The sequence below is a fragment of the Franzmannia pantelleriensis genome, assembly GCF_900102875.1.
In the GTDB taxonomy this organism is placed as follows: Bacteria; Pseudomonadota; Gammaproteobacteria; order Pseudomonadales; family Halomonadaceae; genus Franzmannia; species Franzmannia pantelleriensis.
Genome location: NZ_FNGH01000009.1, coordinates 114,177 through 171,096, shown reverse-complemented (window position 1 = coordinate 171,096; position 56,920 = coordinate 114,177). Strand labels below are relative to the sequence as shown.

The following is a 56,920-nucleotide window of genomic DNA, read 5'->3' as shown; positions in this document are numbered from 1 at the left end:
AGGCTGACATCACCGAGAATGCGCTCGAGGTAGGCGTCGCGCACGTCCTCTTCGCGCACGCTGCCCTGGCCGTCGCTCAGCTCGCCGTCAACGAGGCGCTGGTAGAGGGCGGTGATGGCGTCCCCGGACAGCGTCTCGCCGCCTAGCACGATCTTGAAACCGTTGTAGTCGGGCGGGTTATGACTGCCGGTGACCATCACCCCGGACTGGGTCCCATCGAGCACGTGGGTGGCGTAGTAGAGCACCGGGGTCGGCACCATGCCGATATCGATCACGTCGCGGCCGGTGGCGGTCAGGCCACGGGTCAGGGCGGCGCTGAGGCGCGGCCCGGAGAGTCGCCCGTCGCGGGCCACGACCACCGTCGATTCGCCGCGGGCGGCGGCTTCGCTGCCGATGGCGCGGCCGATGAGCTCGACGCTCGCCTCGGTCAGGGTCTCGTCGACGATACCGCGGATGTCGTAGGCGCGGAAGATCGAGGCCGGGACGCTGGCATTCTGTGTAGGGCTCATGGGCAACTCCTTTTTGCGTTATCCAGAAGTCAGTGGCGACCGGAGCTACCGAAGCCGCCGTCGCCACGCAGGCTGGTGTCGAAGTCGTCGACGACCTCGAGTTCGGCCTGTATCACAGGCACAAGCACGTACTGTGCCAGGCGCTCGAAGGGCTCGAGGGTGAAGGCCGCGCTGCCGCGGTTCCACACCGAGATCATCAGCTCGCCCTGGTAGTCGGAGTCGATCAGGCCGACCAGATTGCCGAGCACGATGCCATGTTTATGCCCCAGGCCGGAGCGCGGCAGGATCATGCCGGCTAGGCCTGGGTCGGCAATATGCACGGCGAGGCCGGTGCGCACCAGTTCGCACTGGCCGGGGGCCAGCGTCAGCGGCGCGTCGAGCAGGGCGCGCAGGTCCATGCCGGCGGAGCCCTGGGTGGCGTAGTGGGGCAACGGAAACTCACGGACCCGCTGGTCGAGGATCTTGACAGCGAGGCGGGGACGGTCTGCGGGTGCGGTCATGGTGTGTCCTGAGCGTACTAGTCGCTAGCCTGCCGGGCGGAGAGCCGCTCCAGCAGATGGTGGAGGATGGTGTCGGCCAGTTCGGCCTTGGTAAGCGTCGCCGTCTGGTGACGCCCGGGTGTCGTCGAATCGGCTTGCCGCCACAGCAGCAGGGCGGCGTTGTGGTCGGCACCGAAGCCCTGGCCGGCCAGCGACACGTCGTTGGCCACGATCATGTCGAGGCCCTTGCGGGTCAGCTTGTCGTGAGCGTAATGCTCGAGATCCTGGGTCTCGGCGGCAAAGCCCACCACCAGGGGGCGCTGGGCGGACGGCAGCGCGGCCACGGAGGCGATGATGTCGGGGTTCTTGACCAGTTCGAGGGTCAGGCCCTCGGCGGCGTCGCGCTTCTTTATCTTGTGTTCGGCGGGCGCTGCGGCGCGGTAGTCGGCCACTGCGGCGCAGCCGATAAAGGCGTCGCTGTCCACTGCCAGACGCAGCGCGGCGGCGTGCATCTGTTCGGCGGTCTCGACGTCGAGACGCTCTACCCCCGGCGGCGTGGTGAGGCTCACCGGGCCGCTGATCAGTCGCACCCGGGCGCCGAGGCGCGCCGCGCTGGCGGCTAGCGCGTAACCCATCTTGCCGGAACTGTGATTGGTCAGGTAGCGCACTGGGTCGAGGGGCTCGCGCGTCGGCCCGGCGGTCAGAGTGAGGGTCAGTCCGGCGGCGGGGCCTGCTACGCCCGGGTCGGTAGCGAGTGCGGCGACGATCTCCTCGGGCTCGATCATGCGCCCGGGGCCGACATCGCCACACGCCTGGTCGCCGGCGTCGGGGCCGAGCAACTGCCAGCCGTCAGCGGCAAGGCGTTCGGCGTTGCGCTGCGTGGCTGGATGGCGCCACATCGCCTGGTTCATGGCGGGTGCCATCACACGCTTGGCGTCGCTTGCCAGGCTCAGGGTAGTCAGCAGGTCGTCGGCGTGGCCATGAGCGAGGCGCGCCATCAGGTCGGCGGTGGCCGGGGCGATCAGCAGGGTGTCGGCCCAGCGCGCCAGTTCGATGTGACCCATGCCGGCTTCGGCGTCGGGATCGAGCAGCGAGGTGCGCACCGCTTCGCCGGTCAGCGCCTGCAGCGTCAGCGGGGTGATAAAGGCCTGGGCGCCGTCGGTCATGACCACCCGGACCTCGGCGCCGGCCTTCTTCAACAGTCTGGCGAGATGGGCGCTCTTGTAGGCGGCGATGCCGGCACTGATGCCGAGCAGGATGCGCTGGCCGAGTAGCGATGACATGGCAGCTTCCAAGCAGCTGAGGGAGAGCCGCTTACCTTACCATTGGCGCCGCTTCTTGCGTAGCCGGGCGGCATGCGTATGGCGCGCTACACTGAATGGGGAAACGCTTATATTCATACGTCGCCAGTTGCCGACAGGCTGTCGCAGGTGGCGGATCATTGCGCATGACGGAGCAGGGAGGCGCCGATGTCGATTCGTGACTGGCCGGAAGGGGAGCGACCGCGGGAAAAACTGCTGGCACTGGGCTCGGAGGCGCTGTCGGATGCCGAGCTACTGGCGATCTTTCTGCGCGTGGGGGTTAAGGGGCGCTCGGCGGTGGACCTGGCCCGCGACCTGCTGGGGGCGTTCGGCGGCCTGCGCCAACTGCTGGAGGCGGAGTGCGAGCGCTTCTGCGCCGAGCACGGCCTGGGCGAGGCCAAGTACGTGCAGCTGCAGGCGGTGCTCGAGCTGTCACGGCGCCACCTGGCCAGCCAGCTCGAGCGCGGCGGGGCGCTGACCTCGCCGAGCCTGGTACGGGCGTTTCTCTCGGCGCACCTGCGCCACCTTGGCCACGAGGAGTTCGCGGCGCTATTCCTGGATACCCAGCACCGGGTGATCCGCTTCGAGTCGCTGTTTCGCGGCACCCTGGACAGCGCCTCGGTCTATCCGCGGGAGGTGGCGCGACGGGCGCTGGAATTGGGCGCCGGGGCGATCATCTTCGCCCACAATCATCCCTCCGGGGTCGCCGAGCCCTCCGATGCCGACCGGCGCATCACCGAGCGGCTGACCAATGCGCTCGACCTGTTCGAAATTCGCGTGCTGGACCATTTCGTTGTCGGTGACGGTGAGGTAATATCCTTCGCCGAACGCGGGTGGCTCTAGCGACGCGGTTGGCGGTGCGGGACGGCAGCGTTTTCCGCAGTCAGCAGCATCGCTCGGAACTGATCCGGCGACAGGCCTGCGAGGAGGCGCTGTAAACCCGTCCCTGGGCGCTACCTTGCGCCCTGCTGCGCTCACGCATCCTGCTTCGCTTGCAGGACCGGAGCTGGCCATCCTTGGCCAGCTCGTTCGGAGCAGTGCTCCGAACCCATGGCGCAAACCTCCTCTTCGACCTGTCCCCGGCGTTCCTCGCTACGAGAGTGCGGCACTGCAAGAGTGCGCAATATTTGGCACGCTGCTTGCCGTTCGTCGTGGCGTCTGGTATAAAGTGCACCCTTTGAATTCCCTTGGGTTAAATAAGGGGGCAGGCAGCGGTTATCAGCCGTTCTACCGGCCCGGTTTGCCCGACAGGTTTTGAACACTCAGGTCTTGAACACCTGGCCAAGCGGTTGGAGGCTCCCATGTCCAAAGTATGTCAGGTTACCGGCAAGCGCCCGGTGACTGGTAATAACGTATCGCACTCCCAGCGCAAGACGCGTCGTCGTTTCTTGCCGAACCTGCACTCCCACCGTTTCTGGGTGGAGTCCGAGAAGCGCTTCGTCAAGCTGCGCATCTCCTCCAAGGGCATGCGTATCATCGACAAGAAGGGTATCGAGGCCGTCATCGCCGATATCCGTAAGCGCGGCGACCGCGTTTAAGCGAATTCCAGGGAGAACGAGTCATGCGCGACAAGATCAGAATGGTGTCCAGCGCCGGTACCGGCCACTTCTACACCACTGACAAGAACAAGCGGAACACCCCGGACAAGCTCGAAATGAAGAAGTTCGACCCGGTGGTTCGCAAGCACGTGATGTACAAGGAAGCCAAGATCAAGTAATTGATCGGCGCTCCTCCGCAGGCGCGAGCCTGACGCTGAACCCGGCCCGGTGCCGGGTTTTCGCGTCTCTGGCCACACCCCAAGGCCACCGCTGAATCGTTGCATGCCCGATACGAGATGCCGTTATGCCTGAGCTGCCCGAGGTAGAGACCACCCGCCGAGGCCTTGCCCCCCACATTGAGGGGCGTGAGATTCGCGAGGTGATCGTGCGCGAGCGTCGTCTGCGCACGCCGGTGCCTGACGGCCTGGAAAACGCCCTGGTCGGTGCCCGTATCGGTGATCTGGGGCGTCGTGCCAAATACCTGCTGGTGCCGCTGTCGGGCACTGAGCCCGCAATCGAGCGCACGCTGCTCTGGCATCTCGGCATGTCCGGGAGCCTGCGTATCGCGCGCCTCGGCGAGCTGCCGCGCAAGCACGATCACCTGGACCTGGTGCTCGACGGTGGCGCCATCCTGCGTTACCACGACCCGCGCCGCTTCGGCTTCGTCGACTGGCTGGCCGGCAGCGTGCTCAGCGACCCGCGGCTGGCGCGCCTGGGCCCCGAGCCGCTATCGCCGGATTTCGACGGGGAGCGGCTCTACGCCCTCTCTCGAGGCAGGCGGGTCGCGGTCAAGCCGTTCCTGATGGACAACGCCGTGGTGGTCGGGGTAGGCAATATCTACGCCAGCGAAGCGCTGTTCCTGGCCGGCATCGATCCGCGGCGGGCCGCCGGACGGATCTCGCTGGAGCGCTATCAGCGTCTCGCCGAGGCCGTGCGCGAGGTGCTGGCGGCGGCTATCACCCAGGGCGGTACCACCCTGCGCGACTTCGTCAGCGGCACCGGCGAGCCGGGCTACTTCGCCCAGCGACTCAACGTCTACGGCCGCGACGGCCAGCCGTGCCGGCGCTGTGGCGCCGAGCTGCGTCTGATCACCCTCGGCCAGCGTGCCAGTGTGTTCTGCGGCCACTGTCAGACCTGATGGCGATACTCGATTGCCGTCATAGAGTCCACGGGTAACCGAAAAGCTTCGCGTGAATGCTAGAATGCCCTATCAGCTTGATTCCTATGGTTGGAGATATCCGTGACTGAACGCCTGCGCTTGAAGAAGAATGCCGACCGCCGCCTCAAGGCGGGGCATCTGTGGCTCTACTCCAACGAGGTCGATATCGAGGCCACGCCGCTCAAGGAGTTCGAGCCCGGTGCCCAGGCGGTGATTGAGGCTGCCAACGGCAGGGCGATGGGGGTGGCCTACGTTAACCCGCATTCGCTGATCTGTGCGCGAGTCGTATCCCGCGACCCCGATGTACGCCTCGACCGCTCGCTGCTGGTGCACCGCTTCAAGCAGGCGCTGGGGCTACGGCAGCGCCTGTATGCCAAACCCTTCTACCGGCTGGTACACGGCGAGGGCGATCTGCTGCCTGGACTGATCGTCGATCGCTTCGACGACGTGCTGGTGGTGCAGCTCAATACGCTGGGCATGGAGCGACTCGGCGAGGAAGTGATTGCGGCCCTCGACAAGGTACTATCACCGCGCGCCATCGTGTTCAAGAACGACTCCTCCGGACGCCGTCAGGAGCAGCTCGAGCGGCATGTCGAGGTGGTCCAGGGAGAGCTGCCCGAGCAGGTACTGCTCGAGGAGAACGGGGTGCGCTTCGTGGTACCCGTGCTGGATGGCCAGAAGACCGGCTGGTTCTACGACCACCGCGCCAATCGCGCCTGGCTCAACGGCCTGGTGGCCGGCAAGCGCGTGCTCGATGTATTCAGCTACGTGGGTGGCTGGGGCGTGCAGGCCGCGGCCAGCGGTGCCAGTGAAGTGCTGTGCGTCGATGCCTCCGGCGAGGCGCTGGAGCGGGTGGCCGAGAATGCCGCGCTCAACGGCGTGGCCGAGCAGGTGGCGATCGGCGAGGGCGATGCCTTCGAGGCGCTGGCCGCGCTCAAGGCCGATGGTGAGCAGTTCGATGTAGTGATTCTCGACCCGCCGGCGTTCATCAAGAAGCGCAAGGACATCCCCAACGGTGAGCGCGCTTACTCGCGGCTCAACCGCGAGGCGATGCGTCTGCTGGGCCGCGACGGCCTGCTGTTGTCGGCGTCGTGCTCCATGCACCTGGCGCCGGAGCGGCTGATCGAATGCGTGCGCGGCGCGGTGCGTCACCAGGACCGCCATGGACAGGTCATCTACCAGGGCCATCAGGGGCCGGATCATCCGGTGCATCCGGCGATTCCCGAGACGGCCTATCTGAAAGCGCTTGGCGTACGCGTCTTCCGCGACTAAGTGGCATGGCGGAATTCGATTACGTTCGTGTCTTCGCCCACTCCAATGGGCTGCTGGTCAGCCACCTGCACAACGTGCTGAGTGCCGCGGACATTCCCGCCGAGCTGCGCAACATGACGCTGGGCGGCGGAGCGGGCGAGCTGCCGCTGGGTGAGTGCGAGCCCGAGGTGTGGGTGGCGCCGCACAACGTCGAGCGTGCCAGGTGGCTGATCCACCAGAGCCTCGAAGGTGCCGAGCCGCCGGCACCGGTCTGGACCTGCCCGGGCTGCGGCGAGCGCCTCGAAGGCGTCTTCGATGCCTGCTGGCAGTGCGGCACCGCCAAGCCATAGGAGTACTGTCGAGCATGCAGTGGGACCTGCCCAGCCCGTATATCTTGCCGATCGAGGTCGCGGCCTCGGCCATCGACGCCTACGGCCACGTCAACAACATCGAGTACCTGCGCTGGATCGAGGCAATCAGCTGGCAGCACTCTGCCGAGCTAGGCCTGGACCTGGCGCGTTACCGCGATCTCGATCGCGGCATGGCGGTGCACCGTCATGAACTCGACTACCTGGCGCCGGCGCTGGCCGATGAGCGCCTCGAACTCGCCACCTGGATCGTCGCCTGCGACGGCCGCCTGACCCTGACCCGGCGCTTTCAGCTGTGTCGCCCGGCTGATGGGCGTACCCTGTTGCGGGCGCGCACCCGCTTCGCCTGCATCGAACTCTCCAGCGGTCGGCCGCGGCGTATGCCGGCAGAATACGTTGCCGGCTATGGCAGCGTGCTGGTTGAAGAGAAAGATGTGTCGTAAGAAGGGTTTCTTGCCAAATATTTTCCCGTGATAATGAAGTGGTCTTGGCTTCCTTGCTGAATTTTATCGTGATTTTATCGTGATCGTGCGCCTGTGCTGTAATCAGGGTAGCGTCGAATCGTATCCCGCTCATCGCACAGGAGGTCATTATGCAGGTCGCCGTCCCCAAGGAGATCAAGAACCACGAATACCGGGTTGCCCTGACCCCCACCGGTGCCCGCGAGCTGAGTGGCCGCGGCCACACGGTGGTGGTACAGGCCGGAGCCGGCGACGGTGCCGGCTTCAGCGATGCCGACTATCAGGCCGCCGGTGCCAGCATCGAGACGGACGTGGCCAAGGTGTGGGAATCCGCCGAGTTGATCCTCAAGGTCAAGGAGCCGCAGCCCGAGGAGGTTGCCCACCTCACACCCGAGCAGACCCTGTTCACCTACCTGCACCTCGCCGCCGAGGAGTCGTTGACCCGTGGCCTGATGCAGAGCGGTGCCACCTGCATTGCCTATGAGACCATCACCGGTGCCGATGGCGGCCTGCCGCTGCTGGCGCCGATGAGCGCGGTGGCTGGTCGCATGGCGATTCAGGCTGGCGCCCACAGCTTGGAGAAGGCCCAGGGCGGCGCTGGGGTGCTGCTGCCCGGGGTGCCGGGCGTGGCGCCGGCCAAGGTCACGGTGATCGGCGGCGGCGTAGTCGGCGAGAATGCCGCGCGCATGGCGCTGGGACTGGGAGCCGAGGTGACCATTCTCGATAAATCCCTGGCGCGCCTCGAGGTGCTCGATGACCGCTATCAGGGGCGTATTCGCACTGTCTACTCCACCGCCGATGCCCTGGACAAGGCGGCCCGTGAGTCGGACCTTGTCGTCGGCGCAGTACTGATCGCCGGGGCCGCCGCGCCCAAGCTGATCACCCGCCAGATGCTCGCCGACATGAAGCCCGGTAGCGTGCTGGTCGACGTGGCCATCGACCAGGGCGGCTGTTTCGAAACCAGCCGCGCCACCACCCACGCCGACCCGACCTATATCGTCGACGGCATCGTTCACTACTGCGTGGCCAACATGCCCGGCGCGGTGGCGCGCACCTCCACCCAGGCGCTGACCAACGCCACCATGCCGTTCGTGCTGGCGCTGGCCGACAAGGGCTGGCAGCAGGCGCTGGCCGACGACCACCACTTCCTGCCGGGGCTCAACGTGCATGCCGGCCAGGTCACCTATCGCGCGGTGGCCGAGGCCTTTGGGCTGGAGTATGTCGACCCTGCCGGGCTAGTGAAGTAACGCGGAGTTGGGGTGTCACCAGCGTGAGCGGCGCCGGGGGATGCCACCGACATTACTGAAGGCCCGGGGACAGGCCGGAGAGGGGGGGGGCGATGCCATGGATGGCATCGGTAGCGCCCAGGGACGGGTTTACAGCGCCCCCTCGCAGGCCTGTCGCCGGTGCCTTAACCACGAGGTAGGTGGCCACCGCCTTACATTCACGCTAGGCACTCATGCCTCGGTCGCCTTGATCCGGGCCGCGCGTTACCATAGCGGCATTTCCGACCACGAGAGTCCGCTTTCCATGAGTGCAGTTTCCGATAAGACCCGCGTGCTCACCGGTATTACCACCACCGGCACGCCTCACCTCGGCAACTACGTCGGCGCCATCAAGCCGGCGATCGCCGCCAGTCAGGACCCCAGCGTACAGTCCTACTACTTCCTCGCTGACCTCCACGCGCTGATCAAGTGCCAGGAGCCGCAGCGGGTTCAGGAATCGCGCCTCGAGATCGCCGCCACCTGGCTGGCGCTCGGGTTGGATACCGACAACGCCATCTTCTACCGCCAGTCGGACGTGCCCGAGATTACCGAGCTGACCTGGATGCTCTCCTGCGTCTGCGCCAAGGGGCTGATGAACCGCGCCCACGCCTACAAGGCGGCGGTGGCCGACAACGAGGCGGCCGGCAACCAGGACCCCGACAAGGGCATCACCATGGGGCTGTTCGGCTACCCGGTGCTGATGGCCGCGGATATCCTGATGTTCAATGCCCACAAGGTGCCGGTGGGCCGCGACCAGATCCAGCATATCGAGATGGCTCGTGACATCGCCGGGCGCTTCAACCACCTCTACAAGGGCGACTACTTCACGCACCCCGAGGCGGTGGTCGATGACAAGGTCGAGGTGCTGGGCGGGCTCGACGGGCGCAAGATGTCCAAGAGCTACAACAACACCATCCCGCTGTTCGTCTCCGAGAAGAAGCTCCAGAAGCTGGTGCGCAAGATCAAGACCAACTCGCTGGAGCCCGGCGAGCCCAAGGACCCGGATAGCTGCACCCTGTTCCAGATCTACTCAGCCTTCGCCAGCGCCGAAGAGAGTGCCGCCATGCGCCAGGAGTACGCCAACGGCATCGGCTGGGGCGAGGCCAAGAACCGCGTCTTCGAGCATCTCAATGATCACCTGCGCGAGCCGCGTGAGCGCTACCAGGCGCTGATGGATGACCCGGGGCATATCGAGCAGGTGCTGCACAAGGGGGCCGAGCGCGCCCGCGCCGAAGCGGCGCCCTTCATGGATCGTATGCGCCAGGTAGTGGGGCTAGGCCGCTTCATCTAAGCCGCTGGGCCGGACGATGACTTCCCTCAGGGGCGCCTGGGGGAGGTTTTATATTCTTGGGAAATGCTTGTGATAGTCGTTATGCATTTTCTTTATCCTGAGTAAAATACTAACGTACTGCCGGTTAGGGGATACCCCTTCAGCAAGCCCTTTCACGGGAGGAAAGCATGATGCAAACAGTGGCTACCCAGCGCTTGGCGCCGGTCACGCAGCTAGCCGCCGGGCTGCTGCTGCTAGGTGCCCTGGCGGTAGGAAGTGTCTTCGAGGCGCGCACCGGCCTGTTGATGGTGGTGGGCGGCCTGTTTGGCATGGTGCTTTACCACGCGGCCTTCGGTTTCACCGCCGCCTGGCGGGTGCTGATTACCGAGCGTCGCGGCCGCGGCCTGCGTGCACAGATGGTCATGCTGGCCATTGCGGTACTGCTGTTCTTCCCGGCGCTGGGTGCCGGCAGCTTGTTCGGCAACCCGGTGACAGGGTTCGTTGCGCCGATCGGGGTCTCGGTAGTATTGGGTGCTTTCCTGTTTGGGCTCGGCATGCAGCTCGGCGGTGGCTGCGCCTCGGGTACGCTGTTCACCGCCGGCGGCGGTAACGCACGCATGCTGATCACCCTGCTGTTCTTCATCATCGGCTCGTTGATTGGTAGCGCCCACTTTGCCTGGTGGCAGAGCCTGCCGGCCTTCCAGCCGGTGTCGCTGGTGCAGACCGCGGGGGCCGGGGGCGGCATCGCCATCAGCCTGGCGCTGTTCGCGGCGATCGCTGCCATTACCGTGGTCATGGAGAAGCGCCGCCATGGCCAGCTCGAGGAGGCGCCCCGCGTCGAGATGCGCGAGCGGCGCTGGCTGACCGGCCCCTGGCCGCTGCTTGCCGGTGCCGTGGCGCTGGCGCTGCTCAATTTCGTCACTCTGGCGCTGGCCGGGCGCCCCTGGGGCATCACCTCGGCCTTCGCACTATGGGGCGCCAAGGGCTTCGAGTTCCTCGGCGGCGATGTCTCCGGCTGGGGTTACTGGCAGTCACCGGCCAATGCCCAGGCGCTCCAGGCCAGCGTGTGGAGCGATGTCACCACGGTGATGAACGTTGGCATCATGCTTGGCGCGTTGGTCGCCGCGACCCTGGCCGGTCGTTTCGCACCTAATTTCCGCATCCCGCTCAAGTCGGTGGCGGCGGCGGTGATCGGCGGGCTGATGCTCGGCTACGGGGCGCGCCTGGCGTTCGGCTGCAATATCGGCGCCTATTTCAGCGGTATCGCCTCGGGCAGCCTGCACGGCTGGGTATGGCTGGTGGCGGCCTTCGCCGGCAATATGCTGGGCGTCAAGCTGCGGCCGCTGTTCTTCGAAGGAGAGGCGGGGCGGCGCCCCACGGCCAAGAGTTGCTGAAGGTAGGCTGTCACACGCAACGCGCCCCGGCTCGCCGGGGCGCGTTGCGTATGGGGGAGGGCAACGTGTCGAAATGGCAGGTAGAATGGCGCCATTCATGCGCCGCCAAGAGCGCTCGACCTTCCGCCCAACATCGTGAGACGAGAGAGATGACGCAACCCGCCAAGCGCCCACTGTACGTGCCCTATGCCGGCCCCTCGCTGCTCGAGATGCCGCTGCTCAACAAGGGCAGCGCTTTCACCCTCAATGAGCGCATCGCCTTCAATCTGATCGGACTGCTGCCGCAGAACGTCGAGTCCATCGAGGAGCAGGCCGAGCGCGCCTATCGCCAGTATCGCCTGTGCCAGAACGATCTCGATCGGCACATCTACCTGCGCGCGATCCAGGACGACAACGAAACGCTGTTCTTCCGCCTGCTCGAGGAGCACCTCGAGGAGATGCTACCGATCATCTACACCCCCACCGTGGGTGAGGCGTGCGAAGAGTTTTCCAATATCTATCGTAATCATCGTGGGCTGTTCATCAGCTACCCGGATCGCGAGTACATGGATGACATCCTGCGCAGCGCCACCAAGGACAACGTCAAGGTCATCGTGGTCACCGACGGCGAGCGCATCCTCGGTCTTGGCGACCAGGGCATCGGCGGGATGGGGATTCCGATCGGCAAGCTGTCGCTGTACACCGCCTGCGGCGGGATCAGCCCGGCCTATACGCTGCCGATCACCCTCGACGTGGGCACCAACAACCAGGCGCTGCTCGACGACCCGATGTACATGGGCTGGCGCCATGAGCGCGTGTCCCAGGCCGAATATGACGCCTTCATCGCCGACTTCATGGCAGCCGTGAAGCGCCGCTGGCCCAAGGTGCTGCTGCAGTTCGAGGATTTCGCGCAGACCAATGCCATGCCGCTGCTGGACCGCTATCGTGACCAGCTGTGCTGCTTCAACGACGATATCCAGGGCACTGCCGCGGTGTGTGTCGGCACCCTGCTGGCGGCCTGCAAGGCCAAGGGCGAGAAGATCAGCGAACAGCGCGTGGCCTTCGTTGGCGCCGGCTCGGCGGGCTGCGGCATCGCCGAGCAGATCGTGCTGGCGATGCAGGATGAGGGGCTAGGCGAGCGGCAAGCGCGGTCGCAAATCTTCATGGTCGACCGCCATGGCCTGCTGACCCGCGACATGGACGGCCTCTACGACTTCCAGGCGCGTCTCGCCCACGACCCGGACGAGTGGCAGGGCACGACGCTGCTCGACGTGGTCGCCCAGGCCAAGCCGACGGTGCTGATTGGCGTCTCCGGCCAGCGCGGGTTGTTCAGCAAGGAGGTAATCCAGACGCTGCACGCCGGCTGCACCAAGCCGCTGGTGATGCCCCTCTCCAACCCGACCTCCAAGGTCGAGGCGACGCCGGAAGAGATTCTGGTGTGGACCGAAGGCCAGGCCCTGGTGGCCACCGGCAGCCCGTTTTCGCCGGTGGAGTTCCGCGGCAAGCAGTACCCGATTGCCCAGTGCAACAACTCCTATATCTTCCCCGGTATCGGCCTTGGGGTGATCGCGGCGCGCGCCTCGCGGGTCACCGATGGCATGCTGATGGCGGCCTCTAACGCGCTGGCCAAGGGCGCGCCCATGGTCCAGGAGGGCAAGGGGCCGCTACTGCCGCCGCTGTCCGAGATCCGCGAGATCAGCAAGGCGATCGCCTTCGACGTGGCCAAGCAGGCCATGGCCGAAGACGTGGCGCTGACCTGCGACGACGACACGCTGCGCGAGGCCATCGAGGCCAACTTCTGGTACCCGCGCTACCGCGAGTATCGGCGCAAGGCGTTCTGATCAGGAGTCTCAGTCCGCCCTGATGGCAGCGGGGGAAAACGCGAACACGCTGTGAATCCATCCCTGGACGCTCCATTTTTCATCTGACCGCCATGGATGGCGGAAATGTCGAAATGGCATGGAGCGCTTTTCGACCTTGAAAAATGAGGTTCGCTAACTCCATGCCCCGCTGCCTGGAGCTAGGTGCTTCGGGCTGACGCTTGCCGCTTGGTACCCCAAGCTCCCGACACAAAAACGCCCAGCCGGCTAACCGGCTGGGCGTTGTCGTGGTAGCGCCGCTCAGGCGCCGCGGCTAGCGACTCAGGCGCTGCCGATCATCTTGCGCAGCACATAGTGCAGAATGCCGCCGTGCTGGTAGTAGGCCAGCTCGTTGGCGGTATCGATGCGGCACAGCGCCTCGAGCTTCTTCTCGCCCTTGTCGCTGCTGATGGTCACCTTGACCGGACAGCCGGGGCTAAGCTCGCCTAGCCCCTCGATGGAGATCGTCTCGTCGCCGGTCAGGCCCAGCGACTCACGGCCCTCGCCCTCGGGGAACTGCAGCGGCACCACGCCCATGCCTATCAGGTTGGAGCGGTGAATGCGCTCGTAGGACTCGGCCAGCACCGCACGCACACCGAGCAGGCGCGTGCCCTTGGCGGCCCAGTCGCGGCTGGAGCCGGAGCCGTACTCCTTGCCGGCCACTACCACCAGCGGCGTCCCTTCCTGCTGGTATTTCATCGCCGCGTCGTAGATCGCCAGCTGCTCGCCGCTCGGCACGTGGCGGGTGAAACCACCCTCGACGTCGTCGAGCATCTCGTTTCTGATCCGCACGTTGGCGAAGGTGCCGCGCATCATCACTTCGTGGTTGCCGCGCCGCGAGCCGTAGGAGTTGAAGTCCACCGGCTTGACGCCGTGCTCCTGCAGGTAGCGCCCGGCGGGGCTATCGGGCTTGATCGCGCCGGCCGGCGAGATGTGGTCGGTGGTAACCGAGTCGCCGAGCATGGCCAGGATGTGCGCGTCCTTGACGTCTTCCGTGGGTTCAGGCGTCTTGCCCATGCCCTCGAAGAAGGGGGGATGCTGTATGTAGGTCGACTCGGGCCATTCGTAGACCTCGCTCTGCGGCACGTCGATGGCCTTCCAGACGTCGTCGCCGTCGAAGACCTCGGCGTACTCCTTGCGGAACATCTCGGTCTTGACCTTTTCTACCGCCGCAGCGATCTCGGCCTGGGACGGCCAGATATCCTGCAGATAGACCGGATTGCCGTCGGCGTCCTCGCCGAGGGGCTCCTTGGAGAGGTCACGGCGCACGTTGCCAGCCAGGGCATAGGCCACCACCAGCGGCGGCGAGGCCAGCCAGTTCGTCTTGACCTGTGGGTGCACCCGTCCTTCGAAATTGCGGTTGCCGGAGAGCACCGAGGCCACGGTAAGATCGCCCTCATCGACCGCCTTCTCGATGGTCTCGGGCAGCGGCCCGGAATTGCCGATGCAGGTGGTGCAGCCGTAGCCGACCAGGTGGAAGCCCAGGGCGTCGAGATCTTCCTGCACGCCGCCTGCGGCAAGGTAGTCGGTGACCACCTTGGAGCCAGGGGCCAGCGACGTCTTGACCCAGGGCTTGGTGCTCAAGCCTTTCTCGCGAGCCTTTCGCGCCAGCAGGCCGGCAGCCATCATCACGCTGGGATTGGAGGTGTTGGTGCAGGAGGTGATGGCGGCGATCACCACGGCGCCGTGGTCGAGCGTGAACTGCTCACCTTCGTAATCGACGTCCTGACTATCGGCGTTCTCATAGCTCTGCTCGATGCCCACCGCGGTCTGACCGCCTTCCGAAAACAGGCGACCTTTCTCGGTGTTCGATACTTCGTTCAAGCGGTCGCCCATCAGCGCCTCGAAGGTGCGCTTCATATCGGTCAGTGCAACGCGATCCTGGGGGCGCTTGGGGCCGGCCAGGCTGGCCTCGACCTCACCCATGTCGAGGTGCAGGGTGTCGCTGAAGATCGGTTCGGCGCCGGGTTCGCGCCATAGTCCCTGGGTCTTGCTGTAGGCTTCGACCAGCGCGATCTGGGCATCGTCGCGGCCGGTCAGGCGCATGTAGTTGAGGGTTTCCGCATCGACCGGGAAGAAACCGCAGGTGGCACCGTATTCCGGGGCCATGTTGGCGATGGTAGCGCGGTCGGCCAGCGGTAGATCGTCGAGGCCGTCGCCGTAGAACTCGACGAACTTGCCGACCACGCCCTTCTTGCGCAGCATCTCGGTGACCGTCAGTACCAGATCGGTGGCGGTGATGCCCTCGCGCAGCTTGCCGGTCAGCTTGAAGCCGATCACCTCGGGAATCAGCATCGACACCGGCTGGCCGAGCATGGCCGCCTCGGCCTCGATGCCACCCACGCCCCAGCCGAGGATGCCTAGGCCATTGATCATGGTGGTATGCGAGTCGGTGCCGACCAGGGTGTCGGGGTAGGCGAGGGTCTTGCCGTCGACGTCTTTGGTCCACACCGTCTTGCCCAGGTACTCGAGATTGACCTGGTGACAGATGCCGGTGCCTGGCGGCACTACGCGGAAGTTATCGAAGGCGTCCTGTCCCCAGCGCAGGAACTCGTAGCGCTCGCGGTTGCGCTCCATCTCGATGGCGACGTTGTCGCGGAAGGCAGTGGGGTTACCAAACTTGTCGACCATCACCGAGTGGTCGATGACCAGGTCCACCGGCGACAGCGGGTTGATGCGTGCCGGATCCTCGCCGAGGGATGCTACTGCGGCGCGCATTGAGGCCAGGTCGACGACCCCGGGTACGCCGGTGAAGTCTTGCATCAGGACGCGTGCAGGGCGGTAGCCGATTTCGCGGCTGGAGCGGCCTTCCCGCTGCCAGTCGACCAGCGCCTGCATGTCTTCGATGGCAACGCTCTCGTCGTCGGCAAAGCGTAGCTGGTTCTCGAGCAACACCTTGAGCGTCATCGGCAGGCGCTCGATATCGCCCAGCGCCTCTGCTGCCTTGGGCAGGCTGTAGTAGTGGTAGGTCTGCCCGCCGGCCTCTAGCTGGCTAAGGGTGTCAGGGGTCGTGTGGCTCATGGTCTCCTCCTCATGAAGAGCGATGGCGCCCATCCGGGACGCACGAAAGCGCGGTCACTGGGGTCTGTTGATGTTTCATCGCGAACCGCGTTAGCGCGGCCGTGAGCGAAACGTCAATAGACCCTAGTATCACATGGTTATGATAGGCGCTGATTTCAAGCGCTGCCGGGATGACTCATCGCGCAGCCTTGGCCAGCGTCTATGCTGGGGTGACCGGCCAGTATTTTACGCCAGCCGGGTGGCAGGACGATGACAGGAGTCTCACCATGCACGAAGAGATGCTGACGTCCCGAGCGGTCCACTGTCCATACTGCAGCACCCCCTTCGAGCTGCTGGTGGATGCCAGTCAGGGAAGCCATATGACCTGGGAGGATTGCCCGCGCTGCTGCGCGCCGATTCAACTGCGCATCAGTGTCTCGCCGCAGAGTGGCGAGCTGGAGGAGGTAGCCTTGGGGCGCGATGACGATGTGGTCTAAGTACGGCGGTGCACCATTATGATAGGGTGTGGCTATGGGGGCGATTGCGCATTTCAATTGTCAGCCCCCTTAAATGGACTTTAGTCTAACACCCCATTTGAGCACACAATCATCATTCGCATTTCAAGGGAGAGACCCGAATGAGCGTACTAGTAGGCCGCCAAGCCCCCGATTTTGAAACCGCTGCCGTCCTGGGTAACGGCGAGATCGTCGATAATTTCAAGCTCTCTGACAGCCATGGCAAGCTGCGCGTGCTGTTCTTCTGGCCGCTTGATTTCACCTTCGTGTGCCCGTCCGAGATCATTGCCCACGACAACCGTCTGGCGCAGTTCAAGGAGCTCGGCGTCGAGGTGATCGGGGTTTCCATCGATTCCCAGTTCACTCACCACGCCTGGCGCAAGACCTCACCCGAGAAGGGCGGCATCGGCGAAGTCGGTTTCCCGATCGTGGCTGACGTCAAGCACGAGGTGACCCAGGCCTACGGCATCGAGCACCCGGAAGCCGGCGTCGCCATGCGCGCCTCCTTCCTGATCGACGAGAACGGCGTGGTTCAGCATCAGACCGTCAACAACCTGCCGCTCGGCCGTAACGTCGACGAGATGCTGCGCATGGTCAAGGCGCTCAAGCATCACCAGCAGCACGGAGAAGTCTGCCCGGCCGGCTGGGACGAAGGCCAGGAAGGCATGAAAGACACCGCCGAAGGTGTTGCCAAGTACCTGGGCGCCCACTCTCAGGCGCTGTAAGCCGCGCGCTTTCAGGGAGGCGGCCTTCGGGCCGCCTCTTTACGTTAGTGCGGTGGTACAATTTTCTACCGCGGTGCATTGCGGCATGCCGCCCAGGGGCGCCAAGCCGGAACGTATCGCCAGCGCGGCAGTACCTTGCCCGCTCTCATTCAAGACACGCATGAGGCCATCCATGGACGCACGCCACGAGCGCCTGATCATCCTCGGCTCCGGCCCGGCCGGTTACACCGCTGCCGTTTATGCCGCCCGCGCCAATCTCAAGCCGCTGCTGATCACCGGCATGCAGGCCGGCGGCCAGCTGACCACCACCACCGACGTGGACAACTGGCCGGGCGATGATGCAGGCGTCCAGGGTCCCGAGCTGATGGAGCGCATGAAGCGTCACGCCGAGCGCTTCGAAACCGAAGTGCTGTTCGATCATATCGATGAGGTGGATCTGCGTAGCCGGCCTTTCACCCTCACCGGCAGCGGCGGCACCTACACCTGCGACGCGCTGATCATCGCCACCGGTGCCAGCGCCCGCTACCTGGGGCTGCCGTCGGAGCAGCAGTTCATGGGGCAGGGCGTGTCGGCCTGTGCCACCTGCGATGGCTTCTTCTACCGCAATCAGGAGGTGGTGGTGATCGGTGGTGGCAACACGGCCGTCGAGGAAGCGCTGTACCTCTCCAATATCGCCTCCAAGGTGACCCTGGTGCATCGTCGCGACAGCCTGCGCGCTGAGAAGATCCTTCAGGACAAGCTGTTCGACAAGGTCGAGAATGGCAACATGGCCATCGAGTGGAATCACACCCTCGACGAGGTGCTGGGCGACAACAGCGGTGTGACCGGCGTACGCCTGGCATCCAGCGTTGATGGTGCTACCAAGGAAATGGCCGCGCCAGGGGTGTTCATCGCCATCGGCCATACCCCCAATACTGGCCTGTTCGAAGGCCAGCTGGACATGGCCAACGGCTATATCAAGGTCAAGTCCGGCCTCGAGGGCAACGCCACCGCCACCAGCGTGGCCGGAGTATTCGCCGCCGGAGACGTCATGGATCACGTGTACCGCCAGGCGATTACCTCCGCCGGCAGCGGCTGCATGGCGGCACTCGACGCCGAGCGCTATCTCGACGAGATTGGCTAGCGCCCAGCCTACTGGCCTAGTAGTGCGGCGGTAGCTCCTGCCCGGGGTCGAACCCTTCGGCCTGATCATTCAGCGCCTGCTGCTGCTCGCGCAGGCGCTTCTGCATCAAGGCGTTGAGCCGCATCAGTTCCTGCAGTCGCTGCTCCTGACTCGCCACCGCCTCATCGAGCTGATCCAACCAGTGCTCCTGGTGGGCGGTGCGGTTCTCGAGCGTCTCCAGCCGCGCCGTCAAGGCGGCGAGCGAGTCTCGATCAGGCATGCTAGAATCGCCGCGTTGCGTGTTGCCGTTCATCGCTGCACCTTCATCAATGTCACTGTGGTCCGTCGGTCATCGGCCGCGGCCGTGATCGTCATAGCCAGTATCCACGTCCACACAACAAGAGAAGTTGAGGTCCATGAATCGTAAGGTGTTTGTTCGCTCTATTATCATCAGTCTCCTGCTCGCCGCGCCTGCTCCCCTGTTGATTACCTTGTTCGTCTCGTTCACCGGTGGCCTGCTGTCGCAGCAGCTACTGGCATCGCTCGAACTCGGCGGGGTGGCCGTCGTCTATGTGGCCGTTGCTGCCGCAGTGTTCCTGCTGCTGCTGATCGCCACCAGCGCTGCCCAGGTGCTGGCGCCGTCATCTTCGCCTGCTTCGGCCGTGCTGGCCGATATCGAGAACGACGATCGTGAGATCGGCGAGGTGAAGTGGTTTAACGTCAACAAGGGGTATGGTTTCATAACACGCGATAACGGTGACGATGTGTTCGTGCACTTCCGGGCCATCCGCGGCAAGGGACATCGTACCCTGGCCGAGGGCCAGAAGGTGCGCTATCACGTGGTCGAGAACGAACGCGGGTTGCAAGCCGACGACGTCACCGTGATTACCTGAAGCGAAGCGCCTGCGCTCGTCCAGGCGTTGTTGGAAGCGCGACGCGAGATGCTCATTTACTAAAGTAAACTCCGCTCTCTCGCCGCGCTTCCGCCTAGCCTGGCCATCGCTCGGCAGCTTCTCGCCAACAGACACCGCTAGTTTAGAGCTGTCACAACACATCGCCCCGCTTACGCGGGGCGATGTCGTTTCAGACATGGCCCCGGTCACTGGCCGGAATCGGGCCAGATAATCGCTTCCTCGTGCCCGTCGGGCAGCACCCGCCAGAAGCGGTCCGGGTCGTCGCCGGGCTGCCAGCCGCCCAGTGAGCAGCGCACCTCACAGCCCAGCGCCTGGCAGGCGTCGCGGGCGCAGTCAGCATCCCTTGGCCAAGGCGTTGCGGCGCTGTCGAACCACAGACTGCTGAAGCCGTCGGCGGCCTGCTCGACCAGCAGCACCGGAATGCGCTGGCCCTGCAGGTTGCCGCTGGTACGCCACTGACGTTTGCCAGCGGGGCGCAGCGGCGCGGCGTCAAGCTGTGCGCTGAGCCAGTGGCTTACCGCCTCGACGCTGGCGTCAGCGAGGTAGATCTCGATATCCGGATAGCGCTGCATGGGCACCTCAGTTGGCCTCGCCATTGGCGAACAGGTGCACCAGGATGGCTTCATAGATCTCGCTCAGGGTATCCAGGTCGGCGGCACGCACGCGCTCGTTGACCTGATGGATGGTGGCATTGAGCGGTCCCAGTTCCACCACCTGACTCCCCAGGGTGGCAATGAAACGCCCGTCCGAGGTGCCGCCGCTGGTAGAGAGCGCTGGTTGCTTGCCGGTCACGGTTTCCACGCCGCTAATAGCGGCCTCCACCAGCTCACCCTCGGCGGTCAGGAAGGGCTCGCCGTTGAGGGTCCAGTCGAGGCGATAGTCGAGACCATGGGCATCGAGGATCGCCTCAGTGCGCTCACGCAGTTGCTGGTGGGTCACTTCGGTGGAGTAGCGGAAGTTGAATACCGCCTCCAACTCGCCGGGGATCACATTGGTGGCGCCGGTACCGGCGCGCACGTTCGAGATCTGGAAACTGGTAGCGGGGAAGAAGGCGTTGCCATCATCCCAGTGTTCGCCCACCAGGGCGTCCAGCGCCGGTGTGGCGGCATGGATCGGGTTGGCGGCCAGATGTGGATAGGCCACGTGGCCCTGCACGCCTTTGACGTGCAGCACGCCACCCAGCGAGCCGCGCCGGCCGTTCTTGATTACGTCGCCGAGGCGCTCGGTGGACGAGGGCTCGCCGACGATGCAGTAGTCGAGCCGCTCGTGGCGCTCGCGCAGGTGTTCGACCACGGCGCGGGTGCCGTCTACCGCCGGGCCTTCTTCATCGGAGGTGATCAGGAAGGCGAGCTTGCCGTGATGTTCTGGATGGGCGGCGACAAAGCGCTCCACGGCGGTGATCATCGCCGCCAGGCTACCCTTCATGTCGGCGGCACCGCGGCCCCTGAGCATGCCCTGTGCATCGATGCTGGGCTCGAAGGGGGGCGTGTCCCAGCTGGTATGCGGCCCGCTGGGCACCACGTCGGTATGCCCGGCGAAAGCCAGTACCGGGCCGTGGTGGCCGCGTACCGCCCAGAAGTTGTCGACATCGCCGAAGGGCAGTCGCTCGGTGTGGAAGCCGAGCGCATCCAGGCGCTCGATCATCAGCGCCTGGCAGCCCTCGTCATCGGGGGTCACCGATGGCCTGGCCATCAAGTCGATGGCCAGTTCGAGGGTCGGCGACAGGGGCTGCGACTCAGTTGTGGGCATGCAGCGCCTCGTTGAGCGCGATGGCGCTCTTGTTGGTCAGGCACTCGATGCGGCCGTTCTGGGAGTTGCGGCGCAGCAGCAGGTCGTCCTGGCCGGCCAGCTCGCGGGCGGCCACGGTCTTGACCTCCTGCCCCTGGTCGTCGAGCAGGGTGACCTTGGCGCCGGCGGTAATATAGAGGCCTGCCTCGACGGTGCAGCGATCGCCGAGGGGGATGCCGATGCCGGCGTTGGCGCCGATCAGGCAGCCCTCGCCGACCTTGATCACGATGTTGCCGCCGCCGGACAATGTGCCCATGGTCGAGCAGCCGCCGCCAAGATCCGACCCCTTGCCGACCATCACGCCGGCCGAGATGCGGCCCTCGATCATGCCCGGACCTTCGGTGCCGGCGTTGAAGTTGACGAAGCCCTCATGCATCACCGTGCTGCCTTCGCCAAGATAGGCGCCCAGGCGCACCCGTGCGGTGTCGCCGATGCGGATGCCCTTGGGCACCACGTAGTCGGCCATCTTGGGGAACTTGTCGACGCAGTCCACCGACAGCGCGCGGCCCTCGAGGCGCGCCTTGAGACGCCGTGCCGGCAGCTCCTCGATATCGATGGGGCCCTCGTTGGTCCAGGCGATGTTACGCAGCAAGCCGAACATCCCGGTCAGGTCGAGCTGGTGGGGCTTTACCAGGCGGTGGGAAAGGAGGTGCAGCTTGAGGTAGACCTCCGGGGCGTTCTCCGGCGGGGTATCGGTGTCGAGGAACATCGCCACCAGCGGACGCTGGCTAGCGGCAAAGGCATCGGCCAGTTCGGCCTGCGCGGCGGCGCCAGCGGTCCTGAGGGCGGTAGCGAGCGCCGCGCAGTGCTCGGGCAGGAAGCTCACCGCGGCGTTTCCGGCGGGCGCGTCGAGGGCCTGGCGGGCCGCCTCGACCAGCGCCTGGTCAGGCTCGAGCAGAGGCGCGGGATAGTAGATTTCCAGCCAGTCGCCCTGGGTGTTCTGGGTGCCGATGCCGAGTGCAAAGCTGAGCATGAAGGTGTCCTCCTGAAAGGTGTCGGTAAAGGGTGTAAGCGTCCGAGCCGCGGCTAAAACGTCAGGTTGTCGTAGTCGCCGTCGCGGTAACCGACCAGGATATCGTCGCCGGTATCCAGCAGTGGCCGCTTGAGCAGAGTGGGATGGGCCAGCATCAGTTCGCGGGCGCGGTTGGCGTCGATGTCCTGCTTGTCGGCGTCGTCGAGCTGGCGCCAGGTGGTGCTGCGCTTGTTGAGCAGGGTCATCACCGGTACCCGCTCGAGGATGTGCTCGAGGAGTGCCGCCGAGAGGCCGTCCTCACGCAGGTCGTGAAACTGATAGGGCACGCCGGAGGCATCCATGGCCTTGCGCGCACGGCGGCAGGTGTCGCAGTTCTTGATGCCAAACAGGGTCAGCATGGTGGGGTCCTCCTTCACTGGCGTTCGATGAAGCGACGCAGGCGGCGGGCGCCCTCGACGGTGGCCTCGAGCTCGGCGACCAGCGCCAGGCGTACGCGACCGCTGCCGGGGTTGTGGCCATCGGCGGCGGCACGTCCCATGTAGCTGCCCGGCAGCACGCTGACGTTCTCCTCGGCATACAGGGCTCGGGTGAAGGCTTCGTCATCGCCGCCGGGTACCGCCGGCCACAGGTAGAAGCTTGCTTCGGGCGTGGGGAAGTCCATGACCGGGGCGAGGATCTCGGTGACTGCGGCGAACGTCTCGCGGTAGGCGTCGCGGTTGGCGAGCACATGGTCCTCGTCCTGCCAGGCGGTGATCGAGGCGTGCTGCAGCGGCAGCGACATGGCACAGCCGTGATAGGTGCGGTAGCGCTTGAATGGCCCGATCAATGCGGCGTCGCCGGCGACGAAGCCTGAGCGGAGTCCAGGCAGGTTGGAGCGCTTAGAGAGCGAGTGGAATACCAGGCAGCGCCGGTAGTCGTGGCGCCCGAGTGCCGCGCAAGCCTGCAGCAGTCCCGGCGGCGGCGCTTTTTCATCCAGGTAGAGCTCGGAGTAGCACTCGTCGGAGGCGATGATGAAGTCGTGCTCATCGGCCAATGCGATCAGGCGCTGGAAGTCGGCCAGCGGCGTGACGGCCCCGGTAGGGTTGCCCGGCGAGCACAGGAACACGATCTGCACCTCGCGCCAGGTGTCGGCGGATACGGCGTCGAGGTTCGGGCGAAAGCCATGCTCGGCGCGGCAGTCGAGGTAGAGCGGCGTGCCCCCGGCCAGCAGCGCCGCCCCTTCATAGATCTGATAAAAGGGGTTAGGCACCGCGACCCTGGCTGGGCGGCTGCGGTCGAGGGCGGCCTGGACGAAGGCGAAGATCGCCTCGCGGGTGCCGTTGACCGGCAGTACCTGGGTGTCCGGGTCGAGGCCCTCGAGGCCGAAGCGCTGGGTCGCCCAGGCGACGATTGCCTGGCGTAGCTCGGGCATGCCGGTGGTCGCCGGATAGCGCGCCATCTCCTGCTGATGTGCCACCAGCGCCTCGAGGGCGCCGATATAGGGCGCATGCTGCGGCTCGCCGATGGTCAGCGGGATGTGCGCCAGCGCCGTCGGTGGCGTGACGTCGGCCTTGAGCGCGGCGAGCTTCTCGAAGGGGTAGGGCTTGAGAGCATCGAGATCGGGGTTCATGGCTGTCCTGGTCGCCTCGAGGTGGCGGAATCGTGGGCGGGTCGGTGCCGACGGCACGACCCGGGGATTATAGGGAAGCGGCGGAGACGCCTCAAACCCGCTAGACGCCGAGCACCTCGATCAGCTGCTCGCGCAGACGCTGCTGGCGCTCAGGGTCGGTAAGTGGTTCGCCACCCTTGGTGGTGATGAAGAACACGTCTTCGACGCGTTCGCCGAGGGTAGCGATCTTGGCCGCCGAGAGGGCAATGTCCTGCTCCATGAAGATGCGCCCCACGCGGGCCAGCAAGCCGGGGCGGTCGGGAGCGGTGAGCTCCAGCAGGGTGCGCTCGTTGGCCGGGTCCTGCTCGATCAGCACCTGGGTGGGCACCTTGAAGTGCTTGAGCTGGCGCGGGGTGTGGCGGGTGACGATAAGCGGATAGTCGTCCGGGTCGTCGAGCTCCTCGACCAGGTGGCGACGAATCGCCTCGATGCGCTCGCGGTCGCGAATCGCTTCGCCGTGATCATCGAGCACGATGAAGGTGTTGAGCGTCCAGTCGTTGCTCGAGGTGGCGATGCGCGCGTCGTGGATGGAGAGCCCCAGCTGCTCCATGGCCGCGGCGGTGGCGGCGAACAGGTCGTCTACCGAGCGGGTGTGGATGAATACCTTGGTGCCGCCTTCGGCCATGTCCTCGGTGGGCGCACTGACCAGGATCAGTGGCAGCTGCGAGTCGCCGTGGCCGAGGATGCCCTGGGTCTGCCAGACGATCTCGCTGGGGGCGTACTGCAGGAAGTAGTCCTCACCGAGGGACTCCCACAGCCGCTCGACCCGCGCGGGGTCGGCACCAACGCTGGTCAGCAGCGAGCGCGCCTCCTCGCGGGTCTCGCGCACCCAGTCGTCGCGGTCGAGCGGGTTCTCCAGGCCGCGGCGCAGGGCACGCTTGGTCTCGGCGTGCAGCTGGCGCAGCAGGCTGGCCCGCCAGCCGTTCCATAGCGAGGGGTTGGTGGCATTGATATCGGCCACGGTCAGCACATAGAGGTAGTCGAGGTGGATCTCGTCGCGCACCTGGCGGGCGAAGTCGCGGATCACATCGGGGTCGGTGATGTCGCGCTTTTGAGCGGTCTTCGACATCAGCAGATGGTGCTCGATCAGCCAGCTGAGCAGCCGCGTGTCGCGGGGCGACAGGCCATGGCGCTCGGCGAAGCCCTCGACGTCGCGGGCACCGATGATCGAGTGGTTGCCGCCGCGGCCCTTGCCGATGTCGTGATAGAGCCCAGCAATCCACAGCAGCTCGAGCTTGGGTAACTGGTGGACCAGGGTCGCCGCCACCGGAAACGCCTCGCGGCCATCGGGCTCGCGGAAGCACTGGATGAACTTGAGCAGGCGCAGGGTGTGGGCATCGACGGTGTAGATGTGGAACAGGTCGTGCTGCATCAGCCCCACCGCCTGACCGAACTCGGGCAGGTACTTGCCGAGCACGCCGTAGCGGTTCATGCGTCGCAGTTGGCGCGCCACATTGCCGCTGGAGCGCAGCAGCTCCATGAACAGGCTCTGGTGGCGCACGTCGTCGCGGAACAGGTCGTCGATACGGTGGCGGTTGTCGCGGATCAGGCGAATCGTATCGGCGCGCACGCCTTCGATCTCGGGGTGCTGGGCCATCAGTAGGAACAGCTCGAGCAGCGCTGCCGGGCGTTGGCGGAAGACTCGCGGGTGGCGGGCCTGGATGTAGCCGCCCTTGATCTCGAAGCGGTCGTTGAGCGGGGTCGTCTCGAGGCGCTCGTCGCCGCGCAGGATCACTTCGTCGAAATGTTGCAGCAGCATGTCGTTGAGGCCGGCCAGCGCCGTGACGTGGCGGTAGTAGCGCTTCATGAACTGCTCGACGGCGAGTCGCTCAGGGGTGTCTCGGTAGCCGAACAGCTCGGCGATGGCGCGCTGGTGGTCGAACAGCAGGCGGTCCTCGGCGCGCCCGGTGAGCATGTGCAGCGCGTAGCGCACCTGCCACAGGAAGGCTTGTCCCTGGCTGAGGATGCGCAGCTCGGCATCGTTCATGAAGCCCTTCTCGACCACGTCCTCGTAGCGCAGAGTGCCGAAATGGCGTTTGGCCACCCAGCCGATCATCTGGATGTCGCGCAGCCCGCCGGGAGAGCTCTTGATATTGGGCTCGAGATGGTACTCCGAGTTGTTGTAACGGTAGTGGCGGGTGATCTGCTCCTGCCATTTGGCTTCGAAGAAGCGGTCCGCCGGCCACAGCCGGTTGGTGGCCAGCCGCTCGCGCATGGCGTCGCGCAGCCGTTCACTGCCGGCCAGGGTGCGCGTCTCGAGCAGGTTGGTGATCACCGTGACGTCGGCTGCTGCCTCGCGCTGGCAGTCGTTGAGCGAGCGCACGCTGTGGCCGATCTCCAGCCCGATGTCCCAGAGCAGGGTAATGAAGTCGGTGAGCGGCTCGCGGTAGGGCGTGTCGTCGTCGTGCTCGAGCAGCAGCAGCAGGTCGATGTCGGAGTGCGGATGCAGCTCGCCGCGGCCGTAGCCGCCTACCGCCAGCAGGGCGATGCCGTCGTCGGGCCAGGGATGCCGCGACCAGGCCACCTGCAGCAGCCGGTCGAGGCACCAGGCGCGGCCGTGGATCAGATCGCGGATATCGGCGCCGGCGCGGAAGCGGGCATCGAGTCGCGCCTGGATCTCACGCAGCGCCGCCTTGAACGGTGCGATGGGCGAGCGGCTGCCGTCGAGCTCGGCGCGCAGCGTGGCCTCGTCGAACAGCGTCTCGTCGGGCGTGAAGCGGTAGTGGTGCAGTAGCATATCAGCGGTCGAGGAAGCTGAGGTCTTCCTCACCGCGGGCGGTGAGCACCTCGACGCCGTTGGCGGTGACCAGCAGGGTATGTTCCCACTGTGCCGACAGGCTGCGGTCCTTGGTTACCGCGGTCCAGCCGTCACGCAATACCTTGGTACGATATCCGCCGACGTTGATCATCGGTTCGATAGTGAAGCACATGCCCTCGGCCAGGGGGATATCGGCCTCCGGGGCGTAGCCGTCGTAGTGCAGGATCTGCGGATCCTCGTGAAAGCCGGCGCCGATACCGTGGCCGCAGAAGTCGCGTACGACCGAATAGCCGTTGGCCTCGGCATGCTGCTGGATGACCTGCGCCAGCGCCGACAGGCGTGCCCCCGGCTTGACCAGCGCAATGCTCTTGTAGAGGCACTCCTGGGTGATGCGGCACAGGCGCTCGCCTTGGATGGTCTCGCCGATCACGAACATCTTGCTCGAATCACCGTGATAGCCGTCGGCGGTCTTGACGGTGATGTCGATATTCATGATGTCGCCTTTCTTGAGGCGCTTGGCGTCATCTGGAATGCCGTGGCACACCACGTGGTTGATCGAGGTGCAGGTGGCATTGGGGAAACCGTGGTAGTTGAGCGGGGCCGGTGTCGAGCCCAGCTCGTCGACGATGAACTCGTGACAGAGGCGGTCGAGCTTGCCGGTGGAGACGCCGGCCTCGACGTGGGGGGCGATCATTTCCAGCACGCGGGCGGCCTGGCGACCGGCCTCGCGCATCTTGTCGATTTCCGCTGCGGTCTTGATAGGAACGTTCATGGAGTCTCGAATCTGGAGGCGGGTGACGCGCCGGACGATGGACGCTATAAGGCGCCCGGCGACTTCATCTCGGTAGCGAACTATGGTATAAAGCCGCGCGCTTTCCTGCAATCGTTGACCGAAATGTGGTCGAGCCTTGAGTGCTCGGCGCGGGGAGACGATAATGCGGGGGCGTTTGAACGCCTAAATCACACATGCACCGTCACATGGTCCCGGGTGCCTGCGTCACGCGAGTGCGCTGGTCGGATCCATGGGGTGCATGGAGGCCTAACCCGATTTATCAGGAGTCATCCATGGCACACGTCAATATGCGTGACCTGCTCAAGGCAGGCGCCCACTTCGGTCACCAGACCAAGTACTGGAACCCGAAGATGAGCAAGTTCATCTTCGGCGCGCGCAACAAGATTCACATCATCAACCTCGAGCACACCCTGCCGGCGCTGAACGACGCCATCGGCGTGGTCGAGAAGATGGCCGCTTCCAACAACAAGATCCTGTTCGTTGGCACCAAGCGTTCCGCCAGCAAGATCATCAAGGAAGAGGCCAACCGCGTTGGTCAGCCGTTCGTCAACCACCGCTGGCTGGGCGGCATGCTGACCAACTTCAAGACCATTCGTCAGTCGATCAAGCGTCTGCGTGAGCTCGAGGCGATGCACGAAGATGGCACCTTCGAGAAGCTGACCAAGAAGGAAGTCCTGATGGCCACCCGCGAGCAGGACAAGCTCGAGCGTTCGGTGGGCGGCATCAAGGACATGGGCGGTCTGCCTGATGCGCTGTTCGTGATCGACGTCGACCACGAGCGTATCGCCATCAATGAGGCCAACAAGCTGGGTATCCCGGTCATTGGGGTGGTCGATACCAACTCTGACCCGGACGGCGTCGACTACGTGATCCCGGGCAACGATGACTCCATCCGCGCCATCCAGATCTACGTCAAGGCCATCGCCGATGCCTGCGGTCGCGCCAAGGAAGGTCGTCCCGACGAGTTCGTTGAAGTCGCCGACGCCGACGCCAGCGAAACCGCCGAGTAATACCGCTGCGCCTGCTGCCGCGCCGCTCGTGCGGCGGGCAGGCGAGAAGGGGGGCTTCGGCCCCCTTTTTTCCCGCTGCGCGGGAAACCGCGTACCGACGTCGAACCAATTTCAGAGGTTAATATCATGGCAGCTATCAGCGCCTCTCAGGTCAAGGAACTGCGCGAGCGTACCGGGCTCGGCATGATGGAGTGCAAGAAGGCCCTCACCGAAGCCGGTGGTGACATCGAGCAAGCGATCGAGGATCTGCGCAAGAACTCCGGTCTCAAGGCCGCCAAGAAAGCCGGCCGCACCGCCGCCGAAGGCGCCGTGGTGACGCGTGTTGCCGACGACGGCAGCTACGGCGTGATGGTCGAGATCAACTCCGAGACCGACTTCGTCGCCCGTGACGACAACTTCAAGAGCTTCGCCGACAAGGTTGCCGATGCACTGTTTGCCGCCAAGAGCGACGACGTGGTGGCACTGATGACCGGCGAGATGGAAGCTACCCGCGAGCAGCTGGTGCAGAAGATCGGCGAGAACATCAGCGTGCGTCGCGCGGTGGTGGTCGAGGCCGGCGACGGCAACCTGGTGGGTGAGTATGTCCACGGTGGCCGCATTGGCGTGCTGACCGTGCTCAAGGGCGCCAACGCCGAGGTGGCCAAGGACGTTGCCATGCACGTTGCTGCCATCAACCCGACCGTGGCGCTGCCCGAGAACATGCCCCAGGAACAGCTCGACGAGGAAAAGGCCATCATCCTGGCCCAGCCGGACATGGCCGGCAAGCCGGAGCAGATCGCCGAGAAAATGGTGCAGGGCCGTCTCAAGAAGTATCTGGCCGAGAACAGCCTGACCGAGCAGCCGTTCGTCAAGGATCCCAACCAGTCCGTCGCCGAGTTCGTCAAGAGCGCCGGCGGTGAAGTGATTGGCTTTACACGCTTCGAAGTGGGTGAAGGGATCGAGAAGGAAGAAGTCGACTTCGCCAAGGAAGTAATGGAACAGGCCCGTCGTAGCTGAGGTCTGACTCCATCGACATGTGTTGGCGTGCGCGCAAGCGCACGCCTTCGCGTATCCGGCTGGTGCATGCCAGCCATGCCCGCCCGCACAGCCACCAGGAGAGCTTCCATGCCTACGAGCCACGACCCCCAGAGCGCCGAGCGCGGCACCAAGTCTGAGCGCGGTGCCAAATCGAAGTACAAGCGCATTCTTCTCAAGCTATCCGGCGAAGCCCTGATGGGCGAGCACGAGTTCGGCATCGATCCGCAGGTGCTGGACCGTATGGCGTTGGAGATCGGTCAACTGGTGGGGATCGGGGTGCAGGTCGGCATCGTGGTCGGTGGCGGCAACCTGTTTCGCGGGGCCGCACTCAACGAGGCGGGCATGGATCGTGTCACCGGTGACCATATGGGCATGTTGGCCACGGTAATGAATGCTCTGGCCATGCGCGATGCGCTGGAGCGCTCCAATATCCGCTCGCGGGTGATGTCGGCGATTCCCATGAGCGGGGTGGTGGAGCACTACGATCGCCGTACCGGGATTCGCTATCTGACCTCCGGTGACGTGGTATTGTTTTCCGCCGGGACCGGCAATCCCTTCTTCACCACCGACTCGGCGGCCTGCCTGCGCGGTATCGAGATCGATGCCGATGTGGTGGTCAAGGCCACCAAGGTCGACGGGGTCTACGACAAGGACCCGGTCAAGCATGAGGATGCGGTGAAGTATGAGCATCTGACCTACGATGAGGTGCTCGACCAGAAGCTGGGGGTCATGGATTTGACCGCCATTTGCCTGGTGCGTGACCATGAAATGCCGGTTCGCGTATTCGACATGAACAAGCCCGGTGCCCTGCTCAACCTGGTGGTGGGCGGCAAGGAAGGCACGCTGATAGACAGAGGGTAATGACGTGATCAACGATATTCAGAAAGACGCCGAGTCTCGCATGAAGAAGAGTCTCGAGGCGCTGCAGAGCAACTTCCACAAGATTCGTACCGGACGTGCCCACACCAGTATTCTCGATGCGGTGATGGTGGAGTACTACGGCGGCCAGGTACCGATCAACCAGGTGGCCAGCGTCAACATCGAGGATGCCCGCACGCTGACCGTATCGCCCTGGGAGAAGGACATGGTACCCAAGGTCGAGAAGGCGATCATGACCGCTGACCTGGGGCTCAATCCGTCCACCGCCGGTAGCGTGATTCGCGTGCCGATGCCGATGCTCACCGAAGAGACCCGCAAGGGCTACATCAAGCAGGCGCGTAGCGAGGCGGAGCATGCGCGTGTGGCGGTGCGCAACGTGCGCCGTGACGCCAACGGTGATCTCAAGTCGCTGCTCAAGGACAAGGAGATCTCCGAGGACGAGCAGCACAAGGGCGAGGACATGATCCAGAAGCTCACCGACAAGTACATCGGCGAGATCGACAGCCTGCTGGAAGCCAAGGAACACGACCTGATGCAGGTCTGAGCGGCTGGCGGGCCATGTGCCCGCCCCATCTTCCCTCCCGATGCGAGACCCCATGTCCTCAACGCTGTCTTCACAAGAGTGCCGTGATGGCCTGCCACGTCACGTGGCGGTGATCATGGATGGCAACAATCGCTGGGCACGTGCACGCGGCTTTTCCGGCGTGCGCGGTCATCGTGCCGGTGTCGAATCGGTGCGTGCGGTGATCCGCCGCGCCGCTGAGCGGCGCATCGAGACGCTGACCCTGTTTGCCTTCTCGAGCGAAAACTGGCGGCGACCCGCCGATGAGGTCAGCGCACTGATGGAGCTGTTCCTGTGGGCACTCAAGCGCGAGGTCAAGAAGCTTCATGAGCACGATATCCGCCTCTCGGTCATCGGTGATCGCGACGGCTTTTCGGCGTCGATTCAGCAGCATATTGCACGCGCCGAGGCGCTGACTCGCGACAACCGCGGGCTGCATCTGGTGATCGCCGCCAACTACGGCGGCCAATGGGATCTGGCGCGGGCCGCCCGACGACTGGCCGCGCGTGTCGAGGCCGGCGAGCTACGTGCCGAGCAGGTCGATGAGGCCGCCCTTGGCAGCCAGGTGTGCCTGGCAGAAGCGCCGCCGGTGGATCTCTGTATCCGCACCAGCGGTGAACAGCGCATCTCCAATTTCCTGCTCTGGCAGCTGGCCTACGCTGAGTTCTACTTTACGCCGGTGCTATGGCCCGACTTCGACGGCGCCGCCTTCGACCAGGCGCTCGAATCATATCGCGGTCGACTGCGACGTTTTGGCATGACCGATGAGCAGGTCGAGGCACAGCATGCTTAAACAGCGAATCATCACCGCCCTATGGCTTGCACCGCTGGTCCTGCTGGGCCTGTTCTGGCTCGATGGCGGCGCTTTTGCACTGTTCACCGCGCTGATCGTGCTGCTGGCGAGCTGGGAGTGGGTCAACTTGGCGGGCTGCGAGGGCCAGCGCCAGCGTCTATTGGGCGCCGCGGCCATGGCGCTGCTGATGCTGGTGCTGTGGCTGGCAGGCGCCGTCCATGCCACCTGGCTGCTATGGCTAGGGGTGCTGGGCTGGTTGGCCAACCTCTACTGGGTCATCCACTATCCCGATAAGGGCGCTCAGTGGCAGGCGACACCGCGGCGCCTGGTCATGGGGCTATGGGTGCTGCTGCCGTGCTGGGTGGGGTTCATCAGCCTGCGTGACAGCGGGGCAGTATGGCTGCTGTTCGTGCTGCTGCTGGTGTGGTGCGCCGACACCGGCGCCTACTTTGCCGGCCGCGCCTTCGGCCGGCGCAAGCTGGCGCCGCGGGTCAGTCCCGGTAAATCTTGGGAGGGCGTGGCCGGCGGCCTGGCCGCGACCACCCTGCTGGCGCTGCTGTTCGCGACCTGGCAGTCGCTAGGCCTGTGGCAGGGTCTGGCGCTGGTGGTAATCACCTGGCTAGTGACGCTTATCTCGGTGCTCGGCGATCTGGTCGAGAGCATGCTCAAGCGTTATCGCGGCATCAAGGACTCCAGTGCCCTGCTGCCTGGCCACGGTGGCGTGCTCGACCGTATCGACAGCCTCACCGCGGCGGTGCCGTGGTTTGCGCTGCTCGGTGGTTGGCTGTGAGTCGCGTGTGGCCTTTATGAGTGATTCGCCGCAGCTGGTCAGCGTGCTGGGCGCCACCGGCTCGATCGGTACCAGCACCTTGGACGTCATCGCTCGTCATCCCGACCGCTATCGCCTGCACGCGCTGACCGCCCATACCTCGCGGGCGTCGCTGCTGGCGCTATGCCATCGACACCGTCCAGCGGTGGCGGTGCTGGCCTACGAGCAGGATGCCGCCTGGCTACGCGAACGGCTGGCCGAGGCGCGGCTTGAGACTGAGGTGCGCGCCGGCGAGGCCGCCCTGGTCGAGGTTGCCGAGGCCGGCGAGGTCGACGTGGTGATGGCGGCCATCGTCGGCGCCGCAGGGCTACTGCCGACGCTGGCCGCGGTGCGCGCCGGCAAGCGCGTGCTGCTGGCCAACAAGGAAGCGTTGGTGATGGGCGGGGCGCTATTCATGGACGCCGTGGCGACCCATGGCGCGACCTTGCTGCCGATCGATTCCGAACACAATGCCATCTACCAGTGTCTACCCGCTGAGCACCGCGGCGGGCTAAGTCGCCACGGCGTCACCCAGCTGTTGTTGACCGCGTCCGGCGGGCCCTTCCTGGGCTGGACGCCGGCACAACTGGCCGAGGTAACGCCGGCCCAGGCCTGCGCCCACCCCAACTGGTCGATGGGCCGCAAGATCTCGGTGGACAGCGCTACCCTGATGAACAAGGGGCTCGAACTGATCGAGGCGTGCTGGCTGTTCGACGCCGCACCGCAGCAGGTGCAGGTAGTGGTGCACCCGCAGAGCGTGATCCACTCCATGGCCGCCTACAGCGATGGCTCCGTGATTGCTCAACTGGGCAACCCCGATATGCGCACGCCGATCGCCTACGGGTTGGCCTGGCCGGAGCGCATCGCGGCCGGCGTCGAGCCGCTCGACCTGTTCCAGGTGGCGCGGCTCGACTTCCAGGCGCCGGATGAGACGGCCTTTCCCTGCCTGCGCCTGGCTCGCGAAGCGATGGTGGATGGCGGCACGGCGCCGGCGGTGCTCAATGCGGCCAACGAGGTGGCGGTGGACGCCTTCCTCGCTGGCCAGCTGCGCTTCAGCGCTATTGCCGAGCTGGTGGCGCGGGTGCGCGAGGCGCGCCCGGTGCTGGCGGCGGATGAGCTGGCGACGATCCTCGACGAGGATAGCCAGGCGCGCCAGGCCGCCCAGGGGATCCTGGCGCGGATGCTCGAGGAGACGACGTAGATGGGCGTGATACAGAATATCCTGGCAGTGATCGTGGTGCTCGGCGTATTGATCACCTTCCACGAGTACGGCCACTTTTGGGTAGCACGGCGCTGCGGGGTGAAAGTGCTACGTTTCTCGGTAGGCTTCGGCAAACCGCTGTGGTCGCGGGTCGACCGCCACGGTACCGAGTTTGCGGTGGCGGCGATCCCGCTGGGCGGCTACGTCAAGATGCTCGACGAGCGCGAAGGCCCGGTGGACCCCGCCGAGCAGGACCAGGCCTTCAACCGCAAGACGGTGTGGCAGCGCATCGCCATCGTTGCCGCCGGGCCGCTGGCCAACTTCCTGCTGGCGATCGTCGCCTACTGGCTGATGTTCGTGGTCGGCACCACCACGGTGGCGCCGGTGGTTGGCAGTATAGCCCCTGGGTCGCCGGCTGAAGAGGGCGGGCTCAGCCCGGGTCAAGAGATTGTCGCGGTACAGGGCGAAGCAGTGCGCTCCTGGGACGAGATCAATCTCAAGCTGATCGCGGCCATCGGCCACAGCGGAACGCTCTCGGTCAGCGCCCGCGATGAGGGCAGCAGCAGCGCACGTGACTATCAGTTGCCGGTCGACAATTGGCTGGTGCGCCAGGATCCACCACAGCCGCTGCCGAGCCTGGGGCTGGAACCGTGGCGGCCATCGTTCCCGGCGGTGTTGGGTCAGATTCTCGACGGCGAGGCCGCGGGCCGGGCCGGACTCCAGCCCGGCGATCGGGTGCTGACGGTGGACGGTGAGCCGGTGGACGACTGGCTGCACTTCGTCGATCTGGTTCGCGCCAGCCCCGAGTCATCTCTGGCCCTTGAGGTGGCGCGTGGCGGTGAGACCCTGCCCATCGAGTTGACCCCCGGGCGCAATGAGCTCGAGGACGGGATCGTGATTGGCTATATTGGCGCCGGCGCCGAGCCGGTGGAGTGGCCCGAGGAGTATCGCCGCGAGATTCGCTACGGGCCGCTGGCCGCAGTGGGGCAGTCGCTGTCACGCACTGGCGAGATGTCGCTGCTCACCGTCGACGCCATCCGCAAGATGTTCGTCGGCCTGATCTCGCCGTCGAACCTCTCGGGGCCGATCACCATCGCCCGAGTGGCCGGCGACTCGGCGCGCACCGGCCTCGAGACCTTCGTCAGCTTCCTGGCCTACCTGTCGATCAGTCTGGCGATCCTCAACCTGCTACCGATCCCGGTGCTGGATGGTGGACACCTGGTCTACTACGCCGTCGAGGCGGTGCGCGGCAAGCCGGTATCGGAGCGCGCTCAGGCCATGGGGCTGCGCATCGGGGTGGCGCTGGTCGGCAGCTTGATGCTGATGGCGCTCTATTTCGACCTGATGCGGCTATGGTGACACACGACCCGCGGCAGGGTTCGGCGGGCCTCGGCTTGTCAGGACCCTGCACAAATGTATATGGTGCCTGTTCCACACGCGGGCAGACCAACTCGAGCGAATCGACTGCATGAAACTCAAGACCATCGGATTGGCGGCGCTGCTGCTTACCAGCGCCCAGGTAGCGCTGGCAGACTCTTTTAATGTTTCCGACATCCGCGTAGAGGGCCTGCAGCGAGTTTCTGCAGCCTCCGTGTTCAATGCTTTTCCCGTCAGCACCAGTGATCGTGTCGATGAGCGCGAGTTGGCCGATGCCGCGCGTGAGCTGTTTGGCACCGGCCTGTTCGACGACGTCCAACTGGCCCGCGACGGCGATATCCTGATCATTCAGGTGGTCGAGCGTCCGTTCATTACCGCCTTGAATATCACCGGCAATTCGCAGATCTCCGAAGACGACCTGCGCAGCGGTCTGAGCGATGCCGGGCTCGCCGAGGGCCAGGTACTGCAGCTGTCGACCCTCGAGGAGATCCAGCGCGAGCTGGAGCAGGTCTATCAGGCCCAAGGCCGCTATAGCGCGCGCATCGATGCCAGCGTCGACGAGATCGACGAGAGCCGGGTGCGCGTCAACATCGATATCAATGAAGGCGCGGTGGCCTCGATCCGCCAGATCAACATCGTCGGCAACGAAGCATTCGACGATGACACCCTGCGTGACCAGTTCGAGCTCAACGACCGCCCCGGGCGCTTCTTCGGCTGGTTCTCGCGTGATGAATACTCCCGCGAGGCGCTGTCCGGCGATCTCGAGCGATTACGCTCTTATTATCTCGACCGCGGCTATGTCAACTTTGATATCAGCTCGACCCAGGTCTCGATCAGCCCCGACAAGTCGGAGATATTCATCACCGTCAACGTCGATGAGGGGCAGCAGTTCCGGCTTGGCAATATCCGCTTCGCTGGCGACCTGGAGATTCCCGAGACCGAGGCCCGCGAGCTGGTTACCGCCGAGTCCGGTGCGGTTTTCTCGCGCAGCGACATCACGGCGTCATCCGAGGCGCTGCGCTCGCGCCTCGGCGCTGAAGGCTTCGCCTTCGCCAACGTCGATGCCCGGCCGCAGCCGTCCGCCGACGGCGAGACGGTGGACGTGGTGTTCAATGTCAATCCCGGTCAGCGTGCCTATGTGCGGCGCATCAACTTTGAAGGCAACACCACCACCGAAGATGAGGTGCTGCGCCGCGAGATGATCCAGATGGAGGGAGCGCCGGCTTCCACCGACCAGATTCGTCAGTCGCGCCAGCGCCTCGAGCGCCTCGGCTTCTTCCGCCAGGTCGATGTCGACACCCAGCCGGTGCCCGGTGAGAGCGACCTGCTCGACGTGACCTACAACGTCGAAGAGCAGCCCTCGGGCTCGATCTCGGCCAGCGTCGGCTTCTCGCAGAGCGCCGGGGTGATCTACGGCGCGGCGCTGTCGCAGAACAACTTCCTCGGTAGCGGTAATCGGGTCAACGTCGGTGCCCAGCGCAGCGACACCTTCACCAGCCTCAACTTCGGCTTTACCGACCCCTACTGGACGCTGGACGGCATCTCACGGGGCTATAACCTCTACTACCGCGAAACAGACTACGAAGACTCGGATATCTCGACCTACTCCACCGACGCCTACGGCGCAGGGATCAACTTCGGCTATCCGATCAACGAGCTGGCGCGCCTCAACTTCGGCGCCTCGGTGGAAGACCTGACGGTTCAGACGTACAACGATACCGCCTCCGAGATCGTACGCTACGTTGAGGATGAAGGCGCCGGTGCCCAGAGTCTCAAACTCACCGCCAGCTGGACGCGCAACAACCTCAACCGCGGCGTGATGCCCACTGCCGGTAACTACCAGCGGATTTCGCTGGAAACCGCCGCGCCGGGTAGCGACGCCGAGTACTACAAGCTGCGTGCCCGCGCCCAGCAGCTGTTCGAGCTCAATAATGACTGGTCGCTGAAGTTCGGCGGTACCCTCGGCTATGCCGACACCATCGGTAACGATCCTTATCCATTCTACGAGAACTTCTTCTCCGGTGGCCTGGGCTCGGTGCGCGGCTTCACCGGCAATACACTGGGGCCGCGCACCACCCCGCGCGGCGGCGGCAACGACCGGACCCTGGGCGGCAACGTGCTGGTCGAGGGCTCGGCCGAGCTGCTGTTCCCGACGCCGTTCATGGAGGATCAGCGCTCGGTGCAGACCGGCTTCTTCCTGGATGCCGGCAATACCTTCCTGACCGATTGCTATGAGGTGCTCGACGGCGATCAGTCGCGCTGTGAATCTGGCATTGATCTCAGTGAGCTGCGCTACAGTGTGGGTATCGGCCTGTCGTGGCTGACGCCGGTGGGGCCGCTGACCTTCAGCATTGCCGAGCCGCTCAACGACAAGGAAGGCGACGATACCCAGTTCTTCCAGTTCTCACTGGGCCAGACCTTCTAAGGCGGGTACCATGGAGCGCCCGAATGGGGCATGTTTTTCAGGAGAGTGGTGTCATGCGTAAGACAATGAGTGTCATGTTCATCGGGTTGCTGGGCCTGTTCGCCTCGGTTGCCCAAGCGACAGAAGTGGCAGTGGTTGATTGGCGCCAGGCGCTGATGGAAACCCGCGCCGCTCAGCAGTCGATGAGCCAGCTCGAGAGCCAGATCGGTAGCCAGCAGCAGCAGGCGCAGTCGTTGGGCCAGGAGCTGGAGCGGCTTCAGGAGCGTCTGCAGCAGGATGGCGCGGTGATGTCCGACAGTGAGCGTCAGTCGCTGATGCAGGAAGGTCAGCAGAAGGAGCGACAGTTCGTCGAACTTCGCCAGCAGATCATGCAGGCCCAGCAGCAGGCCGAGCAGGCTTTTCTGCAGGACGCCGAGCCCAAGCTGGAGCGCGCCGTTGACGAGGTCATGGCGCGCCACGGCATCGATGTGCTGATGGATATCAACGGCATCATCAATACCAACCAGGATCTGATGAATCTCACCGACGAAGTCACCGAGATTCTCGACTCGATGAACTGAGTGCCCGCCCGTGAGGGCGGGGCCCTGCCTCCTTTAGCCGAATCAGGTTCCATGACCGACGCCATCTCTCACCGCTATACGCTCCACGACCTTGCCGAGCGCTTGGGCGCCCGAGTGGTAGGTGATAGCAATGTGCCGGTGAGCGGCCTGGCGACACTCAGCGATGCTGGCCCTGATGAGATCAGCTTTCTCGCCAACAAAGCCTATCTCAAGCACCTGGCCAGCACGCGTGCGGCGGCCGTCCTGCTGCACCCCAGCCACGCCGGTGAATGCCCGGTCACCTGCCTGACCCTCGACAACCCCTACCTCGGCTATGCCGAGCTGTCGCGGCTGTTCGACCCGTTGGCGCAGCGTCCGCCGCAAGGGGTGCACCCATCTGCAGTGATCGAGGCTGGCGCCACGCTCGGCACCGATGTCCAGGTCGGCCCCAATGCGGTAATCGAGGCCGGGGTCGTCATCGGTGCCCGTGCGGTGATTGGCCCGGGTAGCGTAGTGGGTGCCGATAGCCGGATTGGCGCCGACTCACGGCTGCATGCCAACGTCACAGTCTGCCACGGCGTGGTGATTGGCGAGCGGGCCATACTGCATAGCGGCTGTGTGATCGGCGGCGATGGCTTCGGGTTCGCCCACGACGGCAGCCGCTGGCACAAGATCGCCCAGCTCGGCGGTGTGGTAATGGGGGATGATGTCGAGGTCGGCAGCTGTTCGAGCATCGATCGCGGTGCCCTTGGCGATACCCTCATCGGCAACGACGTCAAGATCGACAGCCAGGTGCAGATTGCCCACAACGTACAGATCGGCGATCACAGCGCCCTGGCCGGCTGCGTGGGCATTGCCGGCTCCACCAAAGTCGGCAAGCATTGCATGCTGGGCGGCGGTGTGGGGCTCTCCGGACATCTGACGATCTGTGACGGTGTGCAGGTCACCGGCATGAGCCTGGTCACTAATTCGATTCACGAGCCGGGCGTTTACTCCTCCGGCACCGGGGCCATGAGCAACGCTCAGTGGCGCAAGAACGCCGTGCGCTTCAAGCAGCTCGACGACATCGCCAAGCGGCTGGCACGTCTTGAAAAGCATCACGGCGGCCGTTGAGTCTCGTCAGCCTGCCGCTATAATCGCTGTCCTGGCCAGGGAGGCGCCTGCCGCCACTGCATGCTCACCGAGGTGAGCCGTTTCGCTTTTTCAGAGGTCGCATCGATGGTAATGGAAATCAACGAGATTCGTGAGTATCTACCTCACCGCTACCCCTTTCTGCTGATCGATCGCGTCACCGAACTGGAACTCGGCGAACTGATCCGCGGCTACAAGAACGTTAGCATCAACGAGCCGTTCTTCAACGGCCACTTCCCGCATCATCCGATCATGCCAGGTGTGCTGGTGATTGAGGCGATGGCCCAGGCGTGCGGCATACTGGGCTTCAAGACGGTCAACAAGTTACCGGCGGACGGCTATGTCTACTACTTGGTGGGTAGCGACAACGTACGCTTCAAGCGACCGGTGATGCCTGGCGATCAGCTGCACATCGAGGCCAAGGTGATCCGTGAGAAGCGTGGCATCTGGAAGTTCGCCTGTCGTGCCAGCGTCGACAACGAAGTGGCCTGCGAGGCCGAAATCATCTGCGCCGAGAGGAAGGTCGCTTGATTCATCCTACCGCGCTCGTTGACCCCGCCGCCCGGCTGGCCGATGACGTCGAGGTCGGCCCGTTCAGCGTGATCGGTGCCGACGTCGAGATCGGCCCAGGTTCGAAGATCGGCCCGCATGTGGTGATCAAGGGACCGACCGTGCTTGGTGCCCGCACGCGGATCTTTCAGTTCGCGTCGGTGGGTGAAGACTGCCAGGACAAGAAATACGCCGGTGAGCCGACCCGCCTGGTCATGGGTGACGACAACGTCATCCGCGAGGGCGTGACGCTGCACCGCGGTACGTCTCAGGACCGCGGCGAGACGACCATCGGCTCACGCAACCTGTTCATGGCCTACGCCCACGTCGGCCACGACTGCGTGATCGGTAGCGACTGCATCCTGGCCAACCAGGTAACGCTCGCCGGCCACGTCAAGCTGGGCGACTTCGCCATCCTCGGCGGGCTCTCGGCGGTACATCAGTTCTGCCACTTCGGCACTCATGCCATGGCCGGTGGCGGCTCGATCATCACCAAGGATACCCCCGCCTTCGTGATGATCAACGGCAATCCCGCCGAGGCGCATGGCCTCAACCTGGTTGGGTTAAAGCGGCGCGGTTTTTCGCGTGAGGCGCTCAAGGCGCTGGGCGAGTCCTACAAGCTGGTCTATCGCCAGGGGCTCACCGTCGAGCAGGCGCTGGCTGAAATACGTCGGCGCTTTGAGTTGCCAGAGGTCGCCACCTTCGTGGCTTCTATCGAAGTGGCCTCCCGCGGCATCACGCGCTAGGCATGACAACCCCCGCACTCAAGGTCTATCTGGTCGCCGGCGAACTCTCAGGCGACATCCTCGGCGCCAGCTTGATGCGCGCTCTCAAGGCGCGTTACCCGGGAGTGGCCTTTCGCGGTATCGGCGGGCCGCGCATGCTCGCCGAGGGCATCGACAGCCGCTTCCCCCTGGAAACCCTCTCGGTGATGGGGCTGGTCGAGGTGCTCAAGCATCTGCCGCGGCTGGTCGGCGTGCGCCGTGAATTGCGGCGCGATGCACTGGCCTGGCAGCCCGATATCATGCTTGGCATCGATGCCCCCGACTTCAATCTCGGCCTCGAACGCCAGCTTCGTGAGGCCGGGGTCACCACCGCGCACTACGTCAGCCCCTCGGTATGGGCCTGGCGGCAGGGGCGGGTCAAGGGTATCGCCAAGTCGGTAGATGCCATGCTCACCTTCCTGCCTTTCGAGGCAGCCTTCTATGCGCGGCACCGCGTGCCAGTAGCCTTCGTCGGCCACCCACTGGCCGACGACATGCCGTTGGAGACGGACCGCCCGGCGATGCGTCGTCAGCTTGGCCTGGCCGAAAACAGCGAGCTGCTAGCGCTGCTGCCCGGCTCGCGGGCCAACGAGATACGCTTTCTGGGGGCCACCTTTTTCGACGCCGCCGAGCGTCTCTGCCAGGCCCGGCCGGGGCTGAGGCTGGTGGTGCCGGCGGCTAACGCGCAGCGGCGAGGTGAGCTCGAGGCGCTGGTGACCGCATACCCGACGCTGGCCGAGCGCTTGACGCTGCTCGATGGCCAGTCCCGGGAGGCGATGGTGGCGGCGGATGCCGTGCTGCTGGCGTCGGGCACTGCGGCGCTGGAGGCGATGCTCTGCCATCGACCGATGCTGGTGGCCTACAAGATGGCCCCCACTACCCACTGGCTGGCCAAGCGTCTGGTCAAAACCGACTGGATCTCGTTGCCCAACCTGATTGCCCGCGAAGCGCTGGTGCCAGAGTTGATCCAGGACGCCGCCAGCCCCGACGCCATTGCCGCAGCCCTCGACGAGATGCTCGACAACAGCGCTGAGCGCGCGGCGCTGGAGTCGCGCTTCGCCGAAATGCATGCTGGACTGCAGCGCGGTGCCAGTGAGCGGGCGGTGGACGCTATCGCCGCGCTGATCGACGGTCGGGCGCTGCCTGAGAGCGTCGCCGCAGGGGAACTCGATGCGTCGCTCGAGGGGCGCCTATGAAGGCCACGACGTTGCCGCCGCTGGTGGTTGATTATCATGGCGAGCGTCTGGCTGGGGTCGACGAGGTGGGGCGCGGGCCGCTGGTGGGTAGCGTGGTGGCCGCGGCGGTGATCCTCGATCCGGCGCGCCCGGTGGCGGGGCTCAATGACTCCAAGACGCTCAGCGCCAAGCGTCGCGAAGCGCTGGACACCGAGATTCGTGAGCATGCCCTTGCCTTCGCCGTGGCCGAGGCCAGCGCCGCCGAGATCGACGCGCTAAATATCTACCACGCCACGCATCTGGCCATGCGCCGCGCCATCGATGGCTTGGCGCCGGCCGCCGAGTATCTGCTGGTGGACGGCAATCGACTGCCCGGGCATCATGTTCCTGGCCAAGCGGTGGTCAAGGGCGACGCCCGCCACCCGACCATTGCCGCTGCTTCGATACTCGCCAAGGTGGCCCGCGATGCGCAGATGCTGGCGCTCGACGCCCGCCATCCCGACTACGGCTTCGCTCGCCACAAGGGCTACCCGACCCGCGAGCATCTGGCGGCCCTGGAGCGCCTCGGCGCGCTCCCCGAACATCGTCGCTCCTTCGGCCCGGTCAAGCGCCAGTTAGCGTTGTTTTAAAGACGCTACGCGTTCGAGACATAGCGAGGCGAGCCGAGCCATCTTCTTTTTTTGACTGCCACATCTTGAGTTCGCCATGACCACGCCCTTCGTTCATCTTCGCGTTCACACCGAGTACTCCCTGGTCGATGGCCTGGTGCGCCTCAAGCCGCTGGTCAAGGCCACCGCCGAGCGCGGCATGCCGGCGGTGTCGATGACCGACGAGGCCAACCTGTTCGGCCTGGTCAAAGCCTACAAGGCGGCCCAGGGCGCCGGGCTCAAGCCGATCATCGGCAGTGACCTATGGCTGCACAATCCCCACGATGAAGGCCACCCCTACCGGCTGACACTGTTGGCGATGAACGACGTCGGTTATCGCAACCTTATCGAGCTGATCTCGCACGGCTGGGTAGACGGCCAACGCCAGGGGCTGGCAATTCTCGACAAGACCCGGGTATTTGAACAGAGCGAGGGCCTGATCGCGCTCTCTGGCGGTCGCGAAGGCGAGGTAGGTCGCCACCTGCTGGCCGACCACCCCGACGAGGCCCGCGCCCTGCTCGACGAGTGGAACGCCCACTTTCCGGGGCGTTTCTATCTGGAGCTGACCCGCACCTCGCGCCAGTACGAGGAGGAGTGCCTGCACCTCTCGGTGGCCCTGGCCGAGCAGAGCGGCACCCCGGTGGTGGCGACCAATGACGTACGCTTCCTCGATCGCGAGGAGTTCTGGGCCCACGAGACCCGGGTCGCCATTGGTGAAGGCAAGGCGCTCGACGATCGCCGCCGCGAGCGGCGCTATAGCGAGGAACAGTACCTCAAGAGCCCGGCGGAGATGGCTGAGCTGTTCGCCGATATTCCTGAGGCGTTGGAGAACAGCGTATTGATCGCGGCGCGCTGCAACGTCGACGTACGCTTGGGGGAGATCTTCCTGCCGGAGTTCGAGATCCCCGACGGCATGACTCAGGACGAGTTCTTCCGCAAGATCTCCCACGACGGCCTCACCGAGCGCCTCGACTTCCTTTACCCGGTCGAACGTTATCCCCGCGACGGCGCCGAGTATGCCGAGATCGATGCGCGTTATCGTCAGCGCCTAGACTTTGAATTGAACATCATCATCCAGATGGGCTTTCCCGGCTACTTCTTGATCGTGATGGACTTCATCCAGTGGGCCAAGGACAACGACGTACCGGTGGGGCCGGGACGCGGCTCGGGGGCGGGCTCGCTGGTGGCCTATGCGCAGAAGATCACCGACCTCGATCCACTCGAATACGATCTGCTGTTCGAGCGCTTCCTCAACCCCGAACGGGTATCGATGCCTGACTTCGACGTCGATTTCTGCATGGAGAAGCGTGACCGGGTGATCGACTACGTGGCCGACCGCTACGGCCGCAATGCGGTGTCGCAGATCGTTACCTTCGGTACCATGGCCGCCAAGGCCGTGGTGCGCGACGTGGCCCGCGCCCAAGGGCGCCCCTACTCGCTGGGTGACAAGCTGTCCAAGCTGATTCCCTTCGAGGTTGGCATGACCCTGGCCAAGGCCATCGAACAGGAACCGGCGCTCAAGGAGTTCGTCGACAACGACGATGAGGCCGCCGAAATCTGGGAGATGGCGCTCAAGCTCGAGGGCATCACCCGCGGCACCGGCAAGCACGCCGGCGGCGTGGTGATCGCCCCCACCAAGCTAACCGACTTCTCGCCGCTGCTGTGCGACGAAGAGGGCAATGGTCTGGTGGTGCAGTTCGACAAGAACGACATCGAGGAGGCCGGGCTGGTCAAGTTCGACTTCCTTGGCCTGCGTACTCTGACCATCATCGACTGGGCACTGGAGATGGTCGACAAGGTGCGCGCCGCCAAAGGCGAAGGCCCGCTCAACATCGACACCATCCCCCTCGATGATGTGCCGACCTTCGACATGCTCAAGCGCGCCGAGACCACCGCGGTCTTTCAGCTCGAATCCCGCGGCATGAAGGAGCTGATCAAGCGCCTGCTGCCCGACTCCCTGGAAGACATGATTGCCCTGGTCGCGCTGTTCCGCCCCGGGCCGCTGCAGTCGGGCATGGTTGACGACTTCATCAACCGCAAGCACGGCCGCGCCGAGATATCCTTTCCCCATCCCGACTACCAGCATGAGCTGCTCAAGCCGGTGCTGGAGCCCACCTACGGCATCATCCTCTACCAGGAGCAGGTGATGCAGATCGCCCAGGTGTTGGCGGGCTACAGCCTGGGCCAGGCCGACATGCTGCGTCGCGCCATGGGCAAGAAGAAGCCCGAGGAGATGGCCAAGCAGCGCGCCGGCTTCATGGAGGGCTGTGCCGCGAACGGCATCGACAAGGATCTCGCCGGCAATATCTTCGATCTGGTGGAAAAATTCGCCGGCTACGGCTTCAACAAGTCGCACTCGGCGGCCTATGGCCTGGTCTCCTATCAAACGGCATGGCTGAAAGCGCACTACCCCGGGCCCTTCATGGCCGCAGTGATGTCCACCGAGATGGACAACCTCGACAAGGTGGTGCCGCTGATCGAGGAGTGCCGCAATCTCCAGCTCACCGTGACCCCGCCGGACGTCAACGTCGGCGGCTATAAGTTCACCGTGGATACCGAGGGTCGCGTGGTCTACGGCCTAGGGGCGATTCGCGGCGTCGGTGAGGGGCCGATCGGCGCCATCGTCGAGGCCCGCGAGGCCGAGGGTCCGTTCAAGGACCTGTTCGACTTCTGCCGTCGGGTCGATCCCAAGCGCATGAACAAGCGCACCCTCGAGGCGCTGATCCGCTCTGGAGCGCTGGATAACCTCGGGCCCAGTCGTGCGGTGCTCAGCGCGGCTCTGGAAGCCGCGCTCAAGGCCGCTGCTCAGAACCTCAGCAACCAGAGTCTGGGCATGATCGACATGTTTGGCGAGGCGTTCGTCGACGAAGAGGCCGGCGATGCCTATGCCGATTACCGCGGTGCTCGCGAGTGGACCGACAAGGAGCGCCTGGCGGGTGAGAAGGACACCCTAGGGCTGTACCTCACCGGCCACCCCATCGATGAATACGAGCAGGAGCTCAAGCGCTTCGTCTCGACGCGGATCAGCGACCTCAAGCCGTCGCGGGAGCCGCAGCGCGTCGCTGGCCTGGTGGTGGGGGTGCGCACCATGAAGTCCAAGCGCGGCGACACCATGGCCTTCGTCACCCTGGACGACCGCACCGGGCGCATCGAGGCGTCGCTGTTCGGCGAGCTGTTCGATCAGCTTCGCGGGCGCCTGGATGCCGACCAGGTGCTGATCGTCGAGGGTGAAGTGTCCAGCGATGACTACTCTGGGGGCCTGCGACTGCGCGGCAAGGAGATCACCCCCATGGTCGATGCGCGCAGCAAGTTCGGCCAGGCGGTGGAGCTCTCGGTGGACGGTGCCCGTGCCAACGGCAAGCTGGTGGCCAGCCTGCGCGAGAGCCTGACACCCCATCGCGACGCCAGCGGCCTGCCGGTGCGGCTCAAGTACCGCAACCAGGACGCCAGCGGCTGGCTGGAGCTGGCCGAGGAGTGGAAGGTGGCGCCCAGCGACGAGCTGCTGATCGCCCTGCGTGAGGTCGAGGGACAGGACGGCGTGCGCTTGAAATACCGCTAGGCCTAGGAAGAGTGCCTGGACTCATCACCTTGGTTGCGAGGCGCGCCGGGGGCAGGTCGAAGGGGAGGTTTGCGCCATGGATGGCGCAAGGTAGCGCCCAGGGATGGGTTTATAGCGCCTCCCCGAAGGCCTGCCGCCGGATCAGCGCCGGGCACCCTGTCTCCGGCGCTCTTGTGTGGCGATGGAACACATCATGCGCTTGCCTTGCGCAGCGCGTTGAGGGTGCGATAATGCCCGACACTCGACTTTATGGCTGCCGGGGCGAGCGTCACTCACCCTCCCCGGCGACAGCAATGACAAGGCGGCTTAGCCACTATGAATCCCAACTATCTCGATTTCGAACAGCCCATCGCCGAACTGCAGGCCAAGATCGAAGAGCTACGGCTGGTCGGCAACGACAGCAAGATCAATATCAATGACGAGGTCGCCAAGCTCGAAGAGAAGAGCAAGAAGCTCACCGAGTCGATCTTCAAGGACCTCAGTGCCTGGCAGGTTTCCCAGCTGTCACGCCACCCCCAGCGTCCCTACACCCTCGACTACCTCGAGCACGTCTTCACCGACTTCGATGAGCTCCACGGCGACCGCCATTTCGCTGATGACGCCGCCATCGTCGGCGGCGTCGCGCGCCTCGACGACAAGCCGGTGATGGTGATCGGCCATCAGAAGGGCCGCGACGTCAAGGAGAAGGTACGCCGCAATTTCGGTATGCCGCGCCCCGAGGGCTATCGCAAGGCGTGCCGCCTGATGGAGATGGCCGAGCGCTTCAAGATGCCGGTGCTGACCTTTATCGACACCCCCGGGGCGTATCCGGGCATCGATGCCGAAGAGCGCGGCCAGTCCGAGGCGATCGCCTACAACCTGGCGGTGATGTCGCGGCTCAAGACGCCGATCATCGCCACTGTGGTAGGCGAGGGCGGCTCTGGTGGGGCGCTGGCGATCGGCGTGTGCGACGAGCTCGCCATGCTGCAGTACTCTACCTATTCGGTGATTTCCCCCGAGGGCTGCGCCTCGATCCTGTGGAAGAGCGCCGAGAAGGCATCCGACGCCGCCCATGCCATGGGTATCACCGCTGAAAGGCTCGAGGAGCTGGGCTTCGTCGACACCCTGATTCCCGAGCCGCTGGGCGGCGCACATCGCCACCCCCGGACCACGGCAGAGCGTGTCAAGGCGTCCCTGCTGGGCAGCCTGGACCGCTTGCAGAGCATGGAGATCGATGCGCTGCTGGAGCGGCGGTATCAGCGCCTAATGAGCTACGGCGCCCCTGCTTAACGGCCCTTTCTGCGCTCGAAGCGGGCCCTCTGGCTCGGAGATATTGGCCATGCCCCTTCAATCTGTGATCGATCGCGCCCTGGCGGAGACCCCGCCGGGGCGTGCTGTCTGGGTAGCGCTCTCCGGCGGGCTCGACTCCTCGCTGCTGCTGACCCTGGCCGCGGACGCCTGTCACCGTCATCCCCGCCCGCTGCACGCCCTGCATGTTAACCATGGCCTGCAATCCGCCGCTGATGATTTCGAACGCCACTGCCACCGGCTCTGCACGCAGCTGGGGGTTCCGCTGTGCGTCGAACGGGTCAGCGTTGGGCGCGACGCCGGCCAGGGGCTGGAGGGCGCTGCGCGGGAGGCGCGCTATGCCGCCTTTGCCCGCCGCGTAGGCGATGGCGAGACGCTGTGGCTGGCCCAGCACCGCGACGACCAGGCCGAGAGCTTCCTGCTCGCCGCACTGCGCGGCAGCGGCGTGAGGGGCCTGGCGGGCATGCTGGCCAGCCGTGACTGGCAGGGACGCGACCTGCAGCGGCCACTATTGGGCGTGGGGCGAGCTGACCTCGAGGAGGCCGCAGGTCAGTTGGCGCTCGATTGGGTCGAGGACCCCAGCAACACCGATATCGCACTCGATCGTAATCGCCTGCGGCATGCGCTGATGCCGCTGCTAGAAGCGCGTTGGCCGCAAGCGTCGGCGTCGCTGGCCCGTTCCGCGCAGCTGGCCGGTGAAGCCGAGGCGCTGCTCGGTGAGCTGGCAGCCCTCGATCTGGCTGCGCTGGGTGACCATCCAGAGCGGCTGCCGATCACGCCGCTAATGGCGCTATCGGAGCCTCGACAACGGCTGTTGATCCGCCACTGCTGCCAGACCCTAGGGTTGCCGATGCCGCCGGCCGCCCGCTTGGCGACGCTTCTGGAGCAGTTGGCCAGCCGCATTGACGCCGAGGTGTGCGTAGCATGGCCTGGCGCTGAGGCGCGCTGCTGGCGTGGGGGCCTTTACCTGCTGGCGCCGCAGCCGTCACTGCCCGACGGTTGGCAGGTGGCGTGGGATGGTCGTCAACCACTGGATACGCCGCTGGGGCAGCTCGCCAGCGTACTTGAACCTGAGGGCGGCGAGCCGCTAACGCTGCGAGTGAGTGCCCGCCAGGGGGGCGAACGGCTACAGCAGCCTCAGCGCGGTAGTCGCGACCTCAAGCGGCTGCTTCAGGAAGCCGGAGTACCGCCCTGGCAGCGGCAGCGGCTGGCGGTGGTTTGGCATGCCGAGCAGGTGGTCGCGGTACTCGACGCAACGGGGCGGGCCGCGGTGCCCTGCGCACCGGGCTGGTATCTTAGGCCGTCGCGGGAACCACCAGGCTCAGACTGAAGCCCGCGGCGGCCTGGTACTCGACCTCCTGTTCCAGGTCGGTGACCAGCAGCGCGGCGTCGTCCAGCGGTTGGTGAAGGGCCAGGATCAGGTCGTCACCCTTGGCGACCAGCTCGACGCCGCTGGCCGGAACTTCGGGACGCGAGTGGTTGAGCAGCACTGCCAGCCTTAGCAGGCGGGCAAGTCGCGAATAGGGGTGCTGCAGCGCCGGTGGCAGGCCGTCGAGCTCCTTGAGCGGAAACTTGCGGCGGTGGGCGCGCACCAGGAACGCCAACGCCTGCTGTTCGGGCCGCGAAAAGCCGGGCAGGTCGGAGTGATGCAGCAGGTAGGCGCCGTGGCGGTGGAACTGGCTGTGCGAAATGGCCAGGCCGATCTCGTGGAGCTGAGCCGCCCAGTGGAGAAATTGCCCTTGTTCTTCGGCTAGCGTCCAGTTCTCGCTTACCTGCTCGAACAGCGCCTGGGCGCTGTTCGCCACGCGTTGTGCTTGATCGTGGTCGACTCCATAGCGCTGGCGTAGGGTCGCCAGCGACTGACGCCGCGAGTCTTCGGCGGTGTTGCGTCCGGCGAGGTCGTAGAGCACCCCTTCGCGCAGCGCACCGTCAGCAAAGCGCATCTGCGCCAGGTCGAAGGCCTCGAAGGTTGCGCAGAGTATCGCGATCCCGGCGGGAAACACCGTGGCGCGATCCTCCTTGAGCCCCTCCATGGCCACCTGGTCGAGGCGCTTGTACTTGATCAGGCGCTTACGCAGGTTAAACAGTGCCTCGCGTTCGATCACCCCCTCGGGGCATTCGTCGCTGGCCGCCAGCACCGCGGCGGCGGCCTTGACGGTGCCGCTCGAACCGACCGGATCAGACCAGCCCAGCTCGCGGTAGGGGCGGCGAATGTTGGCCAGTTCCGATAGCGCTGCCAGCTCGGCACGGCGAAAGCGCTTTTCACTGAGCTCGCCGTCGCCGAAGAAGCGCTGGGTGTAGGTCACGCAGCCCATATGCAGGCTCTCCAGCGCCAGCGGTGCGAAGTTCTCGCCAATGATGTACTCGGTGGAGCCACCGCCGATATCGACGATCAATCGACGACCGTGCACTTCGGCCAGAGCGTGGGCGGCGCCCAGGTAGATCAGGCGCGCCTCCTCGCGGCCGGAGATGATTTCGATGCCGTGGCCGAGCTGGGCCTCTGCGCGGTCGATGAAGTCGCGGCTGTTGCTGGCGGCGCGCAGCGCATTGGTACCGACGACACGCAGCTGATCGGCGGGGGTATCGCCGATGAAGGGCGCAAAGCGCGCCAGGCAGTCGAAGGCACGCTGCATGGCCGCCTCACTGAGCCGGGCCTGGTCATCCAGGCCGGCGGCGAGCTGGACTTTCTCACCGAGCTTGGCCACCACCTGCAGCTGGCCGCCCTGGTAGTTGGCGACCAGCAGGTGGAAGCTGTTGGAACCGAGGTCGATGGCGGCGAGCCGGCGGGTGGTGTCGCTGGCGCTGGGCATCCTGCGCGTGGCCGAATCAGAGAGCATGTAGAGATCCTTGCATCTGCATCTTGCAAGGTTGCGGCGCCCTTTGATGCTTGTCAATCCGCCTCCGCTGATGCGATACGGCACGGGGGCTTGCGTTTGCCGCCGGGCTTGTCTAACATCGAATCGTTCGCCTGTTCCGAATACTTCCCGACCGCGTCGCGGTCAACTCCAAGTCGTCAGACAGCCCGCTGATTCCGTGCCGGATGGTGTTTCACATTCCGAGCCGTTAATCAGGCGACATGAACATTGCTTCCCTCGCTTGCTATCGTCTCTGTCGTTTCCTGGCGGAAACGCCGTTTGGCGAATGTCTCCGAGAGTGAATGCCCGCCGGGCTCTGAACGCACCACGCGGCGTTTCGTCACCGCCTCCTGTCTTATTTCGGCGATATACATCGCCCCGCTGACACGAGCAATTTCTGAACAATCCGATGAATCTTACCGAACTCAAGCAGAAGACCGTTCCCGAACTGTTGGAAATCGCCCAGGAAATGGGTGCCGACAATCTTGCACGGTCACGCAAGCAAGACATCATCTTCGCCATCCTCAAGAAACATGCCAAGAGCGGTGAAGACATTTATGGCGATGGCGTACTGGAAATCCTCCAGGACGGTTTCGGCTTCTTGCGCAGCGCCGACAGCTCTTATCTGGCCGGACCCGACGACATCTATGTGTCGCCGTCACAGATTCGACGCTTCAACTTGCGCAAAGGCGATTCCATCTCTGGCAAGATTCGTCCGCCCAAGGAGGGTGAGCGCTACTTTGCGCTGTTGAAGGTCAATCAGATCAACTTCGACAAGCCGGAAAACGCCAAGCACAAGATCCTGTTCGAGAACCTCACCCCGCTGTTTCCCGACGAGCGTATGGTGATGGAGATCGGCAACGGCTCTACCGAGGATCTGACCGCGCGCATCATCGACCTCACCGCGCCGATCGGCAAGGGCCAGCGCGGCCTGATCGTCTCGCCGCCCAAGGCCGGCAAGACGCTGATGCTGCAGAACATCGCCACCTCGATCACGCGCAACAATCCCGAGTGTCACCTGATCGTGCTGCTCATCGACGAGCGGCCAGAGGAGGTCACCGAGATGTCGCGCACGGTGCGCGGTGAAGTGGTTGCCTCGACCTTCGACGAGCCGCCGGCGCGTCACGTGCAGGTCGCCGAGATGGTGATCGAGAAGGCCAAGCGACTGGTCGAGCACAAGAAGGATGTGGTGATCCTGCTTGACTCCATTACCCGTCTGGCGCGCGCCTACAATACCGTGGTGCCCAGCTCCGGCAAGGTGCTCACCGGTGGTGTCGACGCCCATGCCCTGGAGAAGCCCAAGCGTTTCTTCGGTGCTGCACGTAATATCGAAGAGGGCGGCAGCCTGACCATCATCGCCACCGCGCTGGTCGACACCGGCTCGAAGATGGACGAGGTGATCTTCGAGGAGTTCAAGGGCACCGGCAACATGGAGGCGCACCTCGATCGCAAGCTGGCCGAGAAGCGTGTCTACCCGGCGCTCAACATTCGTCGCAGCGGTACCCGCCGCGAGGACCTGCTGGCCTCCGAGGATGAGATGCAGCGCATGTGGATCCTGCGCAAGCTGCTCAACCCGATGGACGATATGGGCGCCACCGAGTTCCTGATCGACCGGCTCAAGGATACCAAGACGAACATCGAGTTCTTCGAGGCCATGAAGAGACGCTAATTCTGGCCTGCTGCGCTCGACGATACGGCGTTGGAAAACAGCTCAAGCTGCTCATTTACTAAAGTAAACTCCGCGCTTTCGTTGTTTTCCGCCTTGTCTCGTCTTCGCTCGCGACGGCCAGTCATCAACGCTTCAACTACTGGCTAAGGCGAGCGGCACCGGGGACAGGCCGAAGAGGAGGTTTGCGCCATGGGTGAGGAGCATCGCTCCGAACGGGCTGGCCATGGATGGCCAGCACCGGTCCTGCAAGCGAAGCAGGATGCGGGAGCGCAGCAGGGCGCAAGGTAGCGCCCAGGGATGGGTTTACAGCGCCTCCTCGCAGGCCTGTCGACGGATTAGCCGCGGCAAAGTACGAGTTGGTCCGCGGCGAAGAGAAGGGGCGGCATGCTATGCTGCCCCTTTCGTCGTTTTTGAAACAGGAAGCCTATGAAGTACAAGGACCTGCGCGACTTCATCGCGGCACTGGAGGAACGGGGCGAGCTGGTGCGGGTCACCGCCGAGGTCGATCCCTACCTCGAGATCACCGAGATCTGCGATCGGACCCTGCGCGCCGGCGGACCGGCGCTGCTGTTCGAGAACGTCAAGGGCCATGACATGCCGCTGCTCGGCAACCTGTTCGGCACGCCGCATCGGGTCGCGCTGGGTATGGGCGAAGACTCGGTTGAGGCGCTCAGTGAGGTCGGCAAGCTGCTGGCCTTCCTCAAGGAGCCGGACCCGCCCAAGGGCATGCGCGATGCCTGGAGCAAGCTGCCGATCTTCAAGCAGGTGATGAGCATGGGCCCCAAGGTGGTGCGCTCATCGCCGGTGCAGGAGGTGGTCCTCGAGGGTGATGCGGTGGATCTCGACCGCCTGCCGATCCAGCACTGCTGGCCGGGGGACGCCGCACCGCTGGTGACCTGGGCGCTGGTGGTGACTCGCGGGCCGCACAAGAAGCGCCAGAACCTGGGCATCTACCGCCAGCAGAAGCTGGGCAAGAACCGGCTGATCATGCGCTGGCTCTCACACCGCGGCGGGGCGCTGGATTTCCAGGAGTTCCAGAAGGCCAATCCCGGCCAGCCGTTCCCGGTGGCGGTGGCGCTGGGCGCCGACCCGGCCACCATCCTCGGTGCGGTCACGCCGGTGCCGGACTCGCTCTCCGAGTACGCCTTCGCCGGGCTCCTGCGGGGCTCGCGCACCGAGCTGATCAAGTGCGGCCACGCCGACCTCGAGGTGCCGGCCTCGGCAGAAGTGATCCTCGAGGGCTATATCTACCCCGACGACATGGCCCCCGAGGGGCCCTACGGCGATCACACCGGTTATTACAACGAGGTCGAGCACTTCCCGGTCTTCAGCGTCGAGCGCATGACCATGCGCCGCGACGCCATCTACCACTCGACCTACACCGGCCGACCGCCTGACGAACCGGCGATCCTTGGGCTGGCGCTGAATGAAGTCTTCGTGCCGATCCTGCGCAAGCAGTTTCCCGAGATCGTCGACTTCTATCTGCCCCCGGAGGGCTGCTCCTACCGCATGGCGGTGGTAACCATGAAGAAGCAGTACCCCGGCCACGCCAAGCGCGTGATGATGGGCGTGTGGAGCTTCTTGCGCCAGTTCATGTACACCAAGTTCGTGGTGGTGCTCGATGATGACGTCAGCGCCCGAGACTGGAAGGATGTGATCTGGGCGATCACTACACGCATGGACCCGGCGCGGGACACCGTACTGGTCGAAAATACCCCCATCGACTATCTCGACTTTGCTTCGCCGGTCGCTGGCCTCGGCTCCAAGATGGGACTCGATGCCACCAGCAAATGGCCCGGCGAGACCGATCGTGAGTGGGGCACGCCGATCGTCATGGACGAAGGCATCAAGCAGTCGGTGACCGCGCGCTGGGACTCGCTTGGCATTCCGCTCCCGGGCGATGCCACCACAGACAAGAGGACGCCATGACGGCACGCACCCTGACCTGCCTGGTCGACGAGGTCGAGAACCTCACTCCCGATGTCTTTCGCGTGAGCCTGGCGGGCCGCGCCGAGGCGGTTGCCCACGCACCGGGGCAGTATCTCGAGCTACAGCTCGACGATGACACCTGGGTGCCGTTCTCGATAGCCAATGCCCATCGCGGTGACGGCCTGATCGAGCTGCATATCCAGCACTGGCCGGAGCGCGAGAACTCGGCGCGGCTGCGCGAACTGATGCAGGAAGCCCGTCGCCTGACCCTGCGCCTGCCCGGCGGTGACTGCGTGCTCGACCCGGAAAGTCGGCGCCCACTGCTACTGGTTGCCGCCGGCACCGGCTTTGCCCAGATGAAGGCGATCGTCGAGGCGGCACTGGTCGCCGACCCGAACCGTGAGATCGACCTGTGGTGGGCGGCCCGCGAGCGTCGTGATCTCTACCTCGAGCGGCTGCCTCGTGAGTGGGCAGCGCAGTATCCCGGGGTGCGGTTTCACGCAATCAGCGAGATCCCCCCCGAGGAGCCGTTCGACGGCGACGGCGTCAGCGGTCACCTGGGACGCGTCGACGCGGTACTCGGCAGTACCCTCCGTAACGTGGCGGGCCACGACGTCTATCTGTCCGGCTCGCCGGGCATGGTCTACGCTTGCATCGACGTTCTGGCCTCGCTGGGGCTCGATGCCTCACGGGTATTTTCGGATGTGTTTGCCTATGCGCCGCGTGACCCGCTGGTGCCCACCGTGGGCAGTCTGGTCAAGCAGCGGGAGGCTTCGTCGTGAGCGCTTCACCGATCCTGATCACCGGCGGTGCCCAGCGCCTTGGGCGCCACTGCGCCGAGCGGCTCCTCGACGATGGCCATGAGCTGATCATCAGCTACCGTCGCGAACGCCCCGAACTCGAGGCGCTGCGCGAGCGCGGCGTGGTCACCCTGGCAGCAGACTTTTCCAGCGAGGCGGGGATTAACGACTTCATTGCGCGCCTCAAGCAGGCGACCACTTCGCTGCGGGCGATCGTTCACAACGCCAGCGATTGGGCACCGGATAGCCAAGGGGAAGAGGCTGGCGCCATCTTCGAGCGGCTGTTTCGCATCCATATGCAGGCGCCCTATCTGATCAACCTGCAGTGTCGCGATCTTCTCGAGGCGTGCACCGAGCCACAGCGCGATATCGTGCATATTACCGACTACGTGGTGCAAAAAGGCTCGAAGAAGCATGCCGCCTACGCTGCCACCAAGGCCGGCCTCGATAACCTGACGCTGTCGTTTGCGGCCATGTACGCCCCGGAGATCCAGGTCAATGCCATTGCCCCGGCGCTGATCATGCTCAATCAGGGGGATGACGAAGCCTACGTGGAAAAAGCCAAGTCCAAGTCGGCGATGCAGATGATCCCCGGCCCCGGGGTGATCTATCAGAGCTTGCGCTACCTGCTCGACAATCGCTATGTCACCGGCATCACGCTGCCGGTCGATGGTGGGCGCCACCTGCGGTAGAATGGCGCCCATTCAGCATTTGCCCAACACGGTCAGGAGAGTGCTATGGCGGAACAGGACCCCAACTTCAAAGACGAGACCGGCGTACTGGCGATCACCATCGGCCTGGTAGTGCTGGTGGCGATGAGCGCCCTGCCGGCCACTATTGGCTGGATTCAGCTGGCTGGCTAGGCCGGCCAAGGCTATCGCAGATCGGCAGCACCGCTCGGAACTAACCCGGCGACAGGCCTGCGAGGAGGCGCTGTAAACCATCCATGGGCGCTACCTACGCCCTGCTGCGCTCTCGCATCCTGCTCCGCTTGCAGGGCCGGTGCTGGCCATCCATGGCCAGCCCGTTCGGAGCAGTGCTCCTCACCCATGGCGTAGAACCTCCTCTGCGGCCTGTCCCCGGCGTCCCTCGCTTACGGGCAACTGCGATTGAACTACTAGGCTCACAGAATACTTGCCAAGCGCACTCAGCACGGTAGGATAGAATCCACTGCACACTCGGAGCGACCCATGACCGCTAGCCACCACCATCTCGCCAACGCCGACGCGATGCCCGCCATCGTCGTTGCCGCGTGGGCGTTGGTAGGCGGCTATTGGTATTGGTTTATCGCCGGTGTGCCGGCGATGCGGTCGCACTGACCCATCGCCAGGCACACCCCTACGGGTTGCCTCCACCATCTCTCAGAACCCCCGGTCGGCAACCCGACCGGGGGTTTTGTTTATGACATCATTGCTCAACGAGGAGACCGACCATGTACCACCGCATCGCCTTCCCACTGCTGCCTTGCAATGCTTACTACCGTGGCTATGGCAGCTGGCGATTTAGCGGCGTCCGGTCGGCTCAGCTCGCCACCTCCGGCCGGGAGATCATCGGTGGCCATTCGACCCGATGTTCGACACCCTGTACGAGGTAACTGCAATGACCATGACCCTGCTCAAGCCGACCCCAAGCGATGCCGCTCCCGCCACAGGACTTGCCGAGCCCGCTATCGAGGCCGCGACCGAGACGCCGCTGCCCACGCCCCAGGCGCTGCGCCAGCAGCTGCCCCTCGACGCCGAGCTGCGCCAGCGGGTCGCCTCCCAGCGAGAGGCGGTCAAGGCGATTCTCGATGGCCGCGACGACCGCCTGCTGGTAGTGGTCGGGCCCTGCTCCATCCACGACCCGCAGGCAGCCCGCGAATATGCCGAGAACCTCAGCGTGCTGGCGCGTCAGGTCGAGGATCGCCTGCTGCTGGTGATGCGCGTCTACGTCGAGAAGCCACGCACCACGGTGGGCTGGAAGGGACTGGCCTACGACCCGCACCTCGACGGCAGCGACGATATGGCCCATGGCCTCGCCCAGTCGCGGGCGCTGATGCGCGACGTCATTGCCCTGGGACTGCCGGTGGCTACCGAGCTGCTGCAGCCGATGGTGGCCAGCTACCTCGATGACCTGCTGGCGTGGACGGCGATCGGGGCGCGCACCACCGAGTCTCAGGTGCACCGTGAGCTGGCCAGCGGGCTATCGGCGGCGGTGGGCTTCAAGAACGCCACCGACGGTGGCATCCAGGTTGCCATCGACGCCATCCAGGCCGCGGCCCACGGCCACCGTTACCTCGGGCTGTCTGATGCGGGCCAGCCGACGCTGCGACACACGCCGGGCAATCCGCATACCCATGTGGTGCTGCGCGGCGGTCACGGTGAGCCCAACTACCAGGCCGAGCACGTGGCAGCGACCCGCCGTGCGCTGGCAAGCGCGGGGCTGACGCCGCGGCTGATGGTAGACTGCAGCCACGCCAATTCGCGCAAGGACCATCGCCGCCAGAGCGAGGTGCTGCTCGACGTGCTGGACCAGCGCCTGGCGGGTGAGTCGGCGCTATGCGGGGTGATGCTCGAGAGCCTGCTGTTCGAGGGCCGTCAGCCGCTCAAGCCGGGTGCCATGCGCTACGGCGTCTCGGTCACCGATGCCTGCATCGGCTGGGAAACCACCGAGCATCTGCTTAGCCTGGCCGCTGAGCGCTTGCGTTAACGCTATTCAAGGAACGCCTGTCGATGAAGTTTCGTTTCGAATCCCATGAGCCCGACGTCTACCGCCGCAAGGCGCGGCTGATCAGCGTGGCCATGGCGGCTCAACTGATCGTGTTGGGCCTGCTGTTCTCTCAGCTGCTGACGCGAGCCTTCGGCTCCAGCCTGTGGCTCAACGCCCTCGGGGTGCTGCTCGGGCTGGTCGCCACCA

At 65.0% G+C, this 56,920-nt stretch carries 54 protein-coding genes (2 of these 54 only partly in view); 41 read left to right on the top strand and 13 right to left on the bottom strand.

The features are described 5' to 3' along the window. The 3 genes in view from BLT16_RS12960 to coaBC are tightly spaced (at most 29 nt apart) and all read right to left on the bottom strand, a layout consistent with a single transcriptional unit that may run on beyond the window. On the bottom strand, positions 1-509 hold the 5' portion of the coding sequence (locus BLT16_RS12960; RefSeq protein WP_089658932.1) for a phosphomannomutase/phosphoglucomutase. Its footprint begins 889 nt before the window's first position; only the first 509 of its 1,398 coding nucleotides appear in the window; it begins with the start codon at positions 507-509; its stop codon lies off the left edge, out of view. Between the two features lie 29 nt (positions 510-538). Next, positions 539-1,009, bottom strand: coding sequence for a dUTP diphosphatase (gene dut, locus BLT16_RS12955; RefSeq protein ID WP_089658931.1), 471 nt, complete (start codon positions 1,007-1,009; stop codon positions 539-541). A 17-nt stretch (positions 1,010-1,026) separates the two neighbouring features. Then, positions 1,027-2,271, bottom strand: a complete 1,245-nt coding sequence (gene coaBC, locus BLT16_RS12950; RefSeq protein WP_089658930.1) for a bifunctional phosphopantothenoylcysteine decarboxylase/phosphopantothenate--cysteine ligase CoaBC — start codon at positions 2,269-2,271, stop codon at positions 1,027-1,029. Between the two features lie 186 nt (positions 2,272-2,457). Here coaBC and radC point away from each other — a divergent pair, with 186 nt between their 5' ends. The 11 genes from radC to BLT16_RS12895 all read left to right on the top strand — a co-directional run bounded on the left by radC (position 2,458) and on the right by BLT16_RS12895 (position 12,815). Continuing rightward, a complete protein-coding gene (radC, locus tag BLT16_RS12945) occupies positions 2,458-3,132 on the top strand; it encodes a RadC family protein (RefSeq protein WP_089658929.1) in 675 nt (224 codons plus the stop codon). A 458-nt stretch (positions 3,133-3,590) separates the two neighbouring features. Then, a complete protein-coding gene (gene rpmB / locus BLT16_RS12940; protein WP_076746270.1) occupies positions 3,591-3,827 on the top strand; it encodes a 50S ribosomal protein L28 in 237 nt (78 codons plus the stop codon). 23 nt (positions 3,828-3,850) lie between these two features. Then, positions 3,851-4,006, top strand: coding sequence for a 50S ribosomal protein L33 (rpmG, locus tag BLT16_RS12935; RefSeq protein WP_021819788.1), 156 nt, complete (start codon positions 3,851-3,853; stop codon positions 4,004-4,006). Positions 4,007-4,131: 125 nt separating this feature from the next. Beyond that, a complete protein-coding gene (gene mutM, locus BLT16_RS12930) occupies positions 4,132-4,965 on the top strand; it encodes a bifunctional DNA-formamidopyrimidine glycosylase/DNA-(apurinic or apyrimidinic site) lyase (protein ID WP_089658928.1) in 834 nt (277 codons plus the stop codon). A 102-nt stretch (positions 4,966-5,067) separates the two neighbouring features. Next, positions 5,068-6,258, top strand: a complete 1,191-nt coding sequence (locus BLT16_RS12925) for a class I SAM-dependent rRNA methyltransferase (RefSeq protein ID WP_089658927.1) — start codon at positions 5,068-5,070, stop codon at positions 6,256-6,258. 5 nt (positions 6,259-6,263) lie between these two features. Next, positions 6,264-6,587, top strand: a complete 324-nt coding sequence (locus BLT16_RS12920) for a putative signal transducing protein (protein WP_089658926.1) — start codon at positions 6,264-6,266, stop codon at positions 6,585-6,587. A 14-nt stretch (positions 6,588-6,601) separates the two neighbouring features. Beyond that, on the top strand, positions 6,602-7,048 hold the full coding sequence (locus BLT16_RS12915; protein ID WP_089658925.1) for an acyl-CoA thioesterase: 447 nt from the start codon (positions 6,602-6,604) through the stop codon (positions 7,046-7,048). Positions 7,049-7,197: 149 nt separating this feature from the next. Next, entirely contained in the window at positions 7,198-8,313 is a 1,116-nt protein-coding gene (gene ald, locus BLT16_RS12910) for an alanine dehydrogenase (RefSeq protein ID WP_089658924.1), read from the top strand. Between the two features lie 283 nt (positions 8,314-8,596). Beyond that, positions 8,597-9,622, top strand: a complete 1,026-nt coding sequence (locus BLT16_RS12905) for a tryptophan--tRNA ligase (protein ID WP_089658923.1) — start codon at positions 8,597-8,599, stop codon at positions 9,620-9,622. A gap of 170 nt (positions 9,623-9,792) precedes the next feature. Next, a complete protein-coding gene (locus BLT16_RS12900) occupies positions 9,793-10,995 on the top strand; it encodes a YeeE/YedE family protein (protein WP_089658993.1) in 1,203 nt (400 codons plus the stop codon). A gap of 149 nt (positions 10,996-11,144) precedes the next feature. Then, on the top strand, positions 11,145-12,815 hold the full coding sequence (locus BLT16_RS12895; protein WP_089658922.1) for an NAD-dependent malic enzyme: 1,671 nt from the start codon (positions 11,145-11,147) through the stop codon (positions 12,813-12,815). A 300-nt stretch (positions 12,816-13,115) separates the two neighbouring features. Here the strand turns inward: BLT16_RS12895 and acnA are convergent, their stop codons facing one another. Beyond that, the gene (acnA, locus tag BLT16_RS12890; RefSeq protein WP_089658921.1) at positions 13,116-15,854 is read right to left on the bottom strand and encodes an aconitate hydratase AcnA; all 2,739 of its coding nucleotides are present in this window, start codon (positions 15,852-15,854) and stop codon (positions 13,116-13,118) included. Positions 15,855-16,120: 266 nt separating this feature from the next. Between acnA and BLT16_RS12885 the strand changes: the two genes are divergently transcribed. From BLT16_RS12885 to trxB, 3 genes are all read left to right on the top strand, one after another. Continuing rightward, positions 16,121-16,330, top strand: coding sequence for a CPXCG motif-containing cysteine-rich protein (locus BLT16_RS12885; protein ID WP_089658920.1), 210 nt, complete (start codon positions 16,121-16,123; stop codon positions 16,328-16,330). A gap of 140 nt (positions 16,331-16,470) precedes the next feature. After that, complete coding sequence (locus BLT16_RS12880; protein WP_089658919.1) at positions 16,471-17,073, top strand: peroxiredoxin; 603 nt, start codon at positions 16,471-16,473, stop codon at positions 17,071-17,073. Positions 17,074-17,245: 172 nt separating this feature from the next. Next, complete coding sequence (gene trxB / locus BLT16_RS12875) at positions 17,246-18,196, top strand: thioredoxin-disulfide reductase (RefSeq protein WP_089658918.1); 951 nt, start codon at positions 17,246-17,248, stop codon at positions 18,194-18,196. Positions 18,197-18,212: 16 nt separating this feature from the next. Here the strand turns inward: trxB and BLT16_RS12870 are convergent, their stop codons facing one another. Continuing rightward, positions 18,213-18,455, bottom strand: coding sequence for a SlyX family protein (locus BLT16_RS12870; RefSeq protein WP_089658992.1), 243 nt, complete (start codon positions 18,453-18,455; stop codon positions 18,213-18,215). A 136-nt stretch (positions 18,456-18,591) separates the two neighbouring features. Between BLT16_RS12870 and BLT16_RS21130 the strand changes: the two genes are divergently transcribed. Continuing rightward, a complete protein-coding gene (locus tag BLT16_RS21130; RefSeq protein WP_089658917.1) occupies positions 18,592-19,068 on the top strand; it encodes a cold-shock protein in 477 nt (158 codons plus the stop codon). Positions 19,069-19,274: 206 nt separating this feature from the next. Here the strand turns inward: BLT16_RS21130 and BLT16_RS12860 are convergent, their stop codons facing one another. From BLT16_RS12860 to map, 7 genes are all read right to left on the bottom strand, one after another. Then, entirely contained in the window at positions 19,275-19,661 is a 387-nt protein-coding gene (locus BLT16_RS12860) for a hypothetical protein (protein ID WP_089658916.1), read from the bottom strand. 7 nt (positions 19,662-19,668) lie between these two features. Further along, a complete protein-coding gene (dapE, locus tag BLT16_RS12855) occupies positions 19,669-20,838 on the bottom strand; it encodes a succinyl-diaminopimelate desuccinylase (protein ID WP_089658915.1) in 1,170 nt (389 codons plus the stop codon). Next, positions 20,825-21,850, bottom strand: a complete 1,026-nt coding sequence (gene dapD / locus BLT16_RS12850; protein WP_089658914.1) for a 2,3,4,5-tetrahydropyridine-2,6-dicarboxylate N-succinyltransferase — start codon at positions 21,848-21,850, stop codon at positions 20,825-20,827. Before dapD ends, dapE begins: the two co-directional genes overlap by 14 nt. 53 nt (positions 21,851-21,903) lie before the next feature. Further along, the gene (locus tag BLT16_RS12845) at positions 21,904-22,248 is read right to left on the bottom strand and encodes an arsenate reductase (protein ID WP_089658913.1); all 345 of its coding nucleotides are present in this window, start codon (positions 22,246-22,248) and stop codon (positions 21,904-21,906) included. Between the two features lie 14 nt (positions 22,249-22,262). After that, the gene (gene dapC / locus BLT16_RS12840) at positions 22,263-23,459 is read right to left on the bottom strand and encodes a succinyldiaminopimelate transaminase (RefSeq protein ID WP_089658912.1); all 1,197 of its coding nucleotides are present in this window, start codon (positions 23,457-23,459) and stop codon (positions 22,263-22,265) included. Positions 23,460-23,559: 100 nt separating this feature from the next. After that, positions 23,560-26,235 carry a [protein-PII] uridylyltransferase gene (locus BLT16_RS12835; RefSeq protein WP_089658911.1) on the bottom strand — a complete coding sequence of 892 codons (2,676 nt, stop codon included), beginning with the start codon at positions 26,233-26,235 and terminating at the stop codon, positions 23,560-23,562. Position 26,236: 1 nt separating this feature from the next. Next, a complete protein-coding gene (gene map / locus BLT16_RS12830) occupies positions 26,237-27,028 on the bottom strand; it encodes a type I methionyl aminopeptidase (RefSeq protein ID WP_089658910.1) in 792 nt (263 codons plus the stop codon). 293 nt (positions 27,029-27,321) lie between these two features. On the opposite strand from map, the gene rpsB reads away from it, so the two are divergent. The 18 genes from rpsB to tilS all read left to right on the top strand — a co-directional run bounded on the left by rpsB (position 27,322) and on the right by tilS (position 48,102). Further along, complete coding sequence (rpsB, locus tag BLT16_RS12825) at positions 27,322-28,059, top strand: 30S ribosomal protein S2 (RefSeq protein ID WP_089658909.1); 738 nt, start codon at positions 27,322-27,324, stop codon at positions 28,057-28,059. Between the two features lie 126 nt (positions 28,060-28,185). Next, positions 28,186-29,055 (top strand): translation elongation factor Ts, encoded by an 870-nt coding sequence (gene tsf, locus BLT16_RS12820; protein ID WP_089658908.1) that lies wholly within the window; start codon positions 28,186-28,188, stop codon positions 29,053-29,055. Positions 29,056-29,163: 108 nt separating this feature from the next. Further along, the gene (gene pyrH / locus BLT16_RS12815) at positions 29,164-29,937 is read left to right on the top strand and encodes a UMP kinase (protein ID WP_089658907.1); all 774 of its coding nucleotides are present in this window, start codon (positions 29,164-29,166) and stop codon (positions 29,935-29,937) included. 4 nt (positions 29,938-29,941) lie between these two features. Then, a complete protein-coding gene (frr, locus tag BLT16_RS12810; protein ID WP_089658906.1) occupies positions 29,942-30,499 on the top strand; it encodes a ribosome recycling factor in 558 nt (185 codons plus the stop codon). A 52-nt stretch (positions 30,500-30,551) separates the two neighbouring features. Further along, a complete protein-coding gene (gene uppS, locus BLT16_RS12805) occupies positions 30,552-31,310 on the top strand; it encodes a polyprenyl diphosphate synthase (protein ID WP_245701648.1) in 759 nt (252 codons plus the stop codon). Next, a complete protein-coding gene (locus BLT16_RS12800) occupies positions 31,303-32,100 on the top strand; it encodes a phosphatidate cytidylyltransferase (RefSeq protein ID WP_089658904.1) in 798 nt (265 codons plus the stop codon). Before uppS ends, BLT16_RS12800 begins: the two co-directional genes overlap by 8 nt. Before the next feature lie 16 nt (positions 32,101-32,116). Further along, complete coding sequence (gene ispC, locus BLT16_RS12795) at positions 32,117-33,319, top strand: 1-deoxy-D-xylulose-5-phosphate reductoisomerase (protein ID WP_089658903.1); 1,203 nt, start codon at positions 32,117-32,119, stop codon at positions 33,317-33,319. After that, a complete protein-coding gene (gene rseP / locus BLT16_RS12790; RefSeq protein WP_089658902.1) occupies positions 33,320-34,678 on the top strand; it encodes a sigma E protease regulator RseP in 1,359 nt (452 codons plus the stop codon). A 109-nt stretch (positions 34,679-34,787) separates the two neighbouring features. Further along, positions 34,788-37,121 (top strand): outer membrane protein assembly factor BamA, encoded by a 2,334-nt coding sequence (bamA, locus tag BLT16_RS12785; protein WP_245701646.1) that lies wholly within the window; start codon positions 34,788-34,790, stop codon positions 37,119-37,121. Between the two features lie 53 nt (positions 37,122-37,174). Further along, positions 37,175-37,681, top strand: coding sequence for an OmpH/Skp family outer membrane protein (locus tag BLT16_RS12780; protein WP_089658901.1), 507 nt, complete (start codon positions 37,175-37,177; stop codon positions 37,679-37,681). Between the two features lie 51 nt (positions 37,682-37,732). Beyond that, positions 37,733-38,773, top strand: a complete 1,041-nt coding sequence (gene lpxD, locus BLT16_RS12775; protein ID WP_089658900.1) for a UDP-3-O-(3-hydroxymyristoyl)glucosamine N-acyltransferase — start codon at positions 37,733-37,735, stop codon at positions 38,771-38,773. A 105-nt stretch (positions 38,774-38,878) separates the two neighbouring features. Next, positions 38,879-39,322, top strand: a complete 444-nt coding sequence (fabZ, locus tag BLT16_RS12770; protein ID WP_089658990.1) for a 3-hydroxyacyl-ACP dehydratase FabZ — start codon at positions 38,879-38,881, stop codon at positions 39,320-39,322. After that, positions 39,319-40,086 (top strand): acyl-ACP--UDP-N-acetylglucosamine O-acyltransferase, encoded by a 768-nt coding sequence (gene lpxA / locus BLT16_RS12765; protein ID WP_089658899.1) that lies wholly within the window; start codon positions 39,319-39,321, stop codon positions 40,084-40,086. The genes fabZ and lpxA overlap by 4 nt, the downstream gene beginning before the upstream one ends. A 2-nt stretch (positions 40,087-40,088) precedes the next feature. Continuing rightward, positions 40,089-41,300 (top strand): lipid-A-disaccharide synthase, encoded by a 1,212-nt coding sequence (gene lpxB, locus BLT16_RS12760; protein ID WP_089658898.1) that lies wholly within the window; start codon positions 40,089-40,091, stop codon positions 41,298-41,300. Beyond that, on the top strand, positions 41,297-41,908 hold the full coding sequence (gene rnhB, locus BLT16_RS12755; RefSeq protein WP_089658897.1) for a ribonuclease HII: 612 nt from the start codon (positions 41,297-41,299) through the stop codon (positions 41,906-41,908). Before lpxB ends, rnhB begins: the two co-directional genes overlap by 4 nt. A gap of 76 nt (positions 41,909-41,984) precedes the next feature. Beyond that, positions 41,985-45,485 carry a DNA polymerase III subunit alpha gene (dnaE, locus tag BLT16_RS12750; RefSeq protein ID WP_089658896.1) on the top strand — a complete coding sequence of 1,167 codons (3,501 nt, stop codon included), beginning with the start codon at positions 41,985-41,987 and terminating at the stop codon, positions 45,483-45,485. A 315-nt stretch (positions 45,486-45,800) separates the two neighbouring features. Further along, on the top strand, positions 45,801-46,754 hold the full coding sequence (gene accA, locus BLT16_RS12745) for an acetyl-CoA carboxylase carboxyl transferase subunit alpha (RefSeq protein WP_089658895.1): 954 nt from the start codon (positions 45,801-45,803) through the stop codon (positions 46,752-46,754). A 49-nt stretch (positions 46,755-46,803) separates the two neighbouring features. Further along, entirely contained in the window at positions 46,804-48,102 is a 1,299-nt protein-coding gene (tilS, locus tag BLT16_RS12740; protein WP_089658894.1) for a tRNA lysidine(34) synthetase TilS, read from the top strand. On the opposite strand, the gene ppx is transcribed toward tilS, so the two are convergent. Next, positions 48,068-49,609, bottom strand: coding sequence for an exopolyphosphatase (ppx, locus tag BLT16_RS12735; RefSeq protein WP_089658893.1), 1,542 nt, complete (start codon positions 49,607-49,609; stop codon positions 48,068-48,070). The two genes, tilS and ppx, sit on opposite strands and share 35 nt — an antisense overlap. A gap of 427 nt (positions 49,610-50,036) precedes the next feature. On the opposite strand from ppx, the gene rho reads away from it, so the two are divergent. The 8 genes from rho to BLT16_RS12705 all read left to right on the top strand — a co-directional run. Next, positions 50,037-51,296 (top strand): transcription termination factor Rho, encoded by a 1,260-nt coding sequence (gene rho, locus BLT16_RS12730; protein WP_089658892.1) that lies wholly within the window; start codon positions 50,037-50,039, stop codon positions 51,294-51,296. 426 nt (positions 51,297-51,722) lie between these two features. Continuing rightward, entirely contained in the window at positions 51,723-53,225 is a 1,503-nt protein-coding gene (gene ubiD / locus BLT16_RS12725; RefSeq protein WP_089658891.1) for a 4-hydroxy-3-polyprenylbenzoate decarboxylase, read from the top strand. After that, positions 53,222-54,007 (top strand): NAD(P)H-flavin reductase, encoded by a 786-nt coding sequence (locus BLT16_RS12720; RefSeq protein WP_089658890.1) that lies wholly within the window; start codon positions 53,222-53,224, stop codon positions 54,005-54,007. Before ubiD ends, BLT16_RS12720 begins: the two co-directional genes overlap by 4 nt. Then, the gene (folM, locus tag BLT16_RS12715) at positions 54,004-54,717 is read left to right on the top strand and encodes a dihydromonapterin reductase (RefSeq protein ID WP_089658889.1); all 714 of its coding nucleotides are present in this window, start codon (positions 54,004-54,006) and stop codon (positions 54,715-54,717) included. Before BLT16_RS12720 ends, folM begins: the two co-directional genes overlap by 4 nt. Before the next feature lie 45 nt (positions 54,718-54,762). Beyond that, complete coding sequence (locus BLT16_RS21125; RefSeq protein WP_281243311.1) at positions 54,763-54,888, top strand: hypothetical protein; 126 nt, start codon at positions 54,763-54,765, stop codon at positions 54,886-54,888. A 327-nt stretch (positions 54,889-55,215) separates the two neighbouring features. Further along, on the top strand, positions 55,216-55,344 hold the full coding sequence (locus tag BLT16_RS21120; RefSeq protein WP_281243310.1) for a hypothetical protein: 129 nt from the start codon (positions 55,216-55,218) through the stop codon (positions 55,342-55,344). 280 nt (positions 55,345-55,624) lie between these two features. Continuing rightward, positions 55,625-56,713 (top strand): 3-deoxy-7-phosphoheptulonate synthase, encoded by a 1,089-nt coding sequence (locus tag BLT16_RS12710; RefSeq protein ID WP_245701644.1) that lies wholly within the window; start codon positions 55,625-55,627, stop codon positions 56,711-56,713. A 23-nt stretch (positions 56,714-56,736) separates the two neighbouring features. Continuing rightward, positions 56,737-56,920, top strand: the beginning of a protein-coding gene (locus BLT16_RS12705) for a DUF3087 family protein (protein ID WP_089658888.1). 329 nt of this gene lie beyond the right edge of the window; the window shows 184 of its 513 coding nt (coding positions 1-184); it begins with the start codon at positions 56,737-56,739; its stop codon lies beyond the right edge, outside the window.

Coding starts and splice junctions, on each gene's coding strand:
- dut (WP_089658931.1), bottom strand. CDS start 1,009: ATGACCGCACCCGCAGACCGTCCCCGCCTCGCTGTCAAGATCCTCGAC.
- coaBC (WP_089658930.1), bottom strand. CDS start 2,271: ATGTCATCGCTACTCGGCCAGCGCATCCTGCTCGGCATCAGTGCCGGC.
- radC (WP_089658929.1), top strand. CDS start 2,458: ATGTCGATTCGTGACTGGCCGGAAGGGGAGCGACCGCGGGAAAAACTG.
- rpmB (WP_076746270.1), top strand. CDS start 3,591: ATGTCCAAAGTATGTCAGGTTACCGGCAAGCGCCCGGTGACTGGTAAT.
- rpmG (WP_021819788.1), top strand. CDS start 3,851: ATGCGCGACAAGATCAGAATGGTGTCCAGCGCCGGTACCGGCCACTTC.
- mutM (WP_089658928.1), top strand. CDS start 4,132: ATGCCTGAGCTGCCCGAGGTAGAGACCACCCGCCGAGGCCTTGCCCCC.
- BLT16_RS12920 (WP_089658926.1), top strand. CDS start 6,264: ATGGCGGAATTCGATTACGTTCGTGTCTTCGCCCACTCCAATGGGCTG.
- BLT16_RS12915 (WP_089658925.1), top strand. CDS start 6,602: ATGCAGTGGGACCTGCCCAGCCCGTATATCTTGCCGATCGAGGTCGCG.
- ald (WP_089658924.1), top strand. CDS start 7,198: ATGCAGGTCGCCGTCCCCAAGGAGATCAAGAACCACGAATACCGGGTT.
- BLT16_RS12905 (WP_089658923.1), top strand. CDS start 8,597: ATGAGTGCAGTTTCCGATAAGACCCGCGTGCTCACCGGTATTACCACC.
- BLT16_RS12900 (WP_089658993.1), top strand. CDS start 9,793: ATGCAAACAGTGGCTACCCAGCGCTTGGCGCCGGTCACGCAGCTAGCC.
- BLT16_RS12895 (WP_089658922.1), top strand. CDS start 11,145: ATGACGCAACCCGCCAAGCGCCCACTGTACGTGCCCTATGCCGGCCCC.
- acnA (WP_089658921.1), bottom strand. CDS start 15,854: ATGAGCCACACGACCCCTGACACCCTTAGCCAGCTAGAGGCCGGCGGG.
- BLT16_RS12885 (WP_089658920.1), top strand. CDS start 16,121: ATGCACGAAGAGATGCTGACGTCCCGAGCGGTCCACTGTCCATACTGC.
- BLT16_RS12880 (WP_089658919.1), top strand. CDS start 16,471: ATGAGCGTACTAGTAGGCCGCCAAGCCCCCGATTTTGAAACCGCTGCC.
- trxB (WP_089658918.1), top strand. CDS start 17,246: ATGGACGCACGCCACGAGCGCCTGATCATCCTCGGCTCCGGCCCGGCC.
- BLT16_RS12870 (WP_089658992.1), bottom strand. CDS start 18,455: ATGCCTGATCGAGACTCGCTCGCCGCCTTGACGGCGCGGCTGGAGACG.
- BLT16_RS21130 (WP_089658917.1), top strand. CDS start 18,592: ATGAATCGTAAGGTGTTTGTTCGCTCTATTATCATCAGTCTCCTGCTC.
- BLT16_RS12860 (WP_089658916.1), bottom strand. CDS start 19,661: ATGCAGCGCTATCCGGATATCGAGATCTACCTCGCTGACGCCAGCGTC.
- dapE (WP_089658915.1), bottom strand. CDS start 20,838: ATGCCCACAACTGAGTCGCAGCCCCTGTCGCCGACCCTCGAACTGGCC.
- dapD (WP_089658914.1), bottom strand. CDS start 21,850: ATGCTCAGCTTTGCACTCGGCATCGGCACCCAGAACACCCAGGGCGAC.
- BLT16_RS12845 (WP_089658913.1), bottom strand. CDS start 22,248: ATGCTGACCCTGTTTGGCATCAAGAACTGCGACACCTGCCGCCGTGCG.
- dapC (WP_089658912.1), bottom strand. CDS start 23,459: ATGAACCCCGATCTCGATGCTCTCAAGCCCTACCCCTTCGAGAAGCTC.
- BLT16_RS12835 (WP_089658911.1), bottom strand. CDS start 26,235: ATGCTACTGCACCACTACCGCTTCACGCCCGACGAGACGCTGTTCGAC.
- map (WP_089658910.1), bottom strand. CDS start 27,028: ATGAACGTTCCTATCAAGACCGCAGCGGAAATCGACAAGATGCGCGAG.
- rpsB (WP_089658909.1), top strand. CDS start 27,322: ATGGCACACGTCAATATGCGTGACCTGCTCAAGGCAGGCGCCCACTTC.
- tsf (WP_089658908.1), top strand. CDS start 28,186: ATGGCAGCTATCAGCGCCTCTCAGGTCAAGGAACTGCGCGAGCGTACC.
- pyrH (WP_089658907.1), top strand. CDS start 29,164: ATGCCTACGAGCCACGACCCCCAGAGCGCCGAGCGCGGCACCAAGTCT.
- uppS (WP_245701648.1), top strand. CDS start 30,552: ATGTCCTCAACGCTGTCTTCACAAGAGTGCCGTGATGGCCTGCCACGT.
- BLT16_RS12800 (WP_089658904.1), top strand. CDS start 31,303: ATGCTTAAACAGCGAATCATCACCGCCCTATGGCTTGCACCGCTGGTC.
- ispC (WP_089658903.1), top strand. CDS start 32,117: ATGAGTGATTCGCCGCAGCTGGTCAGCGTGCTGGGCGCCACCGGCTCG.
- rseP (WP_089658902.1), top strand. CDS start 33,320: ATGGGCGTGATACAGAATATCCTGGCAGTGATCGTGGTGCTCGGCGTA.
- bamA (WP_245701646.1), top strand. CDS start 34,788: ATGAAACTCAAGACCATCGGATTGGCGGCGCTGCTGCTTACCAGCGCC.
- BLT16_RS12780 (WP_089658901.1), top strand. CDS start 37,175: ATGCGTAAGACAATGAGTGTCATGTTCATCGGGTTGCTGGGCCTGTTC.
- lpxD (WP_089658900.1), top strand. CDS start 37,733: ATGACCGACGCCATCTCTCACCGCTATACGCTCCACGACCTTGCCGAG.
- fabZ (WP_089658990.1), top strand. CDS start 38,879: ATGGTAATGGAAATCAACGAGATTCGTGAGTATCTACCTCACCGCTAC.
- lpxB (WP_089658898.1), top strand. CDS start 40,089: ATGACAACCCCCGCACTCAAGGTCTATCTGGTCGCCGGCGAACTCTCA.
- rnhB (WP_089658897.1), top strand. CDS start 41,297: ATGAAGGCCACGACGTTGCCGCCGCTGGTGGTTGATTATCATGGCGAG.
- dnaE (WP_089658896.1), top strand. CDS start 41,985: ATGACCACGCCCTTCGTTCATCTTCGCGTTCACACCGAGTACTCCCTG.
- accA (WP_089658895.1), top strand. CDS start 45,801: ATGAATCCCAACTATCTCGATTTCGAACAGCCCATCGCCGAACTGCAG.
- tilS (WP_089658894.1), top strand. CDS start 46,804: ATGCCCCTTCAATCTGTGATCGATCGCGCCCTGGCGGAGACCCCGCCG.
- ppx (WP_089658893.1), bottom strand. CDS start 49,609: ATGCTCTCTGATTCGGCCACGCGCAGGATGCCCAGCGCCAGCGACACC.
- rho (WP_089658892.1), top strand. CDS start 50,037: ATGAATCTTACCGAACTCAAGCAGAAGACCGTTCCCGAACTGTTGGAA.
- ubiD (WP_089658891.1), top strand. CDS start 51,723: ATGAAGTACAAGGACCTGCGCGACTTCATCGCGGCACTGGAGGAACGG.
- BLT16_RS12720 (WP_089658890.1), top strand. CDS start 53,222: ATGACGGCACGCACCCTGACCTGCCTGGTCGACGAGGTCGAGAACCTC.
- BLT16_RS21125 (WP_281243311.1), top strand. CDS start 54,763: ATGGCGGAACAGGACCCCAACTTCAAAGACGAGACCGGCGTACTGGCG.
- BLT16_RS21120 (WP_281243310.1), top strand. CDS start 55,216: ATGACCGCTAGCCACCACCATCTCGCCAACGCCGACGCGATGCCCGCC.
- BLT16_RS12710 (WP_245701644.1), top strand. CDS start 55,625: ATGACCATGACCCTGCTCAAGCCGACCCCAAGCGATGCCGCTCCCGCC.